We start from the raw sequence: 57,671 nt of genomic DNA on the forward strand, positions 1-57,671 counted from the left end.
ATAATGCGGGGTGTTGCGGTATACAAAGTCCAGTTGTGCTCTTGCATTTTTGGCAAATTCCGGATCCTGTTTTTTTCGCTCTTCCAGGCGCTTTCGTAGCTCCGGGTCTTTCTTCAGGTATTCTGCAGCCAGATCCTCAAACACATAGCTTGAGAAGTACTCCTTTTGCATCAGTATAGAATCGAAGAAGTTCCATGCAAAATAGGAGTCAACGGCCTGCGGTTCCAGTGTTTCAACCAGGAAGCGATTTGCCGGCTGATTCAGGTAAACCACGTAATCCCCTTTTAAAAACTGACGCGGCATCATGCGCTTTTCCACCTTTACATCGGAGTGCAGGTAGTGCCCTTCGTACGGCCGGGGAGATGTTTTGTAATCGGTGATGTAGTATGTCTCTACGTTAAGGGTAGTGTCTTTCTTAAGTTGCTGCATGTCTACCTTATCCGTCTTCAGTCTTTCTATTACCTCACGCCAGGCAAACGGGATAATGTAAGCTACTGGTTTCTGAACTGTAGTAGTTGGCTTAAACTCGTTGTAATAGTTAATTGTGGTGCTATAAGGTGCTTTACGGTCGTAATAAAGGCGCTCCTGTCCGCTTACTTCGCTTGGCTTGTACTTTGCAGCGAAACCCAGAAAAGGCACCTGCTCTACCTGTGTTGTATCTAGTTTCCAGTCTAATGGGAAGTTCTGCTGCTTAAGTGTTTCCTGTTTTGCCTGGGCCCTTAACTTTCCGATCTCTTCGGCATCACGGTGTACCGTTTCGATCATGTTTTCCATGAGTTGGTAGGTAGCCTTCACGCGCTGATCAAATGGCTTTAGCATATGCGTTTCAGGCACAAAGCCAATGGTATTGTAAAGTGCTGTATAACCTGTGGCATACCGGGGTGATTCCATGAAACCAATGATTCCTTTTTCTGGTGTTTCTCCCACCGTATTCATATATGGCACCATCGGGAACTTATCCTGCTTCATACCCTCGTATAAGGATGGAAGCATCTTCTGCTGCAGGTAACCGGCCAGTGTAGGATTAAGCTTGTTGTGCTGCGTCGGGATCAGCGTCATCACGTGCTGGTAATCGGCTCCGTTGGAGGTGTGGTTGTCCATGAAAACATCAGGGTCCCAGTCACGGAAGATTTTATGGAAGGTTTCCGCATTACGGGAGTCTGTTTTGATGAAATCGCGGTTCAGGTCAAGGTTTCTGGCGTTCCCCCTGAAGCCGTAGCTTTCCGGGCCATTCTGGTTTGTGCGGGTGTGGCTGTTTCTGTTAAGTGCTCCTCCGATGTTATACATAGGAATGATGGCCAGTACCGTATTATCCAGCTGCTTTCGTTTCTTTTTGTCCTGCAGGTAGTCCCTTGCCAGCATCATGGTAGCGTCAACACCTTCCGGTTCTCCAGGGTGAATGCCATTCTGTATGAGCAATGTGCGCTTGTTTTTCTGCCTGATAGAAGCAGGGTCAAAGTCTTTATCCGTAGAAACAATTACCAAGTGCAGTGGCCGTCCTGAGTCTGTGTATCCGTAAGGTACCATCTTTACCTCCTCGTATACATTGTCCAGCTTCGTATACCAATCAATTACCTGGTCGTAAGTAGCAGTGGTATTGCCGCTACCTTTCTCGTAGGGTGTTTTTAGATCGGGCTTCTTTTGGTCAGGTGCACCTGTTGTAAGCAGGGCTGCCACTAGTAAGGTAGTTAACATATCTAGGTTTTGCTGATTCTTGTGATAACAATGTTAGCCATTTCTGGGCATAAATAAAAAAGCCCGGGCGGAGAGGCCAGGGCTTACTTATTAATTTCAGTGACTATTATCTGGTTTGCCTATAAATGCCTTTCTCTCTTTTCTCAGGAAAAATTTTTCTGTCGAGGCTGTACTTGCCGGGGCCAATAAAGAATAAAGAAAAGAAAAGAATGGCGGCCTCCAGGGCGTGGGAATAGCCTCCGAAGCCATCACCGGCAACTACGTGCCGGATAGTAGCAATTATCATTGTGAAGAGGAGAAGCAGACAAGCAGGCCTGAAAAGTAAGCCTAACATAAGCAGAGCACCGCCAACTGCTTCGGCAAAGCCTGCCATAAAGCCCCAGAAAACCGGTGCAAAATCTATACCGACTAATTCCATGTTCTGCCCGATGGCTTCCCAGCGTTCGGGGCCACCAGCCAGCTTTGGCCAGCCATGCAGGATGAACATAATGCCGATACCGATGCGAAGTAGCAGCAATCCAAAATTTTTGTACCTGTAGCGTGAGCGGAAAATTGCCATAGAAGCAATAATACTGATTCGCCCGATATATTACAACTTTCTAATATATTAAAATGCTTTTTACGATTGTGTTGGCCGGAATGGTCTCAGGGGTAAAATCATTTAATCGGTTTTGAGGCAACTGCGATTGATCGAGTACGAAGGAAATTCCACCTTCTTTGGACACGGCCACAAGGCCCCCGTCAGCTAGTGTTACGGTGGAGATAGGGTAGAAGCGCTGAACCTCTCCGTACTTAGATTCTACTCCAATTCCCTTAGGAGTTTTAAAGTCAGAGCTTTTAACATTTATGCGCCATACACGGCAGTCAGGTTCACAGCTTTGTTCTATCAGGATGCCTTTGTCCTTGTCCTTTGGGTGTAGCAGGTAAGCTGTGGATTGCATTCCTTCCTGCTTTAGGGTAGTATCGGCAATGGTATAGCCAGCAGGGACTTGTTCCCGCATCTGTTCTATAGGCATTCCGATCGCCACGTTTCCCACACGCTCTTTCCCGATAACAAAAGTAGATGGGTCTGGTGTTATGGGGGCTGCTTCTTCAGTTATATCTGTATCAACTAGTGTGGTTTCTGATGCTGCATTAGCTGTTGCATCACCTTCTTTGTCCTGCTGCGATAAACATGCAGCCATGCCTACTCCTAATAAAATAGCATAAATTATATTCTTGATCATCCTGCCTCAACCTTATTACTTTATTTTACTGTTAAACCTTGATGAGCAGCTTCAGGTTGTTGTATATTAGCAGGAAATAGAAATTCGTTTCTTTTGTTATACATCAACTTAAAATAATAAAATGGCTAAACCATTAATCTTAGTCTCTAACGACGATGGCATTACTGCACCTGGCATTCGAACGCTTGTGGAGGTGGCAAAAAAGATAGGAGAAGTAGTGGTGGTGGCACCGGATGGTCCGCAATCGGGTATGGGGCATGCCATTACGATCGGTAATACTTTAAGACTGGACAGATCTATCGCTTTTGATGACCTTGATATAGTTGCCTATGAATGTTCGGGCACACCGGCAGATTGCGTTAAGCTGGCAAAGCACCATGTGCTGAAAGATCGGAAGCCTGATCTTGTTGTGAGCGGCATTAACCACGGCTCCAACTCAAGTATTAGTGTACTATACTCTGGTACTATGTCTGCGGCCATAGAAGCAGCTATAGAAGGACTGCCATCCATTGGCTTCTCGCTGTGTGATTACGGACATGAAGCCGATTTTTCACACACACGGGAATTTGTGGAGCAGATCATCAGACAAGCTTTACAACACCGCATTCCGGAGAATACTTCCCTGAATGTGAACATCCCGAAGAAGAGCAGCGAACCGATTAAAGGAATCAAAATATGCCGGCAGGCACACGCTAAATGGCAGGAGGAGTTTGATGAGCGCCTTGACCCGAGAAACCGGAAATATTATTGGATGACAGGGAACTTTGTGAACTTTGATAAGGGAGAGGACACGGATGAGTGGGCACTGGTAAACAACTACGTCTCCATCGTTCCTTGTCAGTATGACATGACAGCACATCATGCCATCGCTATGTTAAATGAGGGGTGGGAGTTTTAGAAATTAATCTCTCATCAAAGCAGTCGCCCAAGCTAGGCAGTTAGCTTGGGCGACTGCTTTAATTTGTAAAGATCTCCTACCTTTTTTTGGCTTTACTGAAGTTAATTGGCAAAACAAACCTTACAGCCACATCTTTGCCATTCTGCCTGCCTGCGGTCCAGTTGCCATCTGTAGCGTACACCGCTTTTACACAGGCTTCGTCTAATGCAGGTTCAAGGCTCTTGATTACCTGAACATCTTCTACGGCCCCATTTGGATCTACCACAAAGCTTATAACTACTTTTCCTTTTTTCTGCAAACCAGCGTAAGCTATGTTAGAGGTAACATGCTCTATCATGGTTTCGAAACCACCTTCGTATTGCGGCATCTCTTCTACATAAGAGTAAACCTGGTTTGAGGTAGTACTATCTGTGCTTTGCTGCGCGGCGCATAAAAAGGGCAGTAACAGAAAAAAGGCTGCTGAGAGCAGGGTGGCTAAGGTAAGCTTCATGTTTATTTTACTTGGTTACAACTACTGTAGCTGATGTAGGAGAAGTGGGCTTGTCTGCTCGGAGTTCCGGCACGAAGTCGATTGTTATGGTGTGCATGACTGTAACGGACTGCGTGTTCTTCTTCGCTGGCAACCAATTCTCTTCTGTAAGTTCAAACACACGGGCTATCTCATTGGCAACGGTCTTTTGTGTGTCTGATACACTGGTGATAGGACCAACAAACCTGCCATCCTGAAATACAAGAAAGCTTACCTTCACTGTGCCTTCAAAAGAAGTATCCGGGTAGCGAAGGTGCTTAGCCAGGAATTTTTCAAGGGGCATATCTTTCAGAGTGGGGCTTACGTCAACTTCATGTGTTTCATACACGCTTTTTCTATCGTAGGCGTCTGACTGATATGTCAGAAACATAGTGCTAAGTTGCTGCTTTGGATCTGCTTTCCCGGAGCCAGGGAGCAACACCGGAAGGGTTACTTCAGCAGCTATAGGCTTGCCGTTTCTTAAGCCGGGCTCCCACATGCCACTCGTGGATTTTACAGCTTCGGCAGCTGCTTCGCTTAGCAGAGCAAGTATAGATTTATTTTGTACATTAAAAGTAGAGGCATCTATATAATCCATATCCGCACCTGTGCCCACTGTTTTCTTGAGTTTGGTGCCAGCAACAGCGATGCCTGAAACGCTTCCGTCTGTATCTATTGTAAAGTTTACATCCAGAAGTGCACTGATGTTTTCTTTCTGAACTGCTGCAGGTAAGCTTAAATGCTTATAAATTGCTTGTACCATAGCCACCTGGCCACCTTTAAACTGAGGCATTCTGTGTTGGATTGCCGGGTTGTTATCAGCATCAAGGCTAAACTTGATGGGCAGGGTGTATCTAACCCGTACAGGCTTATTATTATGCTTGCCTGTTTTCCATTTTCCGCTTGTCAGGCTGGCAATGCGTACAGCTTCATTATCCAGGCTGGCAGAGATGCACTTTTCAACCTTTATATCAGAAATAGAACCGTTCGTCTCAACTATGAATGTTACCACTACAAGTCCTTCTGCACCGGCCTCTCTGGCTTCCTGTGGATAGTGTGTGTTGCTGGCTATAAAATTCAGCATCTCCGTAGTACCACCCTGATATTCGGGCATCCCGCTCACATAGGAGTACACTTTTTCTGTAGGTACAGATGTTTGTGCCAGTGCTGCTGAGAAGAAAAGGAGGGATGAGTTCAGCAAGACTAAGGCTATGAGATAGCTGAGAGATTTCCTGTTTTTCATGCGTTCTTGAGGTGTATCTTAAAGATACATAATTTTCTCTTACTTGCTGTACTCATCCAAGAACTTAGTAGAATATTAGACTTTCTGTCAACTCTACTAGTTTACTTATACTTCGTGATCACGATATCAGCAGGGATAGCTGTAGAGGTTTCATCATTATTTTTCTGCCCATCATTGATAACAAAACGGAAAGTCAGCATTTGATAAGTGTTTACAGCCTTGCCGTCTTTTTTACCAGGCTGCCACATGTTTTTGCTTAGTTCCAGTACCCGCAGTACTTCTTTCTTTAACTCCACACCCATACTTTTACTTACACCTATCTTACCAATAGTGCCGTCGTCGTACACCAGAAAGTTTACCATTACATCGCCTTCAGCCTCTGTTTTAGGATAGCGGGTGTTTTTGGCAAAGAACTTCTTGTCTGCATTTTCACCTTCTTTAAATCCTGGCTTCTCATCCAGTTTATAGAGAGGGACTATCTCGTTGAAGTTAAGTTTTCTTGGCTCCTGCTCCTGTGTGGCAGATCCCTGGCTGCCCGAGGTGGTGGTGGAGCTTTCTGCATCGCTGCTGAAGAACTGCACTGGTAGCACAAGCTCTGCCGCCACAGCCTGTCCGTTCTTTTTGGCAGGCTCCCACATACCCGAAGTCTCTTTTACAGCTGCAGCTGCAGCTTCTGCCAGTTTGGCAAGTGTGGCTTTGTTCTGCAGGTTAAAAGTAGCGGCGTCCATGTAGTCCAGTTCTGAGCCGGGACCAACTGTTTTCTTTAGCTTTGTATGCTCCAGTTTTATATTGGATACGCTACCATCTTTTTCAACAGTAAACCTTACCAGCACCTTCGCATTCAGGTTCTCTTTTTTAGCCTCTTCAGGCATCTTAAGGTTCTGGTTGATGGCCTGCATCATAGCTTCCTGGCCCCCCTTGAACTGTGGCTGGCTATCTGTGGCAGACGAGGTGCCTTTGTCATTCTTTAAGGAGTAGCGGATAGGCATGGTATACTGTACAGCGACATCTTTGCCATTTTGTTTGCCTGGTTGCCACTTCCCCTCCATAAGTTTGATAACACGTAAGGCCTCTGCATCCAAACTTTTGGTCAGGCCTTTTAACACTTTTAAATTGTCCAGTGAGCCATCGCTATCTACAACAAAGGATATCACCACCAAGCCTTCTATACCCTCTGCCTGCGCATCTTTAGGGTAGCGGATATTCTGAGCCAGAAACTTTATCATTTCTTCTTCTCCGCCTTTAAACTGTGGCATCTGCTCTACATACGTATAGGGCTTGGAAGACTGCGCGCATACCGCTGGAGCTATAACCAGCGTGGCCATGCCAAGTAGTGCAGCTGCTGCGAATCGGGTAAGTATGTTGTTCTTTTTCATAAGTAGGTTTGTTAGTTGTTTATGCTTAGAAAAGGCAATAGTTATCCTGCATCAGCCTTTTTTAGGCTGCGGATTTCATTTTGCCGGTATGTTATGGGTTTTACTTCAGAGCGAACCTGACGGGCAGGGTGTATTTTACACGTACCGGTTTACCGTTTTGCATGCCTGGAGACCAGCGGTCACTCATTTTTTCAACCACCCGAACTGCCTCCGTATCTATTGATTCACTTAATGATTTTAATACCTCTATGTCCTTCAGGGCTCCGTCATCTTCTACGGTAAAGCTAACCACCACCAGGCCTTCCACGCCGTCTTCCTGTGCATCCTTGGGATAGCGAATGTTCTTTGCCAGGTACTTCAGCATTTCTGTTTCTCCCCCCTCAAATTGTGGCATCTGCTCTACGTATGTATAGGGCCTTTCTTTAGCAGTAGGAGATTCATCTTTTAGTTCCGCAGGTAAAGCCGGTAGTGCGGGGTCTGGCTGCAGGTTTTTCTCAATTCGTGCTGTTGCTACAGTTTGTTCCTGAACAGGTTCTTCTTCCTGATCCGGTAGTACTGGAGTTTTTTTCAGAACAGCCTGTTGGGGTTTGTCAGGCTCTGAACTGGGAAATATGGACGTTTGCGCGCCTGCCTGCTGGAGCGAAAAAGTAAATAACAGCCCACCAAGTAAAGGTAAGATGAGCAAAGGACGAAGCCAGCCTGCTTGTTTCCCGCTTTGCTGTAACATGTAAAGCCGTTTGAGCACCTGTGGCTTTTGAAAGTAACTTCCGACAGGAAGTCCCATTTGCTGTAGAACCTCCCGTGAGAGCAGCGCGCTGTATTCCTGTGCCCGGTATGTATGAATTACTTTTGCATCAGCCTGGTACTCGTGCACATCCCGGAGCTCCTGCTTCAGTAACCACACGATTGGGTTTAGCCATAGAAAGGCAGAAAGTAGCTCGAAGTATAGCACATCCCATGTATGGCGTAGTTGTACGTGTGCAACTTCATGGGCAAGTATTTTTTCCTGATCAGCAGCATTCAGATGTTCCTGTTTACTTAAATAGACAGCCTTGCCAAACGCGAAAGTAGGGTAGTGGCCTGGTAACTGGTATACCTGCACGTCTCCGGCAATAGCTTTTGAGACCGTCGCTTTAGCCCTTATTTGCCTTACCTGCCACAGCTGTCTCACTAGCTTAAGCAAAACAATCAGGGCACCTATTATATAAACACTTATTGCAATGGTAGTAGGAGAGAAGAAGGATGCTGTAGCAGGTGCTGCGCCAGGGCGGTAAGCTGTTACAGTTACCTCGGTTAGTTGTATGGTCTGCAATACGCCGCTTACAGCGCTTTCCGGAGCCAGGACCACAGGCCACTTGATTAATGGTAGCACTACAGCTACAAGTGGAGCCGCGAGTAAGTAAAGCCTGTTAAAGCTGAAGTTGTTCTGGTTCCGCAATAAGGCATAGTAAAACAGGTAGAGCACCAGTAATACAATGGCCGTTTTAAGTAAATAGCTAATTGTTAGTTCCATTTTGCTTTTCCTCCTCTTCAGGGTTGATGTCCTGGCGTACGTGCTGCATTAGCTGGTCCAATTCCTTTACGTTCAGGTTATTATCCTTAGCAAAGAAGGATACCAGCTTTTCGAAAGAACCTCCAAAGTAGCCTGACATGAAGTTCTTCAAAAAGAAGCTTTTATACTTATCCTGGGCAATGATTGGATAGTACTGGTGCGATTTGCCAAAAGCCTCATGCCCCACAAAGCCTTTGGTCTCCAGAATCCGCACGATAGTGGAAACTGTGTTATAGGCGGGCTTAGGTTCTGGTAGCTCTTCCAGAATGTCCCGGACGAAGCCACGCTCCAGTTTCCAGAGTACCTGCATTATTTCTTCTTCCGCTTTTGTAAGCTCTTTCATAGTCTGTAATTCAATTCTTTTACCGAATATATAACTAAATACTTAGTTTACAAACTAAAAGTTTAGGTTTGTTTGGCCAAGATAAAAAAAAGCGGCTCCTGAAACACAGGAGCCGCTTTTTTGAATGATATAATTTCGGCTTAATAGCCAGGGTTTTGTGTCAGGCTAGGATTCACATCAATCTCACGCTGCGGAATTGGCAGAACAAGCTTAGGAGAATTGAAAGGAATTGTACCCACTGAATTCATTAAACGCTTTGCTTCATGAAGTGCATTTCCTTCGAATACAAGTTCTCTTTTTCTTTCCTGTAAGATATCATTAAGTGTTACAACCAGAAGAGGAGCTAAATCTGCTCTTTCTCTGATTCTGTTGATATCGGCTAATGCCTGAACCAGATCCCCGTTTCTGACCGCAGCCTCAGCACGAATAAGTAGCATTTCAGAAAGACGTATAACCGGGATATTAGCAAAAGGATCTAAGTATTTGCCATTTCTTAAAATACCTCCTCCATCTACATAGAATACCTCACGACGCTCATCGTTGGCTGCAAATAAATTGTTTACAAAACTAGGAACGATGTCTACGTCACCGCGGCCAATGCCATTGAAGTCTGCATAGAAAGTAGCTAAACCATCATTAGCTGATCCTGCATTACTTTGTGCGTTCTGTTGAATAGCAAAAACATACTCAGATATGTTAGCTGAGTTGTTGAAGGCCTCTTCGTAATTCTGAACCAATGAATACTTGCCAGACTTGATAACACGATCTGCCTCTGCAAGCGCCTTATCGTAGTCTTCGTCAGCATTATTGTTTGCATCTGCCTGCTGCATGTAAACACGTGCTAAGTAAGCACTGGCAACATACGTGTTTGCTCTTGTGCCATTAGACTCAGGAAGAAGTGTTTTAGCTCTATTCAAATCTTCTATCACTTGTGCATAAACTTCCGCAACAGTTGCTCTGTTAACGTTATCCTCACTTGTGATAGATTGAGTTGGCTTCAGAACTAATGGTACTGCAAGATTGGTTGTAGTATTACCAGCAGACCAAGGTAAAGCATAAAAACGTGCCAGTTCGAAATAAAGGATGCCTCTGATGTAAAGAGCCTCACCTAAAACCCTGTCGCGTACAGCTTCATCTTCAAAAACACCTACATTGGCAATTACATTATTTGCAATGTTGATTGTTTCATAAGCTCTGATCCATGTTCTTGTTGCCTCAGAGTTATCAGCCACCATATTCTTGCTAAAGAGCTGGCGATAGCCCAGGAAAGTTCCAGACCACTGTAATTCTGCACCTGACGCTGCTAAAAGCTCGCTAACCAGGTTCATGTTTGTACCATACAGTTGTCCGCCTTGCAGCCTTTCATAGGCACCAATCAAAGCTGTTTGTACCCCATTTGGAGTAGATAGCGCCACGTCAGACCCTATGGACTGCTGCGGGTCAATGTCCAATTTATCATCGCAGGAAGCAAACACTGATAGCATGCTTAGTGCTGCCAGGCCTATTCCTTTATTAAAAATATATCTAATTTTCATTTTATTAACTTTTCTGGTTATAAACAGTTTAGAAGCCGAAGTTTACACCTACTGCTATTGTCTTAGCCTGTGGCGCAGTGTAGAAATCTGTGCCGGCACCAACATTCGATCTTGTTGAAGAAGGACCTGTGCCCTGTGTGTTTACTTCTGGGTCCCAACCTGGGTAGTCAGTGATAGTAAAGAAGTTCTGTGCTGTCAGGTAAACACGTACACTTGACATAAAGGCTTTACTCGCAAGGCTTTTAGGCAAAGTATAACCCAGTGTAATGTTTTTACCGCGCAGGTACGAACCATCGTAAATCCAGCGAGATGATGTAGCTGTACCATTTCCATCAAGGAAGCGGGCCTCAGGGACAGTAGTAATGTCACCTGGCTGCTGCCATCTGTTCAGCTGATCTCTTGTCTGGTTGTCCAGGTAGTCCATGTTAGCAGACTGGAAACGACCAGCGTTGTTGTAGATCTCATTTCCATATACAAACTGGATCAGTACGCTAAGGTCAAATCCTTTGTATGAGAAGTTGTTTACCAAACCACCCTGGAAGTCTGGGTTAGGGTTGCCTACAACCTGCTCTTCTGCAGCACCGTAGTTTGTTGTTGTTTCATCGCTACCTGCTTTCAGATAGTAAAGAGCATCTCCGGTTTGCGGATCAACACCTGCATATTTTTTGGTAAAAAATACCCCTATTGGCTGACCTTCAACGGCACGGTTAATAGCACCAGCTCTGATCACCTGGCCCTCAAGGTCTGTGATTTCGTTTCTGTTGCGAGCATAGTTTAATGTAGTTGACCAGTTGAACTCACCAACAAGGTTCTGAGTAGTTAAGCTTAGTTCCCAGCCTTTGTTTTCAAGTTTACCAACGTTTTTAGTGATGTTGGTAAAACCAGTTGTAGAAGGTACCTGCACATTCAATAGCAGGTCTTCAGTATTTTTCTGGTAGTAATCCAATGTACCTGAAATGCGGTCATTCAGGAATCCAAAGCTAACACCAGCATCGAATTGCTTCGTAGTCTCCCACTGCAGTTCCGGGTTCTCTACTGATACTGGTATAATACCTGAAACACCTGCATAAGAAACACCGCTGTACAAACCTCTTGAGTCAAAGTTTCCAATTTCCTGGTTACCAGTGATACCGTAGCTGGTCTTTAATTTAAGGAAGCTCAGGAAGTCGATGCCCTCCATGAAAGATTCGTCTGAAATGATCCAGCCCAAACCTACTGCCGGGAAAACACCATACTTGTTGTCGGCTCCGAAACGTGAAGAACCATCAACACGTGCGCTTAAAGAGAACAGATACTTGTTAAATAACTTGTAGTTAGCTCTGGCAAAATACGAAAGCAAAGAGTTTGCTGTGCCTATTGTAGAGCCGGATGTAATATCCGATGCACTTGCTAGCTTTTTAAAGTCATCGTTAGGGAAACCCTGACCAGCAACGTAAGTGGCATCTGTATTGGAGTGCTGATAACTCATACCTAAAGTAGCGTCTAGCACGTGGTTATCAGTAAATCTTGTGTTGTAGCTAAAGAAGTTATTTGTAGTATAGTTAACTACATTCACATTTCTCATTTGGCCAAAACCACCTACTGGTTCACCTGTCTGCGTCTGGTTGCCCTGGTATGATTCCTCTTCCTGGTTTAAAAGGTCTAAACCAAATTCACTTCTAAATGATAGTTTAGGTGTGATTTCCAAGCCACCGTACACTTTGCTGATGTTACGGTAAACAATAGCATCACTGAAAGCATCTCTTGCTTCGATCAAACCATTGTAGTAGATCGTATTTGCGTTAAGCTCACCTGTTTCCGGGTCAATGATTGGCTGGATAGGTGCAAGTGCTACAATCTGCAGCGGCGTAGCGAATGCATTATCGTTTGCTACACGATTATTTTCTGTTCTTGCAAGACTGAAGTTTGCACCAACAGTGATCTTATCTGAAGCTTTATGTTCTAAGTTAATACGACCACTGATACGCTCAAATGCATTACCAATTAAAATACCTTCCTGATCGCTGTAAGAACCACCTATATAAAATGTAGTCTTCTCATTACCACCGTTCGCAGAGGCACTGGCTTCTCTGTAAGAGCCACTTCTGAAAACCTGGTCTTGCCAGTTCACATTTGCAGGATTTCTCCACTCTGGAATGAAGTAGTCCAGTGCATCATCAACATCAGCAAAGAAACCTAACGTGTTAATATAGTAATCAATAGTTTCTGATCTCTCAAAAGACTCTCTTAAGAGTGAAAGATATTCCGGGCCATCCAGGAATTCAACTTTATTAGTTGCTTCGCTAACACCTGTTGAGTAACCAACATTGAATTTAGTTTTTCCCTGTGTACCTTTTTTTGTAGTGATGATTACAACACCGTTTGATGCTCTTGAACCATAAATAGAGGCAGAAGAAGCGTCTTTTAGTATGTCAATGGACTCAATGTCGTTCGGATCAAGATCTGCTAGTGGGTTAGTAGGCTCATTATTACCGATACCCTGGCTTTCCGAAGTGATCGGAATACCGTCAACTACATAAAGTGGCTGGTTACTAGCTGTTACTGAAGCTGAACCACGGATACGTACTTTAATGCCCTGTCCAACTTTACCGCTACCAGACTCAATCTGCACACCTGCAGCTCTACCCTGTAAAGCAGACTCAAGACTAGGAGTTGGGATGTTCTCCAGTTCTTCGCCGGATACTCTGGCAATAGAACCAGTCACGTCTCTTTTTTCCTGCGTACCGTAACCAACTACAACAACTTCTTCCAGTTGTTTCTGATCCGCCCGCAACTGAACATTTACTTCAGAGCGACCACTAACCGCCACTTCCTGAGGTACCATTCCGATGAAACGGAACACCAAAGTAGCGTTTGGCTGCACGTTCAGACGGTACTCACCATTTGCTCCTGTTGTTATACCATTTGTAGTACCTTTTTCAAGAACTGTAACCCCGGGTAGCGCAGTGCCATCCGATGCGGCGGTAACCCGACCTGAAACAGTTTGAGTTTGTGCCCATGCGCTACCAATCAGCGCTATGACCAGCAAAAAACTCAACAGTACAATCTTCTTCATAAAGTTTTTGTGGTTAAATTGAAAATAGAAATAATAAATTTAAAGGTTGGAGTAGCGTATTCTTCTTTAAATAAATTGCTGAAGTAACAAGGAGGCTAGGCTTCATGCTAATTAGAATACTCCCCAATTAGCAAAAATAGAATAATTAAGTAATAGACTTCAAAAAAATATTAAATAATCTTCTTATACAGATGAACGAATGTTTATAGGTATTAAGAAATGGGGTTCTATTACTTTAAATGAAGTAATGGCAGTCTTAATATTATTAAATATGAACTGACGGCGCTAACAGATCAAGCAATTTTAGATGCTATAGCCTTTGAAAGACGTAAAGAGCTTTTAGGCGAAGGTCACAGGTGGTTTGACGTGAAGAGAACTTCACGCAACCTTGTTAGAACTGACTGCCCTGCGCCAGCCCTTGACTGTGCCTTGGCACCAGCAGACAGAGAGTGGGTATGGCCAATCCCTCAAGGTGAGATTGATGCTAACGCAAACATTAACAATCAGCAGACAAGTGGTTACTAAGCCATAATCTTTTAAAGCAAAAAAAGCCTTTGCCACTGTGGCAAAGGCTTTTTTGTTTCAGCTTAACTTATACTAGTAACCAGGGTTCTGGACTAAGTTCGGGTTAACCTCAATCTGCTGAAGTGGTATTGGCCACAGTCCTCTAAAAGCACTATTCTCATCTTCGCAGAAGTTAAGTTCTTCGCATAGGAGGTTGTAACGCTTCAGGTCAATAAAGCGAAGTCCTTCACCTATGAATTCTAATCTGCGCTGCTCCAGGATTTCTTCTAGAGCCTGCGCATTTGTTAGAAGAACCAAAGGAGGAAGTTCTGCTCTTGTTCTGACCCTGTTGATATCAGAGATAACCTGCGGGCTTGCTGGCGCTGAGGCGATACCTTGTCTAGCCTGAGCCTCTGCACGAATCAGGTACATCTCCGCTAACCTTATTACCGGAACGTTATCAGCATTGTTTGTAACATCCTCATATTTGATCAGCCTTCTTCTGTTTCTCTGAATGGTAGTTGTTGCTTCAAAACGCTCATCACCAAGCAATGAAGAAGCTAGCAGAGCATTATAAGCTTCTGCCTGCAAGTAAAACTTCTGCCCACCTGTCAGAGGGTTAGACGCAGAGCCCAGGCCACCCTGATCATTCAAAGTAAAGTCAACTTCAAAGATGATTTCAGGCCCAGTTTCTGTTGTAAAAATCTTGGCAAAATCTTCTTCCAAGGCAAACTCTCCACTGGTAATTACCTGGTTAGCTTTTTCCTCGGCTAAGGCATAGTTGCCACGCTGTAAATGTACACGAGCCAGAAGTGCGGTTGCCGCTAAGCTTGTAGCGCGGGTTCTACGTTCATTACCTCCATCAAGTGCGGCCTCTGCGGCACGTAGATCACTAATGACTGCATCATATACCTGGGCTTCAGTTGATCTTGGTGCATTCTGGATCTCTCCGATCTCAGTGGTTGGTTCTAGTGTAATCGGAACTCCCCCGAAAACTTTAACAAGATCAAAATAAGCTAAACCACGCAGGAAGAACATCTCTCCCTTAATTTGATCACGCTGCTCATCAGTAATGTTTGTTAATCTATCAGCAGCACGTAGCGCTATATTGGCCCTGTTAATTACAGTATATATGGTTGCCCATGTGTTTGCAATCTGTAAGTTTGAAGCATTAATATTCCTGGCGGATACCTCTCTATCTGTTGTAAAAGTACCTCTGTGCTCCAGGTTATCAGTATATACGCCCTGGTATAGCAGGTAGCGTAACCCATAATAGTTATTGGACTGCATGGCGCTGTAAGCGCCAAGTGCAGCTCTCTCAAGGGTGGTGAAGTCCGTAATAGCGCCTTCAGCTTCTATGGCTGTTGTTGGCTCTACGTCTAGCACATCGTCGCAACCCGAAAAGGAAACGAGACCAAGTGCGGTTAACAATATGATTGAATATTTTCTCATGATTAATCTTCCTTTAGCTAATTAGAATCCAACATTTACACCAAATGTAATGGTACGTGCCTGTGGGAACGTGTAGAAATCAACTCCAAGCGTAGTGTTTGAAGTTCCTGCAAAGTTCACTTCCGGGTCAAAGCCTGGGTAATCTGTAAACGTGAACAGGTTTTGTGCCTGTACATATACACGCAGGTTTCTCATGTTCAGGCGCTCTGTTACACTAGATGGCAAGTTATAGCCTAAGATAACATTCTTAAAGCGCAGGTAAGAGCCGTCGTAAACGAATCGGGATGAGTTGCTGCGGTTGTTGTTATTTTCATCGAGTGCTGTTGCTCTTGGTGTATCTGTAATATCACCTGGTTGTCTCCAACGGTTAAGCACGTCATCCAGCATGTTATCATCCAGGAAGTCATTACCCAAGTGTTTCTGATACTGGTGGCTTGGCGCGGCGATCTCATTACCATAAGAGAACTGCAGGAATACGTTCAGGTCGAAGCCTTTGTATCGGAATTCATTCGTGAAGCCTCCTACAAAATCAGGTTGTGCATTACCAATAATAGTTAAATCATCATCTGTAATTATTCCATCGTTGTTTATGTCACGGAAGTTGATATCGCCAGCCTGAGTACCTTGAGCCTGACGTGAAGCAGGAACTTCATCAATTGTGCTAAAAACACCATCAGAAATAAAGCCATAGAATGTACCTATCGGTTGACCTTCACGAAGGACAAGTGAGTTACCTCCAAAGCCATAGAAAATATCCTGACCTTCATAGAGCTCTGTCACTTCGTTTTCATTGAAAGCAAGGTTCAGGTCAGATGTCCAGCGGAAGCCATTATCCTGAGAGTCGAAGTTAACAGTTCTCAATGCAACCTCAAATCCTCTATTTTCAGTGGCACCGATGTTTGATTGGAAGCTTCCAAAGCCATTTTGCGTCGGCACCGGACGGGGAAACAGTAAGTCATCTGTTTGCTTGATGTAATAATCAAGTGCCAGGTTTATCCTTCCGTTCAGGAAGCCAATATCTGTACCTATGTTAAGCTGCTTTGTTTCCTCCCATCTCAGATCCGGGTTAGGAAGCTGCGTCAGGGCTATACCTGGTCTATCTAAGTAGTTAGCACCAGTTACAAGGCCTAAATAGCCGAAGTTTCCTATTTCTTGGTTACCAGTTATACCGTAAGAAGCACGTAATTTTAGCTCACTAAGTGCATCTATACCCGACATAAAGTCTTCACCAATAATTCTCCAACCTGCAGAAACTGATGGGAAATAACCAAATCGATTATTCTCACCAAAGCGTGAAGAACCGTCAGCTCTGAAGTTTACGCCTACCAGGTACTTATCTTTGAAGTTATAGTTTAATCTACCAAAGTAGGATAGTAAAGCCCACTCTGTAACAGAGTTTGAACCAGCATTTACAATAGCCGCACTTCCCACATAGCGGAAACGTTCGCCAGGAAAACCCTCACCTGTTACAAAAGCCTGATTAACTTCATTGTACTCTGTACTGGCACCGAGTACGGCAGATACTTCATGAACATCATTGAAGATTTTGTTGTAAGAAGTTGTTGCCTCAAGCAAGCGTTTGGTAACCGTTGTTGTTGCGTTAGTGGCAGAACCTCCCACAGCGGTTGCTGCAGAGCCAGGGTAATTTGTAGGGGTATAGCGACGCTCGTTTATATTCAAAGCGTCATAACCAGCTCTTACCTGGAAATCTAATCCTGGGATGACAGTGTATTTAGCGAAAACGTTACCAATGCCACGCAAGTTTATGGTTTCATCATCGTTCTCTCTACCCTCAGCTACTGGGTTTGTATAGAAGTAATTCGGACGGGTATAGGTGCCATCCTCATAAAACACCGGCCATACAGGAGATGCTGCAAGCGCATTGGCAAATGGTCCGTTAAGGGTATTATCGCTCACGATACGGTTATTTTCAGAACGACTTAATTGAATACTAGTACCAATCGTCATCCGTTCTGATACCTGGTGGTCCAGGTTTAATCGGGTAGAATAACGCGTGTATTCACTTCCTATCACTATACCTTCCTGGTCAAAGTAGTTACCAGATAAATAGTAGCGTGTTTTAGCATCGCCACCATTTAAAGATAATTCGTAATTCTGAATCGGTGCCGTTCTGGTTACTTCTTCGATCCAGTTCGTGTTAGTTGGCTCAAAATCAAGTCCACCATAATAAAAGTCAACGAAATCATCGAAAGTTGCGCCTGGTGCCAGAAAGCCATCATTTATGTAAGCCTCTGTCATGATCTCCTTATACTGCTCAGCATTCAGGAAATTAGGCTCTTTCCACAACTTTTGGAAACCAGCGTAGGTGTTAAAGTTAATCTGTGTCTTCTTTGCTGATCCGCGTTTAGTTGTAATAATTACTACTCCGTTTGCAGCTCTTGATCCGTAGATGGCTGCAGCAGAGGCATCCTTTAAGATGTCAATGGATTCTATGTCGTTCGGGTTAAGGTCAGAAATAGCGTTAACATTCTGTCCACCGAATCCTATCTGGGAGAAATCACCGGTAGTCAGTGGTACGCCATCTACCACATAGAGTGGCTGGTTGCTGGCAGAGATAGAGGTAGCACCACGAATACGTACACTAACACCACCACCTGGTGTACCGGAGTTTTGAGAAATCTGTACACCCGCAGCACGGCCCTGTAAAGCCTGGTCAACACCCACAACCGGAATGTTTTTTAACTCCTCAGAGGTTACCTTAGACGTGGCACCAGTTACCAGACGACGCTCCTGTGTACCGTAACCTACTACTATTACCTCATCCAGAAGTTCCTGGTCTGCTACTAAGGCCACATTGATAGTTGATCTTCCGTTTACAGGTACTTCTTGGGTAGTCATACCAATAAATCGGAATACAAGGGCAGCATTTGGCCTTACGTTAAGCAAATATTCCCCTTTTGAGCCGGTAGATACACCATTGGTAGTGCCTCTTTCCAGAACTGTTACACCAGGCAAGGGCTGACCGGTCTCAGCCGATGTTACCACTCCTGTAACAGTTTGAGTTTGTGCCCACGCGCTGCTTATAAGCGCCATGAACAACACAAAACTCAACAGTAAATTCTTCTTCATAAGATTTAATGTTATAGATTGAAATTGATTAAGATTCTGTTTGTAAAGCTTTAAAAATAAATTTGCCTTTCAGTTATATTGCTGGTATTGACAAAGAAATAGCTCTGATAAATACATAAAGATGGTTTGTGTATTACCAGAGAAACGTAGTTTATATTTTAAGTTTTGCTTTCTATTTGAATGTCTTCAACGTCGAAGTGATAAGCTCTTATTGCTATATCTGTAGGTAACGTTAAACAGAAGATAAGGAAGTTTGTTTTTCATAGGCAGAGTGAAAACCTTGATAAAAACATATATGGGTAAAAATGACTGCTTGAATTCAATGATTAATGCTAAAGCAGTTCGTAAACGTTGATTTTACTGGTTTAGGGGCAGAAAGGTTGTGCTATTTATATAAAGATGATAGTTATGTATAAGGTGCTACCGCTGCAACATAGTCACTGACAAAAACTTATGACCTTCGTCTACCTCAAGTGTCCAGCCCATTTTCTGTAAATCGCGCTTGATAAAGTTGTTCAACAGGCCATGAGCCACTAAAACAGTTGTTTTGTTAGTGGTGGCATCCTGGGCTAAAGTAGAGGCGCACTCACGGGCTCTTTGGCGAGCTTCTCTAAACGTCTCAATGTCTTTGCTGTTTAGTCCCAGAAACCACAGGATGCGGGCGCTCAACAGCCAGAGTTTAATCGGAAGCCGTACTAACGGCAATGAGAAAATCCTTCGCTCAAACTCCCTGAATGTCTCATCGACTCGTAGTTGTATGTCTTCTCCAAAAATAGCCCTTGCCGTAAGCTGGGATCTGACTAGGGTGCTACAGAAAACTTTGTCTATCTCTTTGTAAGGAATGGCCTCATGCTGCAGTACAAATTGTTCTACTTCTGCGGCATCATAGTCAGATATATACTTACGGGCAGCTTGTACATCAAACAAACCCTTATTTCCCAGGTCCGGCTTTGCATGCCGGATCAGGAAGATGCGCTCAGGTAAGGCTGAATCATGAATTGGTGCTTCCATTATAAATAAAGGAGTTATTCCTTTGCTTATACGAACAGCAGAAATCAGGTTATTTAGGGGAGGTATTAGCAGACTGATAGATCGTGAAAGAAGTTTGCTTTCACTTGAGGCCATTCATGCCGGAGTATACTATAATATATAGTGTCACGGCGGCGGCCATCATGCATTTGGGTGTGGCTTCGAAGTACGCCCTCTTCAGTTGCGCCTATTTTTAACATCGCCTTTCGGGAACGGATGTTCAGAACATCGGTTTTTAATTCAACCCGCTCCATTCCCAGTTCATTAAAAGCATGCTCCAGGAGCAAAAACTTACAGTGCCTGTTAAGGCCACTGCCCCGGAACTCTTTACTTAGCCAGGTCCAGCCTATTTCTAATCTTTTATCTGTCTCTGATATGTTGCCATAGCTTGTGCTTCCGGCAAGTTTGCCTGTGGCTTTATCTATAATCATAAAAGTATAGCGTGTGTTGGTAACATAACCTTTTTCAACTGTTTGCCTCCATTCTTCAAGGTCGCGCTGGCTGCTGATTTTTGTTGGCATAAAGCGCCATATGTCTTCATCTGCAGCAATCAACGCTACAGCTTTCAGATCAGGTGCCTTGTATTTGCGAAGGAGCACCCGTGCATCCTGGAGTAAGATATCACCCATAAAAATCATGGTACATTTTCCAAAGGGTTAAGTGATTATCAAGAGTTTGACCAAAAGTCAGATTTGAAATTTTCAATACAATGTCTATGCATGTTTTTTCAGCCTGTTGCCTTACTAAAACCTGTAAATTGTACATTTAAACAAAAAGTTGGCGGGCTCTTATATTGTAACAAAGCAGCATCAACAACCCTATTTGCATCAACTGCGTTCTACCTACCAAATTTAATGTGTACCAACAACTTTATATATAGGGGGTATAAAAATATAGGTTAGTGCAGTATCTTAAAGGTAAAACGGCAGTTGTTAGTGGGGGCGGATCAGGTATAGGATTCGCAATTGTAGAAAAACTAATAGCCGCTCAGGTTAAAACCGCAATTGCTGATTTGCACCTACCTGAAAATCTCCCATCAAATACGCACCCTTTTATTTGTGATGTAGCTGCAGCACCCGCAGTTGATGTACTTTTCAATAAAGTATACGAAGTAATAGGAGCACCCAACATCCTTATTTGTAGTGCCGGTCAGGGAATACACGAAAAACTGACCGAAGGAGATCCGGAGAAGTGGCAACAGGTGATAAACACAAACCTGATGGGCACCCTCAGGATGATTCGTGCTTTCGTGCCCGGTATGCTTGAGAAGGGGCGGGGTGATGTGGTTATTATTTCTTCGGTGGCGGCTGGGCAGAGTTTTGAATATGGCGGTGTTTATGCTGCTACTAAATCGGCTCTCAACGTGATAGCCGATACCCTGAGAAAGGAGGTGCTGCCAAAAGTAAGAGTAACAGTGGTAGCACCAGGTGTAACAGACACCGCGTTTTTTGAGAATACGGTATCAGGGTTTCATACAATAGAAGATATAGGATATGGCGCAATTTCAGCAGAAGCAGTGGCAGATGCCGTTATGTATGCCCTGGACAGGCCGCATGAGATATCTGTAAATCAAATAACGATGCGGCCTACGGGGCAGCCGTTTTAGAAAAGTAAAAACAAATGCAACAGGAAACTATGAAAAACAAAGTATTGATAACGGGTGGTGCCGGGTTTATTGGATCTCACCTGGCGGATGAGCTATTGCAGCATGGGTATACCGTTAGAGCTTTGGACAATTTGAGTGAACAGGTGCACGGCCGGAATTGTGAAAGACCCGAGTACCTGCACCCGGATGTAGAACTGATTGTAGGCGATGTAAGGAACCCTGAAGATGTGGCTCGTGCCCTGGAAGGCGTGGATTATGTCTATCATTTTGCCGCTATGGTAGGTGTGGGACAAAGCATGTATGAGATCAAGGAGTATACCGATGTGAACAATATCGGTACTGCCGTTTTGCTGGAGGCACTTATTAAAAATCCGGTTAAAAAACTGGTAGTTGCCAGTAGCATGAGTATTTACGGCGAAGGATTATATAAATCTCCATCCGGTGAATTAACTACTGTGCCGGAAAGACCCCTGGAGCAGCTGAAAGCAGCTGATTGGGAGCTATACAATGAGAAGGGGGAGCAGTTACAGCCTGTGCCTACTTCAGAATCAAAAACGCCAACGCTGTCTTCTGTTTACGCCCTCTCCAAGTATGATCAGGAGAGACTTTGCCTGATGGTAGGCCGTGCCTATAATATTCCAACGGTAGCCATGCGCTTCTTTAATGTGTATGGCACCAGGCAAGCGCTGTCAAACCCTTACACAGGGGTGCTGGCCATCTTTGCCTCAAGGTTATTAAATAACAATTCCCCTATGATTTTCGAAGACGGGTATCAGCAGCGTGATTTCGTGCATGTGCGCGACGTGGCACTGGCCTGCCGCCTGGCGATGGAAAAAGAGGAGGCAAACGGCATGGTGTTTAACGTTGGAAGTGGCAACAACTATACAATACGTGAGATTGGTGAACGCCTGGCAACTGTTATGGATAAAAAGCACCTGCTGCCTGAGGTAACCGGAAAGTACAGGGTAGGGGACATCCGTCATTGCTATGCAGACATTTCGCTGGCAAACGAAGTCCTCGGCTTTTATCCGCAGGTAGAGTTTAACGCGGGTTTAGAAGAGCTTGCCAATTGGCTGGAAGGCCAGATTGCTTACGACCGCGTTAGCGAAGCCAGCGCCGAACTGGCAGCACGAGGCCTTACTGTATAGCGGCCCATACATTTACTAAGGATCTAAGAACGATGAAAATAGATACTGACATGAACAACAAATCATCGCTTCCCATTGTAGGGTTAGTGGAATGGTTCAGACCAGGTGAGCATGAACGTGTGAAGCAGGTAATATCGGACCTGAAGGAGCTGGGAGTAACCGAGCTGCGAACAGGAGTATCCTGGGCCGACTACTATACTCCCGAAGGAAAGGAGTGGTATAATTGGCTGATTCCAACCCTGGCGAAGGAGGTGAATATCTTACCTTGCTTCCTCTACACCCCACCTTCCATTGGTGAGAAAAAAAGAACCTCTTCTCCTCCAAAAGATAAAAAAGCTTATGCTGATTTCCTGGATGTGTTCATTACAGACCACGGCCAGCATTTCGAATGGGTAGAGCTGTGGAACGAGCCGAATAACCAGGTAGAGTATGATTTTACCCTGGATTACGGCTGGAATAAATTTGCAGAAATGATAGGGGGGGCTGCTTACTGGTGCAAACAGCGCGGCAAGAAAACTCTTCTTGGCGGCATGAGCCCTATAGACCCAAACTGGCTGCAGGTTATGTTTGAGCATGGGGTAATGCAGTATATTGATGCTATTGGTATCCACGGTTTCCCTTTTGTTTTCGATCAGATGTGGGATGGTTGGGAAGATAACATCAAATCTGTTCGTGCTGTAATGGAGCAGCACAATTGTAAAGCTGAGCTCTGGATAACTGAGGCTGGCTTCTCTACGTGGCAGCACGATGAGTACAAGCAGCTCCAGGAATTTAATGAAGTGCTGAAAGCAGATGCCGCGCGCGTTTACTGGTACGGTATGTATGACCTTAACGCAAACCTGCCAACTGTGGCAGGCTTTCACCTGGATGACAGAGAGTACCACTTTGGGCTAAAGCGTTCTGATGGAACCTCAAAGTTGCTATACAGGCTTTGGGCTAAGTATGGCTTTGAGAATCTGGACAACCTGCCGCATATCAAGCGCAGTACAAATGAAACTACAGAGCCATACACTTTGATAACCGGAGGTGCCGGATTCGTTGGTACTAACGTGGCTAAACGCCTGCTGAAAGAAGGTAAGCGTGTTATGGTATTTGATAACCTTTGCCGGGATGGGGTGGAGCAGAACCTGCAGTGGTTACATGAGAATTACCACGATCAACTGGAGGTTTATGTTGGAGACATCCGCGACCTGCAGACCGTGCGCCATGTGATGAAGCACGCAGAACAGGTGTTTCACTTTGCGGCACAGGTAGCTGTTACCACCTCTCTTGATCTTCCAATCAATGATTTTGAAATCAATGCCAGGGGAATTATAAATGTTCTGGAAGCTATTCGGGAACAGGATAACCCACCTCCGTTGGTGTTTACTTCCACCAATAAGGTGTATGGTGGGCTGGAGGACCTTGAGTTTATATCTAACGGCTCCCGCTATTACCCGTCTGATGCCAAGATCAAAAAGTATGGTATTTCCGAAGAACGCCACCTGGATTTCCACAGCCCTTATGGATGCTCCAAAGGTGCTGCCGACCAATATGTGGTAGACTATGCCCGTACCTACAATTTACCAATGGCTGTGTTTAGAATGAGCTGCATCTATGGCCCGCACCAATATGGAAACGAGGACCAGGGTTGGGTAGCTCATTTTGCGATAAGGGCAATTGAAGGAGAACAGGTGAATATCTATGGCGACGGCAAGCAGGTGCGCGATATTCTGTTCGTAGAGGATCTGGTAGACGCTTTCCTGTTAGCGCAGGAGCAAATGGACACTGTAAAAGGGCAGGCCTTTAATATAGGAGGCGGAGTAGAGAACACAGTGAGTCTGTTGGAGTTGCTGAAGACCATCGGCCGTTATCGTGGCGAAGACATTCCATTGAATTTCGGCGATTGGCGCCCCGGCGACCAGCACTATTATGTTTCCGACACCCGCAAATTCCAGAAGGCCACAGGCTGGTATCCAAAGCACAATGTAACAGAAGGAGTGGCCAAGTTGTACCAGTGGCTTTGCGAGAACAGGGGCTACAAAGTACCCATGATCATTTCTAAAACTTTAAAAGAAGAAGAACCTGTTAAAAAAGAAGCAGTTGCCTGATATGCAAGATACTCTTACTACTGATAAAAAAGCTGTGGCAAACACCCGAACTACAACTATGAAAGCAGCTGTAATTACAGCACCAAACAAAATTGAGGTGCAGGAAGTTGCCTTGCCTGAGCCTGGGAAGGGCCAGGTGCGTCTGAAGCTGGAAGGCTGCGGTCTTTGTGCTTCTAACATACCCGTGTGGGAAGGCCGGGAGTGGTTCAATTATCCCGTAGAAGCTGGTAATCCCGGTCATGAAGGATGGGGTGTGGTAGACGCCGTAGGCGAGGGTGTAACCACTGTGAAAGTGGGTGATCGTGTGGCAGCTTTGTCTTACAATTCCTACGCAGAATATGATCTGACTGATGCTGACAAGGTGGTAAAGCTGCCGGATGCAATAGCAGGCAAGCCCTTCCCGGGTGAGCCATTAGGTTGCGCCATGAACATCTTCAAACGCAGCGATATCTCTGCAGGACAAACAGTAGCTATACTTGGTGTCGGTTTCCTGGGTGCACTGCTGGTGCAGCTGGCTAAAAATGCCGGCGCAAAAGTTATTGCCGTGTCGCAGAGGGAGTTCTCTCTGGAGATGGCGAAGGAATGTGGGGCAGATGAAATCATCCGGATGGACGACCACTATAAAATTATTGAAAAAGTGAAGGAACTGACCAACGGAAAGTTCTGTGAGCGCGTAATAGAGTGCACCGGAAAAGAATGGCCGCTGAACCTGGCTGGTGAACTTTCTGCCGAACGTGGTAAACTTATCATTGCAGGATTTCATCAGGATGGCATGCGGCAGGTAAATATTCAACTCTGGAACTGGCGTGGACTGGACGTGATAAATGCCCACGAGCGTGACCCGCAAGAATATATCAATGGTATAAAGCTGGCTGTTAAGGCTGTAGAAGAAGGAACTGTCAACCCTGAGAAACTTTATACCCATACCTATACGCTTGATAATATAAGTCAGGCATTTGATAAACTGACAAACCGGCCCGACGGATTTGTAAAAGCTCTTATAACATACTAGATACACTAGCATGCAAGAAACTGTACTTGATAAAGAAAAAGGCTCTTTAGCTTCTTCATCATCCTCCACATCTTCTGTTCCAAAACTTGGTTTTCTTGGCGTAGGCTGGATTGGCCGTAACCGAATGGAAGTGATCTCCAGGCATCAAGCAGGAGAAGTGGCCTATATTTCGGATACCGCTGTGCAAAATGCGCTAGAGGCGCAAAAGAGTGCCCCTGAAGCCAAACAACTTCATTCTCTGGAAGCAATCCTGCACCAGCCTGAAGTAGACGGAGTTGTGATTGCTACTCCCAGCGCCTTTCATGCAGAGCAGAGCACCCTTTCCTTAGATGCAGGCAAAGCAGTTTTCTGCCAGAAGCCACTCGGACGTAATGTCGAGGAAACAAAGCGTGTGGTAGAGGCTGCCAGAGAGAATAACAAACTGCTGGGTGTTGACTTGTCGTACAGGTTTACGAAGGCCATGCAGGAGGTATACAAGGTAGTACAAAGCGGCGAGCTTGGCCACATCTATGCAATTGAGCTGGTGTTCCACAACGCGTATGGTCCTGATAAAGCCTGGTTTTATGAGCAGAAGCTTTCAGGTGGAGGATGCGTAATAGACCTTGGTGTACACCTGGTTGATCTAGCTCTCTGGTCGATGAACTTTCCTGAAGTAAGAAACGTGCAGAGCCAGCTGTTTTCGAAAGGAAAGCCCATAAGTATGGCAGAAGGCAAGGTAGAAGATTATGCTTCGGCAAGCATTGAACTGGAAAACAATACACACGTACAGCTGAGCTGCTCCTGGAATTTACCAGCCGGGCAGGAGGCTATCATCAGTGCTACCTTTTACGGTACAGAAGGGGGCGTGGCGTTCAAGAATGTGAACGGCTCTTTCTACGACTTTGTGGCAGAGCGCTACCACGGCACCAAAACCGAAAAGCTTTGTTCGCCGCCAGACGACTGGATGGGACGAGCCGGAGTGGCCTGGGCAGAAAGGCTGGCTAAAGGAGAAGGTTATAATAATGAAGCAGAAGAATATATAAAAGTAGCAGAAGTATTAGATAAAATTTACGGGAGATAATAACATGGAAGCACATCATCCTTCAAAGATTTTGATGACGGCAGACACTGTAGGCGGTGTCTGGAATTATTCACTGGAGTTGGTAAGAGCGTTGGCGCCGTTCAAAACAGAAGTAGCTTTAGCTACTATGGGAGCTCCCTTAACAACTGAGCAGCGCAGGCAGGCTGATGAGATTGACAACCTGACCGTTTATGAAAGCGACTATAAGCTGGAGTGGATGGAAAACCCTTGGGAGGATGTTGAGAAAGCCGGTGAATGGCTATTAAAACTGAAGGATGAAGTACAACCCGACCTGGTTCACTTGAACAGCATGGTGCACGGCGCCCTGGATTTTGAGTTGCCAACTGTAGTGGTGGTACACTCCTGTGTAATGTCTTGGTGGAAAGCTGTAAAAGATGAGGACGCCCCTAAGGAATGGGACAAGTACAGAGAGCTCGTTACAAAAGGCCTCCAGTCAGCTGACATGGTAGTTGCGCCAACACAGGCGATGATGCACCAGGCAGAGGCGCTGTACGGGCCTTTCAAGAACAGCACTGTAGTATATAACGGACGGGGGCAGCATGGCTTCCAGTTTGGTAAGAAAGAGCCGTTTGTATTTAGCATGGGCCGTGTGTGGGATGAGGCAAAAAATATTTCCATGTTGGCGCACATTGCTTCAGATTTGCAGTGGCCGGTATATATTGCCGGTGATGATAAGCATCCGGCTACAGGTAAAACCATTGACCTGGAGAATGTGCATTTCCTGGGGCAATTATCCGAAAATGAAGTGTCAGACTGGCTATCCCGGGCCTCTATTTATGCATTGCCAGCCAAATATGAACCTTTTGGTTTAACTGTACTCGAGGCTGCCATGTCAGGGTGTGCGCTGGTAGTAGGTAAAATGGACAGCCAGGCGGAGATCTGGGGCAATGCCGCCAAATACGTGGATCCAAATAATGCTGATGAACTTCGTGATACTATCAATAACCTGATAGAAGACGAATTCGGAAGAAACATCATGGCATGCCGTGCTGTGAAGCGCTCCCATGGCTATACCGCTGACCCGATGGGGCAGGACTATGATCACGTTTACCGGCAGTTGATGAAGCAGGTTGTAAGCGTGTAGCAAAAATTTTTTAATGAGTGGTTGCATGAACATGTGAATTCTTCAGGAATGACAGAATAATATGGTCATGCAATCACTCATTTGTTCATTTTAAAACACACTCATTTAATAGCAAACTATGAAAATCACCCTTTTCTACCACTCAATATTATCGGACTGGAACCATGGAAATGCTCATTTCCTGCGTGGTGTGGTGCGGGAGTTAGAGGAGCGGGGGCACCAGGTAAAAGTATATGAGCCTGAAAACGGCTGGAGCTTACAAAACCTGATAGAAGGGTATGGTAAAGAGAAACTGGACGAACTGAAAGAATATTACCCTAACATCAGTACAAACTTCTACTCCCCTGAAAGTATAAACCTGAACGAGGTACTGTATGATGCTGACCTGGTGCTGGTGCATGAATGGAATGAGCACGATCTGGTTAAACGAATCGGGGAGCACCGCGCAAACGGGGGTAAGTATAAACTAGTGTTTCATGATACCCACCACCGGGCAGTTACTGAGCGTGAAAGCATGGCCAAGTATGACCTTAGGCACTATGATGGTGTGTTAGCATTTGGCCAGAAGATCAGGGATCTGTACCTGGAAGAGGGATGGACACAAAAAGCCTGGACCTGGCATGAGGCCGCTGATACCGCTGTATTTTTCCCGCACGATAAAAAAGAGCCTGAAGGCGATCTGATATGGATTGGGAACTGGGGTGATGAGGAAAGAACGGCAGAGCTGCATGAGTTCCTTATCAATCCTGTAAAGGAGTTGGGCCTGAAAGCAAAAATATACGGTGTCCGGTACCCGGAACACGCCCGTAAAGCATTAGCTGAAGCAGGCATTGCGTATGGCGGATGGCTGCCGAATTATAAAGCTGCCGAAGAGTTTGCCAAATATAAAGTGACTGTGCACGTACCACGCAGGCCTTATGTGGAAGCATTGCCAGGTATTCCTACCATTCGTCCATTTGAGGCGTTGGCCTGTGGCATTCCCCTGATCTCATCTCCCTGGGATGATGCGGAGCATCTTTTTACACCTGGCAAAGATTTCCTGGTAGCCCGCAACGGAGAGGAGATGAAGCAGCACCTGCAAACCATTATCAATAATCCTGAAAAAGCTAAAGAAGTGGCAGCGCATGGTCTGGCAACTATCCAGAGCCGCCATACCTGTGCCCATCGTGTAAATGAACTGGAGAAAGTGTGCGAGGAGCTGGGCATAGCGAAATCAAAGATCTATCTCACTCAAAAAGAAAAAAGCCTTCATGAAGCATAAGAAACTCAATATCGCCTTTTTTGGCTCCAGCCTGGTGTCAGCGTACTGGAACGGTGCGGCTACCTATTACAGAGGAATAGTAAGAGCTTTAAGTGAACGGGGGCATCAGGTAACTTTTTATGAGCCGGATGCTTACGAACGCCAGCAGAACCGCGATATGGATGATCCGGATTGGGCGAAAGTAGTAGTGTATGAAGCCACAGAAGAAGCTGCCTTAAAATGTCTGGAACAAGCCGCCGAAGCTGACATGGTGGTGAAAGCCAGTGGGGTTGGCGTTTTTGATGAATTACTGGAGCGCGAGGTTCTGAAACTGCAGACGGATGACCGCCTGGTTGTGTTTTGGGATGTGGATGCCCCGGCTACCTTGGATAGGGTTCATAAGAATCCGGATGACCAGTTTCTGCAACTGATTCCGCAGTACGACATGATCCTGACCTATGGTGGCGGCGACCCTGTAGTGAATGCTTATGAAGCACTGGGCGCAAAGAAATGCGTACCGATCTATAATGCTTTAGACACTGCTACGCATTTTCCTGTTGATCCGGATCCACGTTTTGAGGCAGACCTTGCCTTTCTGGGAAACCGCTTACCGGACCGTGAAGCGCGGGTGGAAGAATTCTTCCTGAAGCCTGCGGCCCTGGAGGTAAACAAGACGTTCATCATCGGAGGCAGTGGCTGGGGCGATAAACAAATGACTGATAACGTAAAATACATCGGGCATGTATACACAAAAGATCACAACGCTTTCAACTGCACCCCGAAAGTGGTTTTGAACATCAGTCGTGAAAGTATGGCTCGTTATGGTTTCTCACCTGCCACCCGGGTTTTCGAAGCAGCAGGTGCAGGTGCCTGCATCATAACGGATTACTGGGAGGGTATCGACTTTTTCTTTGAGCCTGATAAAGAGATTTTAGTTGCCAAAGATGGTGCTGAAGTAGCCGCCCTACTTGCAGACCTCACCATAGATAAGGCAAAGCAAATTGGGGAGGCGGCGTATAAGAAAGTATTATCAGCGCATACCTATAGTCACCGTGCTGAGCAACTGGAGAAACTGCTGTACGCTAAAATAGAACGAAAGAAAGGAGCATTGGCATGAACATCGTAATCCTTGGACTATCTATTACCTCTAGTTGGGGTAATGGCCACGCCACTACATTTCGGGGCCTGGTACGCGAGCTAAATAATCTGGGGCATCAGGTACTGTTCCTGGAGCGCGACGTGCCATGGTATGCCGGTAACCGGGATCTTCCAGATCCGAAGTATTGCCAGACTGAACTCTACAGTTCACTCAGCGATTTAAAGCAGCGCTTTACGGAGCAGGTGCAGGATGCTGACATGGTTATAGTTGGCTCCTATGTGCCGGAGGGTGTGGAAGTAGGTGAGTGGGTAGTGAAAACAGCGCATGGAGTAAAGGCATTTTATGATATCGATACACCGGTAACGCTTGCTAAACTGGAGAGGGAGGATTATGAGTACCTGCATCCGGACCTTATTCCAAAGTACGACATGTACTTGTCGTTCACAGGTGGACCCACTTTGAGAATGCTGGAGAAGGAGTATGATTCACCTAAGGCAAGACCACTTTACTGCTCCTTCGATCCGACTTTATATTATCCGGAGCTAACGGAGATAAAATGGGATCTAGGTTACCTGGGTACGTACTCCGATGATCGGCAGCCGCCACTCGAAAAGCTGATGCTGGATGCGGCGCGGGAGTGGAAAGACGGTCGTTTTGTAGTAGCTGGTCCGCAATACCCTGAAAGTATAAAGTGGCCTGAAAACACACAGCACATTCATCATTTACCGCCAGCAGAGCATCGCCATTTTTACAACAGCCAGCGATTCACACAGAATATTACCCGCGCTGACATGATAAAGGCAGGTTATTCTCCAAGCGTACGTCTTTTTGAAGCTGCCGCGTGCTGTACGCCGATCATTTCAGATTACTGGGACGGACTCGACAGTTTCTTTAAAATAGGGGAGGAGATACTGGTTTCACGCTCCTCAAAAGACACTTTACGATACCTTCGGGAGATCTGTAAATCGGAGCGTAAAATGATTGGGGAAAGAGCCCGTAAAAAGGTTTTAGCAAACCACACTGCTGCACACCGTGCGCAGGAACTGATACGGTATGCCGCAGAACTGATGACTGTAAAATCATCCGTGGTTAGTTAAATCAAAGTTAAGTAAGCAACAATACGATAAACATTATGTCTGAAATAGAGCAGCTAGGGCCTTGGTTTCATAACCTGCATTTACCAAACGGAGAACAAACCGCACCGCATCACAGGTTAGGAGATTTTCCCCGTTTTAAATGGCAGGAGCTGGAGCCGCATATTCCTGCTGACCTTACTGGATGGAAAGTGCTCGATATAGGCTGTAATGCCGGGTTTTATAGTATAGAACTGGCCAAACGTGGTGCCCACGTTTTAGGAATAGATGTGGATCCTCATTACCTGCGGCAGGCAGAGTGGGCGGCAAAGCAGTTCGGCCTCGAAGATAAAATAGAGCTTAAGCAAATGCAGGTGTACGACGTTGCCCGCCTGGACAGCCAGTTTGACCTGATCTGGTACATGGGAGTGCTCTATCACCTGCGTTACCCTTTACTTTCCCTTGATATTCTGTCGCAGAAGTGCAGGAGACAGATGGTGTTCCAGACACTTTCCATGCCCGGGGAACAGGTTGTTGAAACACCCGATGACTTTGATATAAATGACCGTAAGCGGATGCAGGAGGATGGATGGCCTAAGATGGCATTCATCGAAAAGCGTATGGCTGGTGACATTACGAACTGGTGGGCTCCTAACCGAGCCTGTATTGAGGCCATGATGCGCTCCTGCGGCTTTAGGGTTAAGGAAAGACCGGGACATGAGCTTTATATCCTGGAAGTGGATGAACAACTGAAACAGAACCAGCAATGGAATGAATCGGAGTACCTTTCTGCCACTGGCCAGGATTGGCAAAAGGTTGTAGAAAGAAAGGTCACCGGAAAAAATCAGTACATGGTAGACCAGAACGGTACCAGATAATATTTGCCTTAAACAAACAATTTGCCGCGCTTGCTTCTAATGCAGGCGTGGCTTTTTTTACGGTTTTAATTTTAACTTGCACACATGTCAACTCCTAAACATAGCCCTACACCAAAGCACTGGAAGGTGCTGAAATCTGAACTTGTATTCAATGAGAAATGGTACACCCTTCGCCGGGATGAAGTAGAACTGCCAAACGGAACAGTGCTGGATGATTATTACGTCAGCGTACGGCCAGATGTCGTTTTAACTTTTCCGCTGACAGAGGACAATGAGGTAATCTTTGTGCGCCAGTATAAACATGCAGCGCAAGGGGTTTTCATTGAACTACCGGGTGGCGTTATAGACGAGCATGAGGATGATCCGAAAGATGCTGCCCGTCGCGAAATGCTGGAAGAAACAGGGTATTCTTCTGATGACATGGAGCTCGTGCTGGAGGTAATTGATAATCCTACCAAGGATACTAATAAAATATACTTTTACATGGCTCGCAATGCACGTAAAGTGGCGGAGCAAAAGCTGGATGAAACTGAAAATATTGAAGTGCTTAAAGTGCCTCTGGATAAAGTGGAAGGTATGATTATGAACAGAGAAATTCATGTATCCGGCTCTGTTGCGCTTTGCCTGTTAGCATTACGGAAACTAGGTGTTTAAGCCTCTTCAACTAAAGAGTAGAGGTGCTTAACCTCCTCCTTCTCTTTAGTTGAAGAGCTGTTTTATTTCCAGAATGTGGTGGCCACGACTGGTGTGTTTTTCCAGCAGAGCGTGTAACCCGCACCGTTATTTTCTAAAGAAAAATTCTCGTGCAAATTCAGGGCTTGGACTAAGCTTTCTGGAGAAATCTGGGTGTCAGCGGCCTTAAACCCATTCCGTACCATGCGTTGAAGCCAGGCTTCATTGCGCTCGTGTCGCTCAACCCGATTTACTCCCTCACATGAAATTACATTAATGATCTCTCTTCCAAAGAACTCCTGCTCAATTACCTTGCGCTCCGGCAGGGAAGGGGGCAGTAGTGTGTCGAGCACATCAAACACTGTGTAGTAGTGGCGCAGCGATTCCCGGAGACGTGGCATAAAACTCAGGCGGTTATGCTCAGAGTCCGGTTCAGTGATGGTAAGCAGGGCTGGAGCCAGTGCCTTAATCTGCTGCAAAATACGGTCACGGTAATCCTGCTCAAGTACCAATTGGTCGGGCAGGTGGTGGAGGGTAAAAGCAGAGTTCACCACAAGGGTTTCCGTTGGTGAAAAAGGCAGTTCCTGAAGGTTTATATCCTCCAGTTTCTGAGCAATACCAGTATATGTAAAGTTTAACCCCTTGTTGTCAGCATAATCCTGAAGTTGTTCACCTGTTAAACGGAGACGAACAGCAGGTTCCTCTCCTGCTGCAGGTATGTCAATGCCTGTTATCCTGAGTTTAATATCACCTGCATTTCGGTCTGCCAGCATATCCATCAGGTGCAACCACTGTAATCCGCTGCCTATGCCAAGATCCAGCACATGTATTTCGGATGCACCGGCCACAGCGTCCGCGATGGCTATGTTAGCCAGGCAATGCCCGAACGTAACTAGTGGGGTAGACTTCATCAGCACGTTAAAAGCTGATATCATGTCTGTTACGCCATAGGTGCTGCTGTACAGGTTGCCAGCATGCGCATGCCCGTTTGTACCCAGGCAGGTAGTAAAAGCATGTACAAATGCCAGGGCAATTCTTTCTGCCGCTGTACCATCCCCATTCGCCAGCTGCGATAAAGAGGTAAGTTCCTTTGTCGCGGCACTTTCATCAGAATTTGCTAATTGGGTTCCCGTCTTTAAAATCTGGGCAAGTACCGTGTCAGCCCATATCTTCTCTGGAGAAAGTATGTTTTTCAACTGCTCATGCAGGTAATCCTGGTGCGCTTTAGGTCCGACTGTTACCCGAACACCAAACTTGCTGCTGGAACTTCGCAAGTGCACCCCTCGCTCCTGAAGTTGAGCCACTATGGGAGCAGCGGGTATGCCTGCGTCCACATATAAAAAGTTGCCTTGCGATGGCCACCAGTGTACCCCAAGGTTATTCAGTATTTCCTGTAGGTGTACTTTTCCGGCAGCTGTTTCTGATAGTGTATAGTTCAAGTGGTTTGTATCGTTTAGGGCAGCCAGGCCGGCAACCTGTGCCAGGTGATTTACATTATAAGGTTGCTTTACCTGCATAACTTTAGAAAGCAGGGCGTTATTAGCAACTAAATAGCCAACCCGCATGGAAGCTAGACCATAAGCTTTGGAAAAGGTGCGCAGTACGGCTAGGTTTTTTCGCTCCTGGATGTAAGGTAGCCCCGATCCATAATCTGAAGCGTCTACAAATTCAATATAGGCCTCATCAAGCACTAGCACTACATGGTCAGGAACCTCTCTTACTAACTGCTCCACCTGTAGTTGCGTTAAGTGAGCTCCTGTTGGATTATTAGGGTTTGATAAAAACACAAGCCGGGTAGAAGCTGTGATTTTTGATAATATCGCATAAATATCAAAATCATAGCTGCTGGTGAGAGGAGCAGTGTCAAAAACTATTCCAAGACCTTCTGCCTCATAGCGGTAGAGCGGGTAAGTTGGTTCAAGTGAGAGTATGGAAGCTTCAGGATATGGTTTACACAGTGCCCGGATTAGAAGAGAGATCAGTTCAGCAGATCCGCTGCCTACTACTACTTCATCAGGGGAAACATGAAGCCTTTGAGATATCGCCTGCCTTAATGGTTCAGCATGCGGATCAGGGTAACGATATATAGCTGTCAGGGCTTCTTTTAAAGCAGCAGAAACTTCTTCTGAAATTCCAAATAAGTTTTCATTTGCGGCGGCACTATAAACAGCCGTGTGGGGAGGGTGCATATAAGAAGGTATTTCTATAAGAATTCTTTCAAATACAAGAGTTCAAATATAGGGAATCTTTAATTTATTAATTCCTTTCGTTGAATTTATTCAAGGTTATTTACAAAAATATAATCTTGATATTATTTAGCCGGATTAGGAACAAAAATGCTGTAATGTTTGTACATTATATGTATGTACATTAAATTTGAGCTTCAGTTATAGGAGCTACTATTAACTACGAGAATATAAGCAATTGACTAAGACATCAACAGAAAATAAAATAGCCGTACACAACCTGATCGAAAACCGCTGGAGCCCAAGGGCTTTTGCAGATACACCAGTAGAGCAGGAGCAGCTGCAGGCGCTTTTTGAAGCGGCACGTTGGGCACCCTCTGCCATGAACGAGCAGCCGTGGCGTTTTATCTATGCCACCAAAGATGATAAGGAAGCTTATGAAAGATTGCTGAGCTGCCTGGTAGAAGCGAACCAGGTGTGGGCAAAAAAAGCGCCGGTTCTATTCGTTTCGGTTGCCAAAAGAACGTACGACTTTAACGGGAATGCAAACGGCCACGCGTGGCACGATGTAGGTATGGCAACAGCTAACCTGGTACTGCAGGCAACAGACCTTGACCTGCATGTGCATTTAATGGGCGGGTTCAGTGCTGAAAAAGCTCGTGAAGCCTTAGATATTCCGGAAGGCTTTGAGGCTGTAGCAATGGGTGCAGTTGGTTATGTAGGCGACCCGGAAGGTTTGCCGGAGCAGCTAAAAGCCAGAGAACTGGCACCAAGGCAGCGTAAACCGCTTCACGAGATCGTATTCAATGGTAAATGGGAACAGAAATAAAATACAGCTATGAGCAAGAAAGTAATTCATAAAGCAAATACACGTGGCCATGCAAACCATGGGTGGTTGAACTCTTACCACAGTTTCAGCTTTGCCAGCTACTATAATCCGGAGCGGATGGGATTTGGACTGCTGCGCGTCCTGAATGATGATACCGTAGCACCCGGTATGGGCTTTGGGGCCCATCCCCATGATAACATGGAGATCATTTCTATACCTTTAGCAGGGGAACTGGCGCACAAAGACAGCACCGGCAATGAAAAGACTATCCGCACAAACGAGGTGCAGATCATGTCGGCAGGTACTGGTTTAACTCACTCGGAGTACAACCATTCCAAAACAGATGAAGTAAAGTTTCTGCAGATCTGGGTGTTCCCGAAGGAGCGTGATATAAAGCCGCGTTACGAGCAGAAGTCCTTTAAACCTGAAGATCGCCAGAACCAACTGCAAACGGTGGTGTCGCCGGATAAAGATGGGGAAGCCATCTGGATCAACCAGGATGCTTGGTTTACACTGGGTACCCTTAAGTCGGGCTTCTCTGAGGAGTATAAACTGCACATGCCACATCACGGGGTTTATGCTTTTGTGCTGGAAGGCGAAGTTGAGATTGACGGGGAGAAACTGAGCAAACGCGATGGCATGGGTATATCCGACACGAATAGTTTTACCATCAAGGCTGATGCCGATGCAGAATTGCTGTTGATGGAAGTGCCGATGAAATAATTTTCCTTTCTTATAGTTTATAAAGGCCCTTTAGTATGCTATACTACAGGGCCTTTTGTTTTGCACAAAGCTATCTGTGCTTCTCTAACTTAAAGTCACATCTGCCGTTATTTCTATTCTATACAAACTTTAACAGCTATGGAACAAGAAGAAACCGTCTTACTAAAAGATTATACAAACGAAGAAAAAGGTGCCTACCTGGGTGCGCTGGCAACTATTGCTTCCGTAGACGGCAAAGCATCGGAAGAGGAACTGGAGTTTCTGCGGATACTGAGCGAAGCTGCTGAGATGCCGGAGAACGTAGAGCAAGAGGTGGTGCAAATTGCGCAGAACCCATCGCAGATCAACCTGCAAAAGTGCCTGGACGTGCTCAAGAAAAGCCAGCTTCGTTTTCCGTTCATTACAGATATCATCGCCTTCGCCAAAGCAGATGGACAGTATACGCCGGAAGAACAAAAGCATATTCAGGACATAGCCGATTACCTGCAGGTTGACCAGAAGCAATACAGCATACTGGAGCAGTATGTAAACAAAGCCGAGGACGCGCAGCAGCATGGCGAAGACCCGACTTCCAACTCCTTTATGAACAAGAACGGCTTTGGCGACATGTTTAAAAATGCAGGTATTTCCCCGGGTATGGTAAAAGGGATGCTGGGTGTTGTTGCCCCGCTTGTTATTGCCGGCATGATGCGGCGTGGTGGCAGGCGCAGAGGCATGATGGGTGGTATGGGCGGATTAGCCGGTGGCGGTTTGCTTGGTGGCCTGTTAGGTGGAATGATGGGAGGCATGCGTCGGTCTGGCGGCCTGGGTTCTATGGCCTCTATACTTGGCGGACTGAACGGCAGACGAGGCTATGGAAGTATGGGCTCTGGAGGGCTAGGCAGCTTACTGGGTGGAATATTAGGTGGCAGAAAACGAGGCTGGTAAAAGTATAAACTGGAGTTAGAAGATTTTACTCTTCCAGCTCCAGTTTTATAAGCCTTCGCAGGTCCTCTTCGGGCAGGAGTCCGCGCACAATTTTATCCCCGATAATAAAGGTAGGTACAGCCTGGACACCTATTTCTTCGTAAGCATGCTTCAAAGCCTGTTGATGTGCTGCTTTATACTTTCTGCTCTCAAGGGCTTCTCTGAATTCCGTTTCATCAAGCCCGACCTCCCCGGCTAATTTCGTAAGTATAGCCACATCTCCAATATCCAGTTCCTCCTGGAAAAAGGCCCGGAACATTCTGTCAGTGTACTTTTCGCCTAAACCTTTTTCCTTAGCAAACTGAAAGCCCTCAAAAGCCAGGTGCGTGTAAGGCTGCGGTGATACGTGTGGGAGTTTCATCTCAATTCCCAGTTGGTCAGCCATCGGGTAAACAGAATCACGCCAGGTATTCTGCAGGTAATCCCCTTCAGGTTTAAGCGTGGGAGTAGGCTTTGATCGTAATTCGAAGGGCATCCACTCCACATTAACTTTTTCTCTTCCTTCGATCCCAGCCAAAGCTCTTTCCAGCACTACCTCTCCAAAGTAGCAGTAAGGACAAACATAGTCGGAGTATACTTTTATCTGTAGCATCATTAAGTTTCTATTAGGTATAGGTGTACAGGGTTGTACTCCTTTTTGTTCTCTCCTGATAGCGGGTGACAGCTTCTTTTTTCGTAGATTGGTTTCAGTAACCATTCTTAAGAAGATGATCAAGAATACAGTTTTTGCCCTGGCCATTGCGATTAGTTTTTTATCCTGTAAGCAACAGCCACAGCAGACCTTAGGGACTGCTAGTACGCAGCAGGTAAGCCAGAAATATTATTACCCCGAAGAAGGCGACGATTGGAAGCATAAAAAGCCGGAAGAAGTAGGCATGGATGCGGCGTTGTTGCAAGAGGCTGTTGAGTGGGCGAAGATGCAGGAGACAACACAGATCGAGAAAGACTTTTCTACCCAAAAAGATATATTCGGAGAACCGCTCGGTCCGTTGCCGGCAAGCAGGGCTAGTACCAATGGTATCATTCTTAAAGATGGTTACATTGTGGCAGAGTGGGGGGATACCGAGGCTGTTGACCCTACTTATAGTGTGGCTAAGAGTTTTCTCTCTACCCTCCTTGGCCTTACCATAGACAGGGGCATGATCCAAAATATAAATGACCCCGTTGCAAAGTATGTGAAAGACGGCGGCTACGATTCGGAACACAATCGCAAAGTGACATGGGAGCACCATGCGCGACAGACATCGGAGTGGCAGGGTGAGATGTGGGGTAAGAAAGATGATTTTATAGGTAAAGAAGCCTTTGGCCGCGGAGAACGGAAGCCACGTGAAATCCAGGAGCCGGGCAGCTTTTACGAGTACAACGATACCCGCATCAACCGCTTCGCTTTATCACTACTTCGCCTGTGGGAGAAGCCATTGCCGGAGGTGCTGGAAGATGAGATTATGGATCCGATCGATGCCTCTGATTCCTGGAAGTGGGTACCTTACGGAAATTCTGTAGTAGAGATTAACGGAAAGCAAATGCCATCGGTAAGCGGTGGCACGCGCTGGGGTGGCGGCCTGTGGATCAACACCCGCGACGAAGCTCGTTTTGGTTACCTGTTCCTGCGCAACGGCCGTTGGGAAGACAAACAGCTGATATCTGAAAAGTGGATCAAAGAAGCCACCACACGCGGTGCTGTAGGCCCGGACTACGGCTACTTGTGGTGGCTGAACACCGAAGGCAAGGCCTGGCCCGATGCTCCCACCACCAGCTACGCAGCCTTGGGCGCAGGGCAGAATACCATCTGGATAGATCCGGAGCATGATATTGTGATCGTATGGCGCTGGCATGATGGTAAGCAGAATGAGTTGATAAAAAGAGTGCTGGCGGCGGTGAAGGAGTAGGTAAGTGTAAAGTCCATGGCGCGAGCGTCCACGCTCGTTTTTAACTATAGAAAAGGACAAAGATCTGTTCATTTGTTTACACTTCCGCTTTCTTAAAAGGTACTGAAGTACTTTCAGCTAGCTTTTCGCCTCGCCGGCTAGGCCCTACTTTTCTCCTTGATGAGAAAAGTAAGCAAAAGAATCAAGACGATTTTGAACTCGCTGAACGCTCAAACAAAAAATCGTCGGTGGGGCACTACGCCAAAGTCTTTGCTATGAAAGAAGGTGTTCTTACTCTCTTCCATAGCAAAGGCTTAGGCTATCGAGTTGATCCCAGTCCTTGGGTTGAGCGCCTTGTAGCTGTTGCGGTGCCCGTAAGGGCAGCCTGCAGGCGCAGCCGATGGCAGCTTCAGATACACCGCGCGATGCCCAAGGACGAGGCCTCCCGGCCTAGAGGGAGCCAAAGCAAGAAATTAAACAGTAGGCAAGTAAGACTGAGGATCAGAAGCTACAAAGGAATATGCAGAATGTTTTGAGAACTATAGAACATTGGATTCTAGAAAAGCAGCGAACATTTTGAGAAGGATTTTCCTATGCACGATTACACCCCTGTAGTCCCCTCAAGGGGACAGTCTGGCATTTGTTAGTCCAGGAAAAATTTTATATTTTCGTTTTACTCACACTATGATTACTGTTAAAATAAAAAGCGGCTGCCCCAACCGGAGCAGCCGCTTTTTGCTTTTTATACTTCTATGTTCTTAATGACGGCAAGTGCAATGCTCACCGGCGATGCCCTCAAAGCGGGTATCAGTACCTTCGTGCCAGTCAAAGGCAGTTGCGGTACGGCTGTTTTCCCACCAGAACTTGCCTGGCTGCTTGTTGTAGTTACCCGTTTCTGCCATGGTAGCGGCATCGTACAGGCGACCATTTACCATCGTATACTTCACGTGCTCGGTATTCTGGATGTTCTCCAGCGGGTTCTGGTCCAGCACGATCAGGTCGGCAAGTTTACCAGTTTCCAGGGAGCCGATCTCCTTGCCCATGCCCAGGTACTCAGCACCATTTAGCGTTGCTGCACGAAGTGCCTCCAGGTTCGTCATGCCACCTTGCTGCAGCATCCAAAGTTCCCAGTGTGCGCCTAAGCCTTGCAACTGTCCGTGTGCGCCTAAGTTTACTTTCACACCGGCATCTGTTAACTGCTTACACGCTTCTGATGACAGGATATGGCCATGCTTATACTCTTCATCCGGCACTAAAGTCACACGGCGTGAACGACCATCAATGATTGAACGAGGTGTGAATTTCAGGAGACGCTCTTTGTCCCAGGCGTTGGTTTTCTGGTACCAGTAGTACTCACCGGAGTTACCGCCATAGTTCACAATCAGGGTAGGGGTATAGCCGGTTTGTGAGGCTTTCCATACTTCCACTACATCCTTGTAAAGCGGGGCAACAGGTATGTTGTGCTCAATGCCAGAGTGTCCGTCCAGGATCATGCTCATGTTATGGAAGAACGTAGAACCACCTTCCGGTACCACGGTCATGTCCAGTTCGCGGGCAGCCTGAATGATCTGCTGGCGCTGCTCACGGCGTGGCTGGTTATAGCTTTTCACCGAGAAACCACCGATCGCCTTTAAACGGCGCAGGTGCGAACGGGCATCATCAATGCCGTTCACCACAGCTTTGAAATTGCCATCTGCACCATAAAGGATAGTACCTGTAGAGAAAATACGCGGGCCAACCATGTTGCCGGCTTTCACTGCTTCGGACTGGCTGAATACCATCTCGGTAGTAGAAGACGGGTCGTGGGTAGTGGTTACACCATAAGCCAGGTTAGCATAGTATGACCACTGCTTCTGCGGGCTCATACCTAAACGGAAAGTACCTAAGTGTGCATGCACATCCACTATACCCGGCATAATGGTTTTACCGGCAGCGTCAATTACTTTGGCATCCTTCGGTACGGTTACGTTTTTGCCAACGGCTACAATTTTGTTGCCGTCTACTACAATCGTTCCGCCTTCAATTACTTCGTCGCCTTTCATGGTAATGATGCGCGCGTTGGTGAATGCCACTTTGCCTTCCGGCGTATCTGTATTCAGTACTAGGCCGATCTTAGTACCCGTTGTGTCGATGGCAGGCAGTTTATCAGGAGCGCCTTCCACGAATGTGAAGCGGTCTTTCAGGTCGTTTGAGAAATACTCATCGCCCAGCACCCAGTTTACTTTTTTGCTGTCGCCTGACCAATGTACACTAGTGCCGGCATCGCGGGTGAAGCGGGCAACAGGTACTGCTTTTGTCTCGGCACTTAGTTCTAAACCAGAACCGTTGGCTGTGAACGGAGCCACATAACCATTAAACAGCTCCACAAATGCAATCCACTTGTTGTCTGGGCTTGGGTAAAACTGCTCGGTATACTTGGAAGTATAGTGCGTCTGCTCTTCTTTCCCTTTCAGGTCAACACTTTTAAAGGCATACTTATCGCCGGCACGGGCTGTGAAGAAAATGCGGTCAGAAGTTGCGTTGAAAAGTGGCGAAGAACCGTTTTCCTGTACCAGTGTAGAGTTTTTGCCTTCAGCTGTCATGTAGTAAATACCACGATCATTGCCATGCGCATAGCCCATGTGGTTGTTTCCGCCTTCTTTGTTGTAAACGATATACTTCCCGTTTGGAGAGAACACCGGATTAGAATAGAATCCTTTTTCAGAAGTAAGTTTTGTTGGCTTCGCATTCTTTTTACGGATGTCCAGCCTCATCAGCGTGCTATAGTTATCGTCGTTCCAGGTGGAGTAAACAATGTGCTTTCCGTCTGGGGAGAACGCAGGGTAGAACTCGAAGTCCTGGCTGTTGGTGATGCGCTCCGGCTTACCGTTCGGCAACTCCTTCTTGTAGATATGGCCGGCAGCGTTAAATACCAGTAGCTTACCATCCGGAGAAGTCACGGCATGGCGAATAGCCTTGGCCTCAAACTGCTTCGGAGATACACCTCCATTCTTGCTGAAATCATGGCGTACGGCATCCGCAATGTAATGGGTAGCGGTAGCCTCGAAAGGTATGTTAGTTACTTTCTGCGTGGCTACATCTATTTTATTGATCTTGCCATTCGCCCAGTACACGATGCTCTTATTGTCCGGTGTCCAGGAGAAGGAAGGGTACACGCCGAAGATAGCCCAGGCCTCCTGCTGGTCTTTGCTCAGGTTATCTGTGATCGGCCACTGCTCGCCGGTTTTCAGGTCCTGCACAAACAGTACCGATTTTGTACGCACCCTGCGCACAAAAGCAATGTGCTTGCCATCGCGGGAAATAGTTGGGCGCACAGAGCCACCGTTACCGGTTACCACGTTCTCGACCTCGCCTGTGTTCCGGTCTACTCTGCGGATCACGTAAATCTGGCCGTTCGGGTCTTTGTTATACTCAAAGGTAGAGCCGCCGCTCATATCCTCAGAGTAGTATACATACTTGCCATCCGGCGATACAAACGGCTCTCCGGCGTCCTGCTGGTCGTTTTTGCGCTTTGTAAGCTGCACACCTGCACCGCCTGAGCGGTGGTACATCCACATCTCGCCGGCACCTAATGAGCGGGTGTTGGTGAAGTGCTTGCGTGCGATCAGGTACTGGCCATCCGGCGTCCAGACAGCGTTGTTCAGTAACCGGAAGTTTTCAGTGGTGATCTGCTTAGCATCAGAGCCATCGCGCTTCATGATCCAGATGTTGTCGCCGCCACCTGCATCCGAAGTGAAGGAGATAAACTGGCCGTCGGGGCTGAAGCGTGGCTGTACTTCGTAAGGGCGACCTGTGCGCAGCAGCTTTGCTTTACCGCCTGTGGCAGGCATGATGTAGATGTCGCCGAGCATGTCGAACACGATCTCTTTGCCATCCGGACTCACGTCCAGGCTTATCCAGGTGCCTTCGTCGGTGGTTACAGAGATTTCTTTTTCTTTTCCGTGGGCAGTGTCTACTTTCCACTTCTTATCATCTTTTTTGTCCTGCGCAACTGCTGTGCCTAAAGGCAAGGCAAGGGCCGCCGCCAGGAACATGCTCAGATAGGTACATTTATTCATGGTAGGGTGAAAATTTTAGATTAGTTTGATTCTCAAATATAAACATTTCGCCGCTGTTACAACAGCGTTCTCCTGCTAAGAATTCATGATGAAATGCAGAAAGCGATAAAGACTCTTCAACTACAAAAATTGTGGGAAGATGAGTTCCGGGTAAAGCAGACGCCTCAGTTGAAGCTCATCCGTCCATACCTATAGAAGCCTTCTCCCAAACCTAGTATAATAAACTGCTTCTCTGACATTTGATAAGCCGAAGTTGGACAAATCTGGAAGTCATGGGCATGACCGAAAGATGAATCTTTGATAGGATGTATATGCTTTGTTCCGTCAGGTTCAATGTTTATTAGAACGGGCGTTTTACTTGCAGGCTGGGAGCCGGAAGAAAATGAAATACCAGCATTATTAGCGTATTCAAAATGGAGGTATATGATTTGTAATGAGTTATCAATAGCAGTAGCAAAGTAGGAGTGAAGCCTCCTGTCATTCTTAGTGCTGGTTTGTAGCTTATTGGCACTAGTGATATAAGCCATAGAACCATTACCACGGAGGCGTGTAATAATGATGTCGTGGTTGTGCAGGATAGAAAAGCCAGCTTTATTTAAATGAAAGCTTACTTCACCAATAAGAATTACACCGCCGCTACTAGCAGGTACCACTCTGTCTAGCTGCAGGTTTCGCAGGCGTTGAATACGGTCATTATCTGGTTTTAAACGCTTGTAGGTAATAATGAAGTCCTGATCAAATGGAGTATATGCAACAACAGGTTTACGTAGATTCTTTTCGTTAAACCTGTAATAGAATGTGCCAATAGGTTCAGGATTGTGACTTGCCACAGATGAGCTAGGGATCATATATCCTGTTACTACTGTTTCCCGGTAGGGTACGGCAGCTAGTTTTGCCTTGTAGGGGCGGTAGTCGCTGTGGCCTAAAACAACCTCTTCATATTTACCACTTTTAGCCTCTAGCCGGTATAGGTAAAAAGAGGTAGTTGCCGGGGCCGCTGGTAAAGCCTTGGTCAGCAGGTATGTTGTGCCGTCCGGATGCACAAGCACATCCTGCATATCGCCCCCAGAAGTAAAGGCCATTGTCCAGCGAGGCACTAACTTACTTGTTAAAAGTGCTGATGTTATCTCTTGCCTGTTATCACCCGAAAGTACCACGATAAGAGCTGCCTCGTCTTCGGCAGTAGCGATTTTAATGTGCTTTCCGAATTTACCACGGGCCAAAGGAATGACATCAGGGGAATAGTTACCGTTGTGTTTTATCTCCTGGGCATATACGACTGTCTCACGCTCCTTTTTAGAACTGGAGATCATGTACAATGCGCCTTTTATCATTTGCATACTGTGGAAGGTAGCCGGTTTGCCTCCTGGTGTTGTTGGCCTTAAGGCAGTTGTCCAGAGCCTGATATTTTCAGGGCTGTAATGTTCTAGCGTTACCTGGTTGTCTGATTCATATGTAGTAAAGAAGCCGTCATCATCCACACCGATTACTTCCATATTTCTTAGTTGCCTTGGGTCTCTGTTAATAGGACTACCCCAGGAAAAATTTAGTTGTTGGGCGCTTGCTGAGAACAGTACAAAAAAAAGTAATATCGTTAATTTTATACTCATTCCTTTATACCTAATTATTATACGTAATTGTAATATAATCAGGGAGATGTGGTGCGCTGTAAAAAGCTTATGCGCATACATTCTTAGTAAAAGGGTACAAAAATTTAGTTGGTTTGTAATGATTTTGTTGGTGAACAGGAAGTGTGATTAATATATATGCCGTAAAACAAAAAAGAAATTAGTAGGTGTTGGAAAAGGTGGTGCGTTGACTGTATTTTAATCCCTAGAAAAGCAGATTCTGGTGTTAAGCTGTGATGAAAACAGGTAAGTCTACTTTTCTTCTATTTAATTGACTTAGAACTTAAAATATTTTTAAAGCTTTAGCTTTTAAACTTACATAACCGGCAGTATGTATAACCAAACCAAAGTTAACTGGCTGAAGTTGCTCCTGTTTATACTGGTTGCTTCTCTGCTGCTGTACTTTGGGCGTAACCTGTTTATTCCCCTGAGCTTTGCACTCCTGATAAGTTTCATATTATACCCTGTCTGCAGGTGGCTCGAAAACAAGGGGCTGGCTAGGTGGCTTACAATTGCACTCTGTCTCCTGCTTGTTCTGGGAGCTTTCGGTATGCTGCTATGGTTACTGGTAAGGCAAATAATACGATTTACAGATGAGTGGCCAAATCTGAAGGCCAAGCTCTCTCAAACCTGGAGTAAGCTCAGCGAATATTTAGAACACACCTATGAGATTGACACCGCCAGGCAAAAAGAATGGTTGGAAAGTATGGCAACAGAGGTCGCCACCAGTGCTTTTAATATGGCACAGGAATTAATTTATACATCTGCAGTAGGAGTAGTGTTTCTTGTACTGATACCACTTTATGCTGCTCTTATATTGTATTATCGTGAACAGTTGGCCGCAGCGTTATTCTCTCTCTTTTCCAGATCTGAACATAAAAATTTAAAGATAATACTGAATGAAACAATTACTACATACTATAATTTTATAAAGGGAATGGTAGTGGTATATGTAGTGGTGGGAATTCTGAATAGTATTGGATTACTGCTATTAGGTATTCCTCATGCAGTTTTCTTTGGAATAATTGCTTCTATTTTAACTTTTATACCCTATGTCGGCATTGTTATCGGAGCTATCCTGCCCATAACCGTTGCGTGGGTAACATTTGATAGTATCTGGTATCCGTTAGGGGTGGTTATTGTGTTTGCAGTAGTGCAATACCTGGAGGCCAATCTTATCTTTCCAATGGCTGTGAGTTACAGGTTACAGGTTAATATGTTGTTTACTCTACTAGCTATTGTGGCAGGAGGCATTCTATGGGGTGCGTCAGGCATGATTCTTTTTATTCCTTTTTTGGCTATCCTTAAGCTTGTTGCAGATAAGCACAAAGATATGCGGGCAATATCCCTGATGTTAGGTACCGGAAAGGGCAAGCAAAAGGAGTAAAGCCTATTTTTGCCACTCTCGCTTTAGCAGGCTGTATACTTCCAGGTCATAAAATACTCCCATGCTACCTAACTCGCCATCCCGTTCGACTCCTTCTTTCTTAAAACCAAGTTTTAGAGGTATGCTTTTGCTCTTCTCGTTGCCAATGGCCACCTTAAGCTGAACACGGTTTATGTCTAGCTTATCAAAAGCATAGTTGATAACTGCTTTACAGCAGCGGATCATGATTCCCTTTCCTTGGTGGGCCTCGGCTAACCAATAGCCTACTTCAAGTTTCTTGTTTAACAGGTCAACTCCCTTAAAGCCAATAACCCCCACGTGTTGCTCACGGTATAGAATCACAAATACCAGGTCAGAAAAATTTCCTGCTTCAGTAACTCCTAAAATGTAAGATTCAGTGTCGGAAACAGCTCTGGTATAGTCAACGAATGGAAGCCACTTACGGAGGTAAACTCTGTTGCTGTCAATTAGCTTAAAAATGGCAGGAGCATCCGCCGTGGTGATTTCCCGCAGAAGAAGGTTATCATCAACAGTAATCACGAGGGGAGGTGCAGAAGTACTCATACGCGAAGCTGCATGCTTAATTTATCTGTTTTCTGAAGCCGCTCTGACCGCCTCTCTTTCCTTTGGCACCTCCAAAACTTTTACTCCTGGTGTTACCTTTGGGGGATTGAGCCTTTGCTGCCAAACCTTTAATCGCAGCTACCTCTTCCAAGGTCAATTCGCGGTACTCGCCCGGCTGAAGGTCACCTAAAGTAAGCGGACCAATAGCCGGTCTTATAAGGCGTAAGGTTGGATAGCCAACTGCAGCGGTCATGCGGCGCACCTGTCTGTTCATTCCCTGTGAAATCTTTATCTCTACCCAGGAGGTAGGGATGTTCTTCCGGAAACGTATAGGTTTAGATCGTTCCCAGACCTGTGGCTCTTCCTCTAAAGTACGTACTTTGGCAGGGGAGGTCTTCGTACCTTTGATCTGTACCCCCAGTCTTAACTTAGTAAGGGCTTCATCTGTCGGATTGCCATCTACTTGTACCCAATACGTTTTCTCTACTTTAAATTGCGGGTCAGAAAGGCGGTGCTGCAGTTGTTTATCGTCTGTTAACAGCACAAGTCCTTCGCTGTCGTAGTCAAGGCGGCCTACCGGATAAATATTTGGGACTGGCACATAGTCTTTTAATGTAGCCCGCCCAGCTTCATCTGTAAACTGTGTGAGTACCTCAAAGGGTTTGTTCAGGATAAAGTATTTCAAAGTATTTGTTAAATTTTGATTAAGAACCGGAGGTTATTATAAGGAGTTAAAAATGCTTGCCTACAGCGTCTCTGCGGTTTCTTGCTCTTTCAGCTGTTCAAATTCCGGAAGTAGTATAGAATACAAAGCTGAATCTTCATTTACCTCATCAACAATGTAGTGGCCTCTTACAGTACCCTCCTTTTTAAAGCCATAATACTTCAAGAGTTTAAGCGAAGGTACATTATATTCAGCCAATAAAGCTTCTACTCTGTACAGGTTCATGTGTTCAAAGCCATAAGCCAGTACAGCACCTAGTGCTTCTTTCATTAATCCCTTGCCTTTGTCAGCGTCATTCAGCAGGTTATACCCTACTTCTGCTCTTCTGTGTTTGGGTACCCAGGTATGGAAACCACACATCCCCAGCATCCTGTTATCCTGCTTATCGAGTAAGTGAAAGATCTTAAAAGAGAAAAAGTAAGTAGCATAACCCTTTTGAAATTTCTCTTTTTCTGCCTCCAGTTCTTTCTCTGTCTTAAAGCCAAAATAAGTTGAAATTTCATCATCAGTGATGTGAGAGAAAAGGTAGCCATACATCTCCGGCGACAGCTCGCGCAGGTACATTCTATCGGTCTGGAGTATAAGAGGGGTTGGTGCTGTTGCGGTCATAGTTTCAGGGTTGATACAGTTGATTGAAAAGGAAGAAGCTCTTGCTATTGGATGCAGCCTTTCTTAGTTCTTTCGAACTTAGCAACAGGAGCTTTTAATAGCTTCCGTTATATTTCCGGATAAACCATTCGGTACAGATCAAGCCAAGAAGCAGGAAAAACAGCCACTTCATATCTACAATTTCTTTTAACTCTTCAGAACTGTAAATCTTTGCCTGATAATCAGCACCAAGTAAATCCTGTTCCAGTTGCTGTAGCTGGTTTGGCTGGTAGAGCTTAGAGCCAGTATTATTTGCCAGCTGGTAAAGCAGGTTGTGGTCAGCCACGGCATTGAGTGCCTCCAGTTGCAGTTCCTCTACTATAAATTCTCCTTTGTCCTGCTGCAGTTGCCCATTTATCCGGGCAGCGGCTGAATAAGTATACCGGCCGCCGGGCAGGGTGCCAATATTTACACCGGATTGGTTCTCGCCGTTGGCAAAGTTGAAGCTCTTTGTCTCTCCAGCCTCATCTTTTATACTTAGGGTGATGTTTTGCCCATAAATAGGCTCCAGTGCTTCATTATAGGCCTCAGCATTGAAGCGTATTTCATCAGCACTGGTGTACTCCGTTTGTACCGGGTAAACGTTCAGACGCTTTTTATTACGGGGCGCACTGAGTAACTGAATCAGGTTAGTGATCAGCTTATCATACACCTGCGGCTGCTCGTTATTGGCATTCTCCATGAGTCGCCACTGCCAGATTCCCGATGCAAGCATGGTGGCATTCCGGTTTTCTCCGGAAGTCTGCACAGCCAGCATTGGTTTGTTAGTTTTAACCCGCCCTACCTGCTGGTAAAGAATTACTTCGGTATTCGGGCTTACCTGTACATCACCATAAGGCACCTGTGCCGGCGGGTATTGCTGCAGGCGTTCTGAGGCAGCTTCAGGTAAAGTGAAGGTGCTGAAGTTAGTGTTGGCAACAGGCGTAACCTCATCTGCCTGTCCGCTGTAGCTTATGTTGAGCCCTACTTTTAGCCGATTAAAGTCACCGATGTCGCTTTGTGGGCCGAGAATATATAAAGCAGGTAAATTCTTCTGGCGTACAATCCGCATGGCCGTCTCACTTCCAGCTACCCGGCCAGGCAACTGGTGAAGCACAGCTACATCATAATCCTGCTGCTTCAGCGGTGTGAGGCCCGGGATGTATAGTTCTGTTTCGTAATTCTCGTTAGACTCGATAGCAGCCCTGATTGATTTGATATCCGGGTGGGGTGCAGCAGCTGCAACAAGTACTTTAATCTTGCCCTTCACCACATCTATATAGGCGTGTTTGGTGTTGTTAAGGGTGGTGAATTCATCCTGCAGGGGTTGTACCTCTACCTCGTAATGCCGTTTTCCAAGTCCGTTAGCCAAAACCTGAAAAGGCACCTGCTGCACAGGTTGGTTTGCCTGTAGGGTAACATTTTTAGTGGCAATGGTCTTTCCATTTTCCTTGAGAGTTACCGTAGCAGCCTTACCGCTAAAACCGTCTTGTTGCAGCTCTACCTCCAGTGGAAAACGGTTACCACTGTAGTTTACCTTGTTGTAACGCAAAGAAGCCACCAGCACATCTTTCTTAGGAATAGTGTCTCCTACTGCCACGGGATAAATGGGGAAGCTGTAATTCGCGTAGGTTGGGGAGATGCCTTGGTTTACTATTCCATCTGAGACCAGTACTACCCCCACCAGGTTTTGCTCTGCATACTCGGTTTGTACATCCGAAAGCAGTTGGTTAAGGTTTGAGGTCTCTGAGGAATAATTGATGTCGCTAATGTTTTGTTTTGAATCTCCGCTAAGTGTCCTGACCTCCGCTTTATAGCCTTCACTCTGCAATCTTGCTACCATTTCCTGAAGCTCCTGTTGTGCCTTCTGTAGCTGAACGGAATCAGAAAATAGCTGTACGGACTGAGAATTGTCGATAGCGAAAACAATGGTAGGCTCTATGGTGGTATTGGCTACGTATCGTACCAGGGGACCCAGCAATAGAAAGCAGAGAACACTTACCACTACAAATCTGACTGCTGCCAACGCATAGTTCATACTCTTGGGCCAAGGCGCGCGCTTACTGTACAGCAGCCATGCATAAAGCAAACCAGCTGCAAGGCAGGCAAGTATAAGCCAGGGAGAGTAGGTAGTTATTAGTCGGAGCGAGTTCATTAGAGTTAATTTCTGATTAGAAATTAAAAATTAAAAATTAGAAATGAAATCTTGGTACATAAAACAGATAGACCAATGCTAGTAACGCAAAAGTTGCAGCATTGGTCTATCTAAAGGAAGTAAGTTTACCTTAACTCCTAAACTTTGATCTAACATTTGTTAGGTTAACATTCCTCCATCTACCTGAAGTGTCTGACCCGTGATGTAGGAGGATTCATCAGATGCCAGGAATACAGCAGCTTTGGCAACGTCCTCAGGAGAGCCACCACGCTTCAGCGGTATTGCCTTGCGCCACTCGTCCACTACTTTCTGATCAAGTTCTCCTGTCATTTCTGTTTCAATAAAGCCAGGGGCAATGGCATTGCAACGGATATTGCGTGAGCCCAGCTCCAAAGCCACAGATTTTGTAAAGCCAATTATACCAGCCTTAGAAGCAGCATAGTTTGCCTGGCCAGCATTACCTTTGATACCTACTACAGACGTGATGTTTATGACAGAGCCATACTTCGCACGCATCATGTGCTTGGTAGCAGCTTTCGTCACATTAAATACAGATTTCAGGTTCGTATTGATGACTGCGTCCCACTGCTCTTCGTTCATGCGCATCAGTAAGCCATCGCGGGTAATACCTGCATTGTTTACTACAATATCAATTTTGCCGAACTCTTTTACCACATCCTCTACCAGCTGCTCTGCCTGTGCAGTGTCAGCGGCATCGGAACGAAAACCTTTTGCTTTGCCTCCGCTAGCTGAAAGGTCCTTCTCCAGTTGCTGTCCTTTTTCAACGCTTGAAAGGTAGGTGAATGCTACCTGGGCTCCGGCCTCTACAAATTTTTCTGCAATGGCGCGGCCTATTCCTTTTGATGCTCCGGTTACCAGAGCTACTTTTCCTTCTAATGCTTTCATAGAGGCCAAAGTTATAAAAAGAAATGTTTATTGCGAAAGCACATTGATTAGTTGCTTTATATGCAGGCAAAGTGTTGATAACTAGCAGGTTGTTTCCTGTGGTTTAAGGGTGTAAAGAAGAGGCGCAACGGGGAAGTGCTATATTGATATTCAGTGAAACTGATTGTAACATATTTATAATCTGCTTATTGTATTGAAATATACTTTTTTTTCTATGAGTTAAAGCATATTTTCGTGGCAATTCTTTCAACCAAAGGTATTTTTAGTGATGTTCAAACGCAGTAAAGGACTTGCCATCCTGATTGCTTTGTCGCTGCTTATTTGTATTACTGCAGCCCAAACAATCGACTTCAACACAAACAGACTTACAAACCTCAAAAATGAGGTAGAATCAAACTCAGCCAAACCCGCAGCGGTAGAAAAACAGCCGGCACCTATTGTCTACGGCATCCCAACCGACACTCTTGAGATAGTGGAAGGGCTCGTAGAACGAGGCGAGAATCTGTCAGAGATATTAGCGCAGTACAACATTACACCGGTGCAGGTGCATCAGCTGGCGAAGAAGGCAAAAAAAGTATATAATGTCCGTCGCATTGCAGCTAACCGTAATTACACCATTCTTCATTCCCAGGACTCTGCCCGCACTGCACAATATTTTATCTATGAGCCCAACCTGGTAGAGTATGTAATCTACGACTTACGCGACAGCCTGACTGTGACGCTTGTAAAGCGGGAAGTGGAGGTAATAGAGCGTACGCTGGCGGGCGAGATCAAAAGCTCATTGTTCGAGTCTTTGGTTGCAGCAGGAGGATCTCCTCAACTAGTCAACAAATTTGCTGATATCTATGCCTGGCGACTTAACCTGAATCGTATTCAACCTGGCGATAAGTTCAAACTGATCTATGATGAGAAAGTAGTGAATGGTCAGTCAATAGGCTTTGGTGATCTTAAGTCTGCTGTTTTCGAGCATGAAGGAAAGCCAATTTATGCCATTGGTTTTAACCAAGGCAATGGGGTAGATTATTTTGATGAAAAAGGCCAGAGCCTGAAAACAGCCTTTCTGAAAGAGCCACTTGAGTATACACGTATTAGCTCCCGCTTCTCCAAGCGCCGTTTCCACCCGGTGCAGAAACGTTATAAAGCACACCTGGGCACCGATTTCGCAGCGCCACGAGGTACACCGATTCGTACTGTTGGTGATGGAGTAGTTGTAGAAGCGCGCTACACCAGAGGCAATGGCTATTTTGTAAAAGTTAAGCATAATAAGACCTATACAACACAATACCTGCACATGTCTAAGTTTGCCAGGGGAGTTCGCAAGGGTGTTCATGTAAAGCAGGGGCAAACGATCGGTTATGTGGGCAGCACTGGACTGGCCACAGGTCCGCACCTGTGCTACCGTTTCTGGAAAAACGGGCGCCAGGTAGATGCGCTACGCGTTAAGTTGCCATCTGCAGACCCCGTAAACCGCAAAAACATGTCTGAGTTTACTGCGCTGAAGGAACAAACCATTAAAAGGATGGAGGCTATAGACATAAAAGCCGTTAAGCCGGAGCTGTTGGCAACCGGCAGTACCAGGGAACCAAACGATGCTTAAATCTTTTTAAGGTAAAACAGAAAAAGGCGCTCACAAGGCGCCTTTTTCTGTTTTAATTTCTGCTGCTGGTCTACTTACAGTACTTCTTCAGGTAAGGATCAGCATCTTTTAACCCAAGCGTTTTTGCTTTGGTCCAGTCGGCGCAGGCACCTTCTTTGTCACCGAGATTATATTTGGGGGCTCCACGGTTGTAATAAGCTTCCTCATATTTCGGGTTGAGAGTGATTGCCTTAGTATAATCTGCGATGGCACCGCTATAGTCTTTCAGTCCATAGCGGACTAACCCGCGGCTCATGTAAGCTTTGGAGTCTTTGGGGCTGAGCTCTATGCCCTTGTTATAATCAAGCAACGCGCTCCGGTAATCCTTCATGTTGTACTTGGCAAGGCCACGGCCTAAATAAGCTTCTGCATACTTGGGATCCAGAGAGATCGCTCTGGTGAAATCGGCTATAGCAGATCTGTGATCATTCAGCCTGTCATAGGATACGCCACGGTTTGTAAGTGTCACGACGTGTTTAGGCTCCATCTTCAGCACCTGGTCATAATCTTTGATAGCCTCAGCGTATTTCCCAGCTTTGAACCTGGCATTTCCGCTCAAAAAATAATCAACGGCTGATTGCTGGGCCTGAACTGTGAAGGACATTAAAAATAGCAGGAGTAAGGGTAAAAGTGTTTTCATGTAAGAGGGCAATTGTTCAAAATTTGGCTGTAAAGTACCGCACTGCTGCACAATCATAAAAGAGATTTCTGTGTTTTGTGTCGTTTTCGCCGGATCATCCTAATAGTTTCTTTGCATTGTGCCATAAGCAACTAAGGGGTAAGCAGTTTTGCTATATAAGGATTATCCGTTAATTTTGCCCATCAACTTTAAAGACGATATTATGGCATCAAAATATGATTTAGTAGTGCTTGGTAGTGGCCCGGGCGGTTATGTAGCAGCTATACGTGCATCGCAGCTGGGTATGAAAGTAGGTGTGATCGAGCGTGAGTCGCTGGGTGGCATCTGTTTGAACTGGGGCTGTATCCCAACCAAAGCATTGCTGAAAAGCGCAAATGTTTTTGAATATATTAACCATGCATCAGACTACGGTATCAACGTTGGTGAAGCCTCTGTTGATTTTGGCTCGGTAATTAAGCGTAGCCGCGGTGTTGCCGATGGCATGAGCAAAGGTATTCAGTTCCTGTTCCGCAAGAATAAAATCGATGCGATTATGGGTAATGGTAAGCTGATTGCTAAAGGAAAGATCGAAGTAACGGATGCAGATGGTAAGAAGAGCACAGTAGAGGCTGATAAGATCATCATTGCCACAGGTGCCCGTTCACGCGAGCTGCCTAACCTGCCAATTGATGGCAAAAAGATCATCGGTTACCGCCAGGCAATGGTGTTGGATAAAATGCCTGAGTCTATGGTAGTGGTAGGTTCTGGTGCTATTGGTGTGGAGTTTGCCTATTTCTACAACGCCATGGGTACGAAGGTAACCATCGTAGAATATTTGCCGAACATCGTGCCTGTAGAGGATGAGGAAGTGTCTAAGCAGCTGGAGAAATCCTTTAAGAAAGCCGGCATCAACATCATGACAAATTCTTCTGTGGAGTCTGTGGATACTAGTGGCAGCATCAGCAAGGTGAAAGTTAAAACAGCTAAAGGCGAAGAGACTTTGGAGGCAGAGATAGTACTTTCTGCTGTAGGTATCCAGACTAACCTGGAGAACATTGGTTTGGAAGAACTTGGTATTAAAGTAGAGAAAGGCCGTTTGGTGGTAGATGAGTTCTACAAGACAAACGTAGATGGCATTTACGCAATCGGTGACATTGTTCCTGGTCCTGCCCTGGCACACGTTGCTTCAGCCGAAGGTATTATCTGCGTAGAGAAAATCGCTGGACATGATCCGGAGCCATTGAATTACGGCAACATCCCGGGCTGTACGTATTGCTCTCCTGAAGTTGCCTCTGTTGGTTTAACAGAAAAAGCGGCTCGTGAGCAAGGTCTGGACATCAAAGTTGGTAAGTTCCCATTCTCAGCATCTGGTAAGGCAAGTGCCGCTGGTGCGAAAGATGGTTTTATCAAGGTTATTTTCGATGCCAAGTATGGTGAATTCCTGGGTGCACACATGATCGGTGCTAACGTTACCGAGATGATCGCAGAGGTAGTGGTTGCCCGCAAACTGGAAACGACTGGTCACGAGATTATCAAATCTGTTCACCCGCACCCAACCATGAGCGAAGCAATTATGGAGGCTGCAGCGGCTGCTTATAACGAAGTGATTCACTTGTAATTTATCCTGCTTTCACGAGCACCGGACAAAAATAAAACGGGGCTGGCCTAACATTAGGTCAGCCCCGTTTGTTTGCTGTTAACAGAGAGGCAGCATATTGCTAAATAGCTGAAATTCTACGTATCGATTAATTAGTTATACTTAAAAATCCGTAACTATTACGTATATTGTAGGCTTATATATAAAAGAGTGAAGCTATTATGTCGTAATTTGATTGCTGCGTAATTGCTTCTTTCCGCTCACCTTTGGAGTGTTTATCTCTTATTCTGAGTGTATGAAATTAAATACTGATAGCACCTCATATGAAACTACAGAGTAAAGTAAGATTCGTTTCGAAAGATAAAAGCCTTTTCTTTGCGACGCTCCGCAAACGGGTTGACGCATATTTTTCAGAGAACAACATCTCAAAGAATGCAAACACGGAGATGGTAGTGAAGAGTGTGGTGCTGTTGGCTTGTTATGTTCTACCGTTTATTCTCCTGCTCTCTTTCCAGCCATCTTTGCCTGTAAGTTTAGCATTATGGTTCGTAATGGGACTGGGTGTGGCTGGTATAGGCATGAGTGTGATGCACGATGCTAACCACGGGGCATACTCCAATAACAAACGTGTGAATTTCTTGATGGGCCATACTTTAAACCTGGTGGGTGGCTCGGCCTTCAACTGGAAGCTGCAGCATAACATCTTGCACCATACTTATACCAATGTGGTAGAGATGGACGAGGACATTCAGGACAGGCTGGTACTGCGGTTTTCGCCACACACCAACGTGAAGTTTTACCATAAGCTGCAGTGGCTGTATGCTTTCTTTTTTTACGGCTTACTTACGCTGTACTGGGTTATTGCTAAAGACTTTGTACAGTACTTCCTCTTTATTAAAAACGGCGTCAATTCTAATTCTGACAAAGAGAACAAAAAAATGCTCCTGAAGATCATTGCCATGAAGGTTTTGTACTTCAGTATTATGCTGGTGCTGCCGGTAGTTGTGTTCGGTATTCCCTTTTTACATGTGCTGCTGGGCTTTTTACTGATGCACTTTGTGGCGGGTATTGTGCTGACGGTAGTGTTCCAACTGGCACACACAGTAGAAGGCACCACCCATCCACGACCAGACGAGAACGGCACAATTGAGAACGACTGGGCAATACACCAGATGCATACAACCGTTAATTTTTCACGCGATAACAGGTTTATAAACTGGTATGTAGGCGGATTGAATTACCAGATAGAGCATCACCTGTTTCCGCGTGTTTGCCACGTGCACTACCCGGCCATTTCGCACATCGTGAAAGAGACTGCTGAGGAGTTTGGAATTCCTTACATGGAGAACAAAACATTCTGGCAGGCCCTTCGCTCGCACATTAACACGCTTCGCCGTTTTGGTAAGCTGCCTAGCCTGAACGAGGCTATAGGCTAAACGAAGGTTTATAGAATATAAGAATGGAATGGGTAGTATTCTTTATGTTTAAGAATGCCGCCCATTGCTTTTTAGCCACAGATAAAAGTTTATTTTACAGTTTTAGGATAGATTAAACTTGGTACATTCCAGTTGGTTCACTCGTTCTGTCTGCAGCAGTATTACCATACAAAAAACAAAATATAGGAACTGACCATACTTACCTCTACCTTTGCATTATTATTATCCATGCTTTAATCGTGAAAAGAACCTTTGTTCTCTTTTATAAGTTAAGTGTGGAAAGGATGAGCAAGAACACGCACTGTGTTATACTTTCAGTTGAAAGCGCTTGTTCATCAAAGCTTAGCTGAGCCGGCAATAAATTAGCTGTACGGCCAGCCTTTCATACTGTAAGATCAATTAATGACATTCGAGAATTTAAACCTGATAGAGCCAATCCTAAAAGCTCTTAAAACAGAAGGATACACGCAACCAACTCCCATCCAGGCTCAAGCCATCCCTTACATACTGCAGCAGCGCGACATCTTAGGATGCGCCCAGACAGGTACCGGAAAAACAGCCGCTTTCTCTATTCCAATCCTTCAGTTGTTGCACGCGCAGCCTCAGAACGGACCGAAGAAAATCAAAGCGCTTGTACTTACGCCTACCCGCGAACTTGCTATCCAGATCGGAGACAGCTTGAAAGCTTATGGCAAGAATACCGGCCTGAAGCATACGGTGATTTTTGGTGGTGTGCCACAGCGTGCGCAGACAGATGCTCTGAGAGCAGGTGTAGATGTTTTGGTCGCAACGCCAGGCCGTTTACTGGACCTGATGGCGCAGAAGTACGTTAATTTGCAGCACCTGCAAATGTTCGTGCTGGATGAGGCAGATCGTATGCTGGATATGGGTTTTGTGCATGATGTAAAAAAAGTGCTGAAAGTGATACCTGAGAAAAGACAGTCTCTGTTCTTCTCGGCAACCATGGCACCTGAAATAATGAAGCTTGCCGATACCATTCTGGTTAACCCTGCGAAGGTAGAGGTTACGCCGGTATCGTCCACTGCCAATACAATTAAGCAGGCAGTGTATTACGTAAAGAAATCTGATAAGAAGAACCTGTTGTTACACCTGTTAAAGGGTGGCGAAATTGACCGTGCTCTTGTGTTTACCCGCACCAAGCATGGTGCAGACAGAGTAGCCCGGGATATGAGTAAAGCTGGTGTTCAGGCAGAAGCCATACACGGTAACAAATCCCAGAATGCGCGTGTACGTGCCCTGGATAACTTCAAGA

Annotated in this window: 46 protein-coding genes (1 of these 46 cut by a window edge); 22 read left to right on the forward strand and 24 right to left on the reverse strand. The window is 45.7% G+C overall.

Annotated elements, in window-relative coordinates; translation table 11 throughout:
- The 3 genes from ACFSRY_RS13400 to ACFSRY_RS13410 all read right to left on the reverse strand — a co-directional run.
- Positions 1 to 1,695: M14 family metallopeptidase (locus ACFSRY_RS13400; RefSeq protein WP_377508414.1), on the reverse strand; the 1,695-nt coding region annotated here is incomplete at its 3' end.
- A 106-nt stretch (positions 1,696 to 1,801) separates the two neighbouring features.
- Positions 1,802 to 2,254, reverse strand: a complete 453-nt coding sequence (locus ACFSRY_RS13405) for a DoxX family protein (RefSeq protein WP_377508417.1) — start codon at positions 2,252 to 2,254, stop codon at positions 1,802 to 1,804.
- Between the two features lie 40 nt (positions 2,255 to 2,294).
- Positions 2,295 to 2,921, reverse strand: coding sequence for a mechanosensitive ion channel protein MscS (locus ACFSRY_RS13410; RefSeq protein ID WP_377508419.1), 627 nt, complete (start codon positions 2,919 to 2,921; stop codon positions 2,295 to 2,297).
- A gap of 121 nt (positions 2,922 to 3,042) precedes the next feature.
- Here ACFSRY_RS13410 and surE point away from each other — a divergent pair, with 121 nt between their 5' ends.
- Positions 3,043 to 3,819, forward strand: coding sequence for a 5'/3'-nucleotidase SurE (surE, locus tag ACFSRY_RS13415; protein WP_377508421.1), 777 nt, complete (start codon positions 3,043 to 3,045; stop codon positions 3,817 to 3,819).
- A 76-nt stretch (positions 3,820 to 3,895) separates the two neighbouring features.
- On the opposite strand, the gene ACFSRY_RS13420 is transcribed toward surE, so the two are convergent.
- From ACFSRY_RS13420 to ACFSRY_RS13450, 7 genes are all read right to left on the reverse strand, one after another.
- Positions 3,896 to 4,309 (reverse strand): energy transducer TonB, encoded by a 414-nt coding sequence (locus ACFSRY_RS13420; protein WP_377508424.1) that lies wholly within the window; start codon positions 4,307 to 4,309, stop codon positions 3,896 to 3,898.
- Positions 4,310 to 4,316: 7 nt separating this feature from the next.
- Positions 4,317 to 5,570, reverse strand: a complete 1,254-nt coding sequence (locus ACFSRY_RS13425; RefSeq protein WP_377508427.1) for a TonB family protein — start codon at positions 5,568 to 5,570, stop codon at positions 4,317 to 4,319.
- A gap of 101 nt (positions 5,571 to 5,671) precedes the next feature.
- On the reverse strand, positions 5,672 to 6,946 hold the full coding sequence (locus ACFSRY_RS13430) for a TonB family protein (protein ID WP_377508430.1): 1,275 nt from the start codon (positions 6,944 to 6,946) through the stop codon (positions 5,672 to 5,674).
- A 100-nt stretch (positions 6,947 to 7,046) separates the two neighbouring features.
- Positions 7,047 to 8,459 carry a TonB family protein gene (locus tag ACFSRY_RS13435; protein ID WP_377508433.1) on the reverse strand — a complete coding sequence of 471 codons (1,413 nt, stop codon included), beginning with the start codon at positions 8,457 to 8,459 and terminating at the stop codon, positions 7,047 to 7,049.
- On the reverse strand, positions 8,443 to 8,841 hold the full coding sequence (locus ACFSRY_RS13440; RefSeq protein ID WP_377508437.1) for a BlaI/MecI/CopY family transcriptional regulator: 399 nt from the start codon (positions 8,839 to 8,841) through the stop codon (positions 8,443 to 8,445). The genes ACFSRY_RS13435 and ACFSRY_RS13440 overlap by 17 nt, the downstream gene beginning before the upstream one ends.
- A 140-nt stretch (positions 8,842 to 8,981) precedes the next feature.
- A complete protein-coding gene (locus ACFSRY_RS13445; RefSeq protein ID WP_377508440.1) occupies positions 8,982 to 10,376 on the reverse strand; it encodes a RagB/SusD family nutrient uptake outer membrane protein in 1,395 nt (464 codons plus the stop codon).
- Between the two features lie 28 nt (positions 10,377 to 10,404).
- Positions 10,405 to 13,431, reverse strand: coding sequence for a SusC/RagA family TonB-linked outer membrane protein (locus ACFSRY_RS13450; RefSeq protein ID WP_377508443.1), 3,027 nt, complete (start codon positions 13,429 to 13,431; stop codon positions 10,405 to 10,407).
- Positions 13,432 to 13,731: 300 nt separating this feature from the next.
- On the opposite strand from ACFSRY_RS13450, the gene ACFSRY_RS13455 reads away from it, so the two are divergent.
- Positions 13,732 to 13,956, forward strand: coding sequence for a RagB/SusD family nutrient uptake outer membrane protein (locus ACFSRY_RS13455; protein WP_377508807.1), 225 nt, complete (start codon positions 13,732 to 13,734; stop codon positions 13,954 to 13,956).
- A 72-nt stretch (positions 13,957 to 14,028) separates the two neighbouring features.
- Here ACFSRY_RS13455 and ACFSRY_RS13460 read toward each other — a convergent pair whose 3' ends face one another.
- The 4 genes from ACFSRY_RS13460 to ACFSRY_RS13475 all read right to left on the reverse strand — a co-directional run bounded on the left by ACFSRY_RS13460 (position 14,029) and on the right by ACFSRY_RS13475 (position 20,135).
- Complete coding sequence (locus ACFSRY_RS13460) at positions 14,029 to 15,387, reverse strand: RagB/SusD family nutrient uptake outer membrane protein (RefSeq protein ID WP_377508446.1); 1,359 nt, start codon at positions 15,385 to 15,387, stop codon at positions 14,029 to 14,031.
- A 21-nt stretch (positions 15,388 to 15,408) separates the two neighbouring features.
- A complete protein-coding gene (locus tag ACFSRY_RS13465; protein WP_377508449.1) occupies positions 15,409 to 18,477 on the reverse strand; it encodes a SusC/RagA family TonB-linked outer membrane protein in 3,069 nt (1,022 codons plus the stop codon).
- A gap of 420 nt (positions 18,478 to 18,897) precedes the next feature.
- Positions 18,898 to 19,488 (reverse strand): histidine phosphatase family protein, encoded by a 591-nt coding sequence (locus ACFSRY_RS13470; protein ID WP_377508452.1) that lies wholly within the window; start codon positions 19,486 to 19,488, stop codon positions 18,898 to 18,900.
- 65 nt (positions 19,489 to 19,553) lie between these two features.
- Positions 19,554 to 20,135, reverse strand: a complete 582-nt coding sequence (locus tag ACFSRY_RS13475; protein ID WP_377508455.1) for a GNAT family N-acetyltransferase — start codon at positions 20,133 to 20,135, stop codon at positions 19,554 to 19,556.
- Between the two features lie 272 nt (positions 20,136 to 20,407).
- Between ACFSRY_RS13475 and ACFSRY_RS13480 the strand changes: the two genes are divergently transcribed.
- The 11 genes from ACFSRY_RS13480 (at position 20,408) to ACFSRY_RS13530 (ending at position 32,471) form a co-directional block, all read left to right on the forward strand.
- A complete protein-coding gene (locus ACFSRY_RS13480; RefSeq protein WP_377508458.1) occupies positions 20,408 to 21,112 on the forward strand; it encodes an SDR family oxidoreductase in 705 nt (234 codons plus the stop codon).
- A gap of 29 nt (positions 21,113 to 21,141) precedes the next feature.
- Positions 21,142 to 22,260, forward strand: coding sequence for an NAD-dependent epimerase/dehydratase family protein (locus ACFSRY_RS13485; protein WP_377508461.1), 1,119 nt, complete (start codon positions 21,142 to 21,144; stop codon positions 22,258 to 22,260).
- Positions 22,261 to 22,292: 32 nt separating this feature from the next.
- On the forward strand, positions 22,293 to 24,350 hold the full coding sequence (locus ACFSRY_RS13490; protein ID WP_377508464.1) for an SDR family NAD(P)-dependent oxidoreductase: 2,058 nt from the start codon (positions 22,293 to 22,295) through the stop codon (positions 24,348 to 24,350).
- Between the two features lie 58 nt (positions 24,351 to 24,408).
- Positions 24,409 to 25,362 (forward strand): MDR/zinc-dependent alcohol dehydrogenase-like family protein, encoded by a 954-nt coding sequence (locus ACFSRY_RS13495; protein ID WP_377508467.1) that lies wholly within the window; start codon positions 24,409 to 24,411, stop codon positions 25,360 to 25,362.
- 10 nt (positions 25,363 to 25,372) lie between these two features.
- Positions 25,373 to 26,422, forward strand: a complete 1,050-nt coding sequence (locus ACFSRY_RS13500; RefSeq protein WP_377508471.1) for a Gfo/Idh/MocA family protein — start codon at positions 25,373 to 25,375, stop codon at positions 26,420 to 26,422.
- A 4-nt stretch (positions 26,423 to 26,426) separates the two neighbouring features.
- Entirely contained in the window at positions 26,427 to 27,527 is a 1,101-nt protein-coding gene (locus ACFSRY_RS13505; protein WP_377508475.1) for a glycosyltransferase, read from the forward strand.
- 118 nt (positions 27,528 to 27,645) lie between these two features.
- Positions 27,646 to 28,788, forward strand: coding sequence for a CgeB family protein (locus ACFSRY_RS13510; RefSeq protein WP_377508479.1), 1,143 nt, complete (start codon positions 27,646 to 27,648; stop codon positions 28,786 to 28,788).
- Positions 28,778 to 29,884 (forward strand): CgeB family protein, encoded by a 1,107-nt coding sequence (locus ACFSRY_RS13515; RefSeq protein ID WP_377508482.1) that lies wholly within the window; start codon positions 28,778 to 28,780, stop codon positions 29,882 to 29,884. Before ACFSRY_RS13510 ends, ACFSRY_RS13515 begins: the two co-directional genes overlap by 11 nt.
- Complete coding sequence (locus tag ACFSRY_RS13520) at positions 29,881 to 30,963, forward strand: CgeB family protein (RefSeq protein WP_377508485.1); 1,083 nt, start codon at positions 29,881 to 29,883, stop codon at positions 30,961 to 30,963. The genes ACFSRY_RS13515 and ACFSRY_RS13520 overlap by 4 nt, the downstream gene beginning before the upstream one ends.
- A gap of 35 nt (positions 30,964 to 30,998) precedes the next feature.
- On the forward strand, positions 30,999 to 31,817 hold the full coding sequence (locus tag ACFSRY_RS13525; protein ID WP_377508488.1) for a TIGR04290 family methyltransferase: 819 nt from the start codon (positions 30,999 to 31,001) through the stop codon (positions 31,815 to 31,817).
- An 84-nt stretch (positions 31,818 to 31,901) separates the two neighbouring features.
- On the forward strand, positions 31,902 to 32,471 hold the full coding sequence (locus ACFSRY_RS13530; RefSeq protein WP_377508491.1) for an NUDIX hydrolase: 570 nt from the start codon (positions 31,902 to 31,904) through the stop codon (positions 32,469 to 32,471).
- A gap of 62 nt (positions 32,472 to 32,533) precedes the next feature.
- On the opposite strand, the gene hisC is transcribed toward ACFSRY_RS13530, so the two are convergent.
- Positions 32,534 to 34,678, reverse strand: coding sequence for a histidinol-phosphate transaminase (gene hisC, locus ACFSRY_RS13535; protein WP_377508494.1), 2,145 nt, complete (start codon positions 34,676 to 34,678; stop codon positions 32,534 to 32,536).
- A gap of 235 nt (positions 34,679 to 34,913) precedes the next feature.
- On the opposite strand from hisC, the gene ACFSRY_RS13540 reads away from it, so the two are divergent.
- The 3 genes from ACFSRY_RS13540 to ACFSRY_RS13550 all read left to right on the forward strand — a co-directional run bounded on the left by ACFSRY_RS13540 (position 34,914) and on the right by ACFSRY_RS13550 (position 37,154).
- Positions 34,914 to 35,504: a nitroreductase family protein gene (locus tag ACFSRY_RS13540; protein WP_377508497.1), complete on the forward strand. Its 591-nt coding sequence runs from the start codon at positions 34,914 to 34,916 to the stop codon at positions 35,502 to 35,504.
- A 9-nt stretch (positions 35,505 to 35,513) separates the two neighbouring features.
- On the forward strand, positions 35,514 to 36,227 hold the full coding sequence (locus tag ACFSRY_RS13545) for a pirin family protein (RefSeq protein WP_377508500.1): 714 nt from the start codon (positions 35,514 to 35,516) through the stop codon (positions 36,225 to 36,227).
- 138 nt (positions 36,228 to 36,365) lie between these two features.
- Positions 36,366 to 37,154, forward strand: coding sequence for a tellurite resistance TerB family protein (locus ACFSRY_RS13550; protein WP_377508503.1), 789 nt, complete (start codon positions 36,366 to 36,368; stop codon positions 37,152 to 37,154).
- A 25-nt stretch (positions 37,155 to 37,179) separates the two neighbouring features.
- Here ACFSRY_RS13550 and ACFSRY_RS13555 read toward each other — a convergent pair whose 3' ends face one another.
- Positions 37,180 to 37,788, reverse strand: a complete 609-nt coding sequence (locus ACFSRY_RS13555; RefSeq protein ID WP_377508507.1) for a DsbA family oxidoreductase — start codon at positions 37,786 to 37,788, stop codon at positions 37,180 to 37,182.
- A 112-nt stretch (positions 37,789 to 37,900) separates the two neighbouring features.
- Between ACFSRY_RS13555 and ACFSRY_RS13560 the strand changes: the two genes are divergently transcribed.
- Positions 37,901 to 39,082 carry a serine hydrolase domain-containing protein gene (locus ACFSRY_RS13560; RefSeq protein WP_377508511.1) on the forward strand — a complete coding sequence of 394 codons (1,182 nt, stop codon included), beginning with the start codon at positions 37,901 to 37,903 and terminating at the stop codon, positions 39,080 to 39,082.
- Between the two features lie 737 nt (positions 39,083 to 39,819).
- Here ACFSRY_RS13560 and ACFSRY_RS13565 read toward each other — a convergent pair.
- On the reverse strand, positions 39,820 to 43,119 hold the full coding sequence (locus ACFSRY_RS13565) for an amidohydrolase family protein (protein WP_377508515.1): 3,300 nt from the start codon (positions 43,117 to 43,119) through the stop codon (positions 39,820 to 39,822).
- Positions 43,120 to 43,283: 164 nt separating this feature from the next.
- Complete coding sequence (locus ACFSRY_RS13570; protein WP_377508518.1) at positions 43,284 to 44,615, reverse strand: hypothetical protein; 1,332 nt, start codon at positions 44,613 to 44,615, stop codon at positions 43,284 to 43,286.
- A gap of 463 nt (positions 44,616 to 45,078) precedes the next feature.
- Here ACFSRY_RS13570 and ACFSRY_RS13575 point away from each other — a divergent pair, with 463 nt between their 5' ends.
- Positions 45,079 to 46,134 (forward strand): AI-2E family transporter, encoded by a 1,056-nt coding sequence (locus tag ACFSRY_RS13575; RefSeq protein ID WP_377508521.1) that lies wholly within the window; start codon positions 45,079 to 45,081, stop codon positions 46,132 to 46,134.
- 3 nt (positions 46,135 to 46,137) lie between these two features.
- On the opposite strand, the gene ACFSRY_RS13580 is transcribed toward ACFSRY_RS13575, so the two are convergent.
- The 5 genes from ACFSRY_RS13580 to fabG form a co-directional block, all read right to left on the reverse strand.
- The gene (locus ACFSRY_RS13580; RefSeq protein ID WP_377508525.1) at positions 46,138 to 46,698 is read right to left on the reverse strand and encodes a GNAT family N-acetyltransferase; all 561 of its coding nucleotides are present in this window, start codon (positions 46,696 to 46,698) and stop codon (positions 46,138 to 46,140) included.
- A gap of 16 nt (positions 46,699 to 46,714) precedes the next feature.
- Entirely contained in the window at positions 46,715 to 47,383 is a 669-nt protein-coding gene (locus ACFSRY_RS13585) for a pseudouridine synthase (protein WP_377508529.1), read from the reverse strand.
- Positions 47,384 to 47,443: 60 nt separating this feature from the next.
- Positions 47,444 to 48,031, reverse strand: a complete 588-nt coding sequence (locus tag ACFSRY_RS13590) for a GNAT family N-acetyltransferase (protein ID WP_377508532.1) — start codon at positions 48,029 to 48,031, stop codon at positions 47,444 to 47,446.
- Between the two features lie 94 nt (positions 48,032 to 48,125).
- Positions 48,126 to 50,204, reverse strand: coding sequence for a VWA domain-containing protein (locus ACFSRY_RS13595; protein ID WP_377508536.1), 2,079 nt, complete (start codon positions 50,202 to 50,204; stop codon positions 48,126 to 48,128).
- A 159-nt stretch (positions 50,205 to 50,363) separates the two neighbouring features.
- Positions 50,364 to 51,110 (reverse strand): 3-oxoacyl-[acyl-carrier-protein] reductase, encoded by a 747-nt coding sequence (gene fabG / locus ACFSRY_RS13600; RefSeq protein WP_377508539.1) that lies wholly within the window; start codon positions 51,108 to 51,110, stop codon positions 50,364 to 50,366.
- Positions 51,111 to 51,378: 268 nt separating this feature from the next.
- On the opposite strand from fabG, the gene ACFSRY_RS13605 reads away from it, so the two are divergent.
- Positions 51,379 to 52,707: a peptidoglycan DD-metalloendopeptidase family protein gene (locus ACFSRY_RS13605; RefSeq protein ID WP_377508542.1), complete on the forward strand. Its 1,329-nt coding sequence runs from the start codon at positions 51,379 to 51,381 to the stop codon at positions 52,705 to 52,707.
- Positions 52,708 to 52,777: 70 nt separating this feature from the next.
- Here ACFSRY_RS13605 and ACFSRY_RS13610 read toward each other — a convergent pair whose 3' ends face one another.
- Positions 52,778 to 53,386 (reverse strand): tetratricopeptide repeat protein, encoded by a 609-nt coding sequence (locus ACFSRY_RS13610; protein ID WP_377508545.1) that lies wholly within the window; start codon positions 53,384 to 53,386, stop codon positions 52,778 to 52,780.
- 202 nt (positions 53,387 to 53,588) lie between these two features.
- Between ACFSRY_RS13610 and lpdA the strand changes: the two genes are divergently transcribed.
- The 3 genes from lpdA to ACFSRY_RS13625 form a co-directional block, all read left to right on the forward strand.
- Positions 53,589 to 54,983: a dihydrolipoyl dehydrogenase gene (gene lpdA / locus ACFSRY_RS13615; protein WP_377508548.1), complete on the forward strand. Its 1,395-nt coding sequence runs from the start codon at positions 53,589 to 53,591 to the stop codon at positions 54,981 to 54,983.
- Between the two features lie 302 nt (positions 54,984 to 55,285).
- Positions 55,286 to 56,398 carry a fatty acid desaturase family protein gene (locus tag ACFSRY_RS13620; RefSeq protein ID WP_377508551.1) on the forward strand — a complete coding sequence of 371 codons (1,113 nt, stop codon included), beginning with the start codon at positions 55,286 to 55,288 and terminating at the stop codon, positions 56,396 to 56,398.
- A 402-nt stretch (positions 56,399 to 56,800) separates the two neighbouring features.
- Positions 56,801 to 57,671, forward strand: the 5' portion of a protein-coding gene (locus ACFSRY_RS13625) for a DEAD/DEAH box helicase (RefSeq protein ID WP_377508554.1). It continues 479 nt past the right edge of the window; only the first 871 of its 1,350 coding nucleotides appear in the window; the start codon lies at positions 56,801 to 56,803; the stop codon falls past the right edge of the window.

The organism is Pontibacter locisalis (assembly GCF_042684605.1).
GTDB lineage: Bacteria > Bacteroidota > Bacteroidia > Cytophagales > Hymenobacteraceae > Pontibacter > Pontibacter locisalis.

Bases quoted from the DNA above. Each gene is read 5' to 3' on its own strand.
- ACFSRY_RS13405 (WP_377508417.1), bottom strand. From the start codon at position 2,254: ATGGCAATTTTCCGCTCACGCTACAGGTACAAAAATTTTGGATTGCTG.
- ACFSRY_RS13410 (WP_377508419.1), bottom strand. From the start codon at position 2,921: ATGATCAAGAATATAATTTATGCTATTTTATTAGGAGTAGGCATGGCT.
- surE (WP_377508421.1), top strand. From the start codon at position 3,043: ATGGCTAAACCATTAATCTTAGTCTCTAACGACGATGGCATTACTGCA.
- ACFSRY_RS13420 (WP_377508424.1), bottom strand. From the start codon at position 4,309: ATGAAGCTTACCTTAGCCACCCTGCTCTCAGCAGCCTTTTTTCTGTTA.
- ACFSRY_RS13425 (WP_377508427.1), bottom strand. From the start codon at position 5,570: ATGAAAAACAGGAAATCTCTCAGCTATCTCATAGCCTTAGTCTTGCTG.
- ACFSRY_RS13430 (WP_377508430.1), bottom strand. From the start codon at position 6,946: ATGAAAAAGAACAACATACTTACCCGATTCGCAGCAGCTGCACTACTT.
- ACFSRY_RS13435 (WP_377508433.1), bottom strand. From the start codon at position 8,459: ATGGAACTAACAATTAGCTATTTACTTAAAACGGCCATTGTATTACTG.
- ACFSRY_RS13440 (WP_377508437.1), bottom strand. From the start codon at position 8,841: ATGAAAGAGCTTACAAAAGCGGAAGAAGAAATAATGCAGGTACTCTGG.
- ACFSRY_RS13445 (WP_377508440.1), bottom strand. From the start codon at position 10,376: ATGAAAATTAGATATATTTTTAATAAAGGAATAGGCCTGGCAGCACTA.
- ACFSRY_RS13450 (WP_377508443.1), bottom strand. From the start codon at position 13,431: ATGAAGAAGATTGTACTGTTGAGTTTTTTGCTGGTCATAGCGCTGATT.
- ACFSRY_RS13460 (WP_377508446.1), bottom strand. From the start codon at position 15,387: ATGAGAAAATATTCAATCATATTGTTAACCGCACTTGGTCTCGTTTCC.
- ACFSRY_RS13465 (WP_377508449.1), bottom strand. From the start codon at position 18,477: ATGAAGAAGAATTTACTGTTGAGTTTTGTGTTGTTCATGGCGCTTATA.
- ACFSRY_RS13470 (WP_377508452.1), bottom strand. From the start codon at position 19,488: ATGGAAGCACCAATTCATGATTCAGCCTTACCTGAGCGCATCTTCCTG.
- ACFSRY_RS13475 (WP_377508455.1), bottom strand. From the start codon at position 20,135: ATGGGTGATATCTTACTCCAGGATGCACGGGTGCTCCTTCGCAAATAC.
- ACFSRY_RS13485 (WP_377508461.1), top strand. From the start codon at position 21,142: ATGAAAAACAAAGTATTGATAACGGGTGGTGCCGGGTTTATTGGATCT.
- ACFSRY_RS13490 (WP_377508464.1), top strand. From the start codon at position 22,293: ATGAAAATAGATACTGACATGAACAACAAATCATCGCTTCCCATTGTA.
- ACFSRY_RS13495 (WP_377508467.1), top strand. From the start codon at position 24,409: ATGAAAGCAGCTGTAATTACAGCACCAAACAAAATTGAGGTGCAGGAA.
- ACFSRY_RS13500 (WP_377508471.1), top strand. From the start codon at position 25,373: ATGCAAGAAACTGTACTTGATAAAGAAAAAGGCTCTTTAGCTTCTTCA.
- ACFSRY_RS13505 (WP_377508475.1), top strand. From the start codon at position 26,427: ATGGAAGCACATCATCCTTCAAAGATTTTGATGACGGCAGACACTGTA.
- ACFSRY_RS13510 (WP_377508479.1), top strand. From the start codon at position 27,646: ATGAAAATCACCCTTTTCTACCACTCAATATTATCGGACTGGAACCAT.
- ACFSRY_RS13515 (WP_377508482.1), top strand. From the start codon at position 28,778: ATGAAGCATAAGAAACTCAATATCGCCTTTTTTGGCTCCAGCCTGGTG.
- ACFSRY_RS13520 (WP_377508485.1), top strand. From the start codon at position 29,881: ATGAACATCGTAATCCTTGGACTATCTATTACCTCTAGTTGGGGTAAT.
- ACFSRY_RS13525 (WP_377508488.1), top strand. From the start codon at position 30,999: ATGTCTGAAATAGAGCAGCTAGGGCCTTGGTTTCATAACCTGCATTTA.
- ACFSRY_RS13530 (WP_377508491.1), top strand. From the start codon at position 31,902: ATGTCAACTCCTAAACATAGCCCTACACCAAAGCACTGGAAGGTGCTG.
- hisC (WP_377508494.1), bottom strand. From the start codon at position 34,678: ATGCACCCTCCCCACACGGCTGTTTATAGTGCCGCCGCAAATGAAAAC.
- ACFSRY_RS13545 (WP_377508500.1), top strand. From the start codon at position 35,514: ATGAGCAAGAAAGTAATTCATAAAGCAAATACACGTGGCCATGCAAAC.
- ACFSRY_RS13550 (WP_377508503.1), top strand. From the start codon at position 36,366: ATGGAACAAGAAGAAACCGTCTTACTAAAAGATTATACAAACGAAGAA.
- ACFSRY_RS13555 (WP_377508507.1), bottom strand. From the start codon at position 37,788: ATGATGCTACAGATAAAAGTATACTCCGACTATGTTTGTCCTTACTGC.
- ACFSRY_RS13560 (WP_377508511.1), top strand. From the start codon at position 37,901: ATGATCAAGAATACAGTTTTTGCCCTGGCCATTGCGATTAGTTTTTTA.
- ACFSRY_RS13565 (WP_377508515.1), bottom strand. From the start codon at position 43,119: ATGAATAAATGTACCTATCTGAGCATGTTCCTGGCGGCGGCCCTTGCC.
- ACFSRY_RS13570 (WP_377508518.1), bottom strand. From the start codon at position 44,615: ATGGAAGTAATCGGTGTGGATGATGACGGCTTCTTTACTACATATGAA.
- ACFSRY_RS13575 (WP_377508521.1), top strand. From the start codon at position 45,079: ATGTATAACCAAACCAAAGTTAACTGGCTGAAGTTGCTCCTGTTTATA.
- ACFSRY_RS13580 (WP_377508525.1), bottom strand. From the start codon at position 46,698: ATGAGTACTTCTGCACCTCCCCTCGTGATTACTGTTGATGATAACCTT.
- ACFSRY_RS13590 (WP_377508532.1), bottom strand. From the start codon at position 48,031: ATGACCGCAACAGCACCAACCCCTCTTATACTCCAGACCGATAGAATG.
- ACFSRY_RS13595 (WP_377508536.1), bottom strand. From the start codon at position 50,204: ATGAACTCGCTCCGACTAATAACTACCTACTCTCCCTGGCTTATACTT.
- fabG (WP_377508539.1), bottom strand. From the start codon at position 51,110: ATGAAAGCATTAGAAGGAAAAGTAGCTCTGGTAACCGGAGCATCAAAA.
- ACFSRY_RS13605 (WP_377508542.1), top strand. From the start codon at position 51,379: ATGTTCAAACGCAGTAAAGGACTTGCCATCCTGATTGCTTTGTCGCTG.
- ACFSRY_RS13610 (WP_377508545.1), bottom strand. From the start codon at position 53,386: ATGAAAACACTTTTACCCTTACTCCTGCTATTTTTAATGTCCTTCACA.
- lpdA (WP_377508548.1), top strand. From the start codon at position 53,589: ATGGCATCAAAATATGATTTAGTAGTGCTTGGTAGTGGCCCGGGCGGT.
- ACFSRY_RS13620 (WP_377508551.1), top strand. From the start codon at position 55,286: ATGAAACTACAGAGTAAAGTAAGATTCGTTTCGAAAGATAAAAGCCTT.